Annotated in this window: 60 protein-coding genes and 1 pseudogene (1 of these 61 running past the window's edge); 49 read left to right on the forward strand and 12 right to left on the reverse strand. The window is 51.1% G+C overall.

Translation table 11 applies throughout. From position 1 onward, the window contains the following. Positions 1–129: 129 nt before the first annotated feature. Positions 130–1227 (forward strand): annotated as a pseudogene (locus C5O23_RS01500) (IS110 family RNA-guided transposase); the annotation flags it as partial. Between the two features lie 329 nt (positions 1228–1556). On the opposite strand, the gene C5O23_RS01505 reads toward C5O23_RS01500, so the two are convergent. The 6 genes from C5O23_RS01505 to C5O23_RS01530 all read right to left on the reverse strand — a co-directional run bounded on the left by C5O23_RS01505 (position 1557) and on the right by C5O23_RS01530 (position 10214). Then, positions 1557–1868 carry a helix-turn-helix domain-containing protein gene (locus C5O23_RS01505; RefSeq protein WP_240597584.1) on the reverse strand — a complete coding sequence of 104 codons (312 nt, stop codon included), beginning with the start codon at positions 1866–1868 and terminating at the stop codon, positions 1557–1559. A gap of 1124 nt (positions 1869–2992) precedes the next feature. Then, positions 2993–4468 carry an ATP-binding protein gene (locus C5O23_RS01510; RefSeq protein WP_107031193.1) on the reverse strand — a complete coding sequence of 492 codons (1476 nt, stop codon included), beginning with the start codon at positions 4466–4468 and terminating at the stop codon, positions 2993–2995. An 84-nt stretch (positions 4469–4552) separates the two neighbouring features. Next, entirely contained in the window at positions 4553–5980 is a 1428-nt protein-coding gene (locus tag C5O23_RS01515) for a tyrosine-type recombinase/integrase (protein ID WP_107031194.1), read from the reverse strand. Between the two features lie 431 nt (positions 5981–6411). Beyond that, positions 6412–7779, reverse strand: a complete 1368-nt coding sequence (gene tnpC / locus C5O23_RS01520) for an IS66 family transposase (protein ID WP_240597587.1) — start codon at positions 7777–7779, stop codon at positions 6412–6414. A gap of 388 nt (positions 7780–8167) precedes the next feature. Further along, positions 8168–9493, reverse strand: a complete 1326-nt coding sequence (locus tag C5O23_RS01525; protein ID WP_161553525.1) for a DEAD/DEAH box helicase — start codon at positions 9491–9493, stop codon at positions 8168–8170. A gap of 31 nt (positions 9494–9524) precedes the next feature. Next, entirely contained in the window at positions 9525–10214 is a 690-nt protein-coding gene (locus C5O23_RS01530) for a glucosaminidase domain-containing protein (RefSeq protein WP_107031196.1), read from the reverse strand. A gap of 108 nt (positions 10215–10322) precedes the next feature. On the opposite strand from C5O23_RS01530, the gene C5O23_RS01535 reads away from it, so the two are divergent. Then, positions 10323–11504, forward strand: a complete 1182-nt coding sequence (locus C5O23_RS01535) for a lipid-A-disaccharide synthase (RefSeq protein WP_107031197.1) — start codon at positions 10323–10325, stop codon at positions 11502–11504. An 86-nt stretch (positions 11505–11590) separates the two neighbouring features. Here C5O23_RS01535 and ypfJ read toward each other — a convergent pair whose 3' ends face one another. Both ypfJ and C5O23_RS01545 read right to left on the reverse strand, forming a co-directional pair. Next, the gene (gene ypfJ / locus C5O23_RS01540) at positions 11591–12463 is read right to left on the reverse strand and encodes a KPN_02809 family neutral zinc metallopeptidase (RefSeq protein ID WP_107031198.1); all 873 of its coding nucleotides are present in this window, start codon (positions 12461–12463) and stop codon (positions 11591–11593) included. Between the two features lie 90 nt (positions 12464–12553). After that, positions 12554–13267 carry an MIP family channel protein gene (locus C5O23_RS01545; RefSeq protein ID WP_107031199.1) on the reverse strand — a complete coding sequence of 238 codons (714 nt, stop codon included), beginning with the start codon at positions 13265–13267 and terminating at the stop codon, positions 12554–12556. Between the two features lie 301 nt (positions 13268–13568). Here C5O23_RS01545 and C5O23_RS01550 point away from each other — a divergent pair, with 301 nt between their 5' ends. The 6 genes from C5O23_RS01550 to dinB are packed head-to-tail and all read left to right on the forward strand — an operon-like array spanning position 13569 to position 21564. Continuing rightward, complete coding sequence (locus C5O23_RS01550; RefSeq protein ID WP_107031200.1) at positions 13569–15197, forward strand: dipeptidase; 1629 nt, start codon at positions 13569–13571, stop codon at positions 15195–15197. Between the two features lie 8 nt (positions 15198–15205). Then, positions 15206–17587, forward strand: a complete 2382-nt coding sequence (locus C5O23_RS01555) for an ATP-dependent helicase (RefSeq protein WP_107031350.1) — start codon at positions 15206–15208, stop codon at positions 17585–17587. 24 nt (positions 17588–17611) lie between these two features. Then, positions 17612–18742 carry a carboxynorspermidine decarboxylase gene (gene nspC / locus C5O23_RS01560; RefSeq protein ID WP_107031201.1) on the forward strand — a complete coding sequence of 377 codons (1131 nt, stop codon included), beginning with the start codon at positions 17612–17614 and terminating at the stop codon, positions 18740–18742. Then, positions 18742–19746: a glycosyltransferase gene (locus tag C5O23_RS01565; protein WP_107031202.1), complete on the forward strand. Its 1005-nt coding sequence runs from the start codon at positions 18742–18744 to the stop codon at positions 19744–19746. Before nspC ends, C5O23_RS01565 begins: the two co-directional genes overlap by 1 nt. Before the next feature lie 5 nt (positions 19747–19751). Beyond that, positions 19752–20462 carry a RadC family protein gene (gene radC, locus C5O23_RS01570; protein ID WP_107031203.1) on the forward strand — a complete coding sequence of 237 codons (711 nt, stop codon included), beginning with the start codon at positions 19752–19754 and terminating at the stop codon, positions 20460–20462. Further along, a complete protein-coding gene (gene dinB, locus C5O23_RS01575; protein WP_107031204.1) occupies positions 20443–21564 on the forward strand; it encodes a DNA polymerase IV in 1122 nt (373 codons plus the stop codon). The genes radC and dinB overlap by 20 nt, the downstream gene beginning before the upstream one ends. A gap of 16 nt (positions 21565–21580) precedes the next feature. Here the strand turns inward: dinB and C5O23_RS01580 are convergent, their stop codons facing one another. Together C5O23_RS01580 and metG are read right to left on the reverse strand one after the other, a co-directional pair. After that, positions 21581–22618: an asparaginase gene (locus C5O23_RS01580; protein WP_107031205.1), complete on the reverse strand. Its 1038-nt coding sequence runs from the start codon at positions 22616–22618 to the stop codon at positions 21581–21583. Positions 22619–22753: 135 nt separating this feature from the next. Then, positions 22754–24799, reverse strand: a complete 2046-nt coding sequence (gene metG, locus C5O23_RS01585) for a methionine--tRNA ligase (protein ID WP_107031206.1) — start codon at positions 24797–24799, stop codon at positions 22754–22756. 429 nt (positions 24800–25228) lie between these two features. Between metG and rpsL the strand changes: the two genes are divergently transcribed. The 34 genes from rpsL (at position 25229) to C5O23_RS01755 (ending at position 44581) form a co-directional block, all read left to right on the forward strand. Next, on the forward strand, positions 25229–25612 hold the full coding sequence (gene rpsL, locus C5O23_RS01590; RefSeq protein ID WP_016562585.1) for a 30S ribosomal protein S12: 384 nt from the start codon (positions 25229–25231) through the stop codon (positions 25610–25612). A 180-nt stretch (positions 25613–25792) separates the two neighbouring features. Beyond that, positions 25793–26269, forward strand: a complete 477-nt coding sequence (gene rpsG / locus C5O23_RS01595; RefSeq protein WP_107031207.1) for a 30S ribosomal protein S7 — start codon at positions 25793–25795, stop codon at positions 26267–26269. Between the two features lie 41 nt (positions 26270–26310). Continuing rightward, a complete protein-coding gene (gene fusA, locus C5O23_RS01600; RefSeq protein ID WP_107031208.1) occupies positions 26311–28437 on the forward strand; it encodes an elongation factor G in 2127 nt (708 codons plus the stop codon). A gap of 26 nt (positions 28438–28463) precedes the next feature. Then, positions 28464–28769 (forward strand): 30S ribosomal protein S10, encoded by a 306-nt coding sequence (gene rpsJ / locus C5O23_RS01605; protein WP_107031209.1) that lies wholly within the window; start codon positions 28464–28466, stop codon positions 28767–28769. 82 nt (positions 28770–28851) lie between these two features. Next, the gene (gene rplC / locus C5O23_RS01610; RefSeq protein WP_107031210.1) at positions 28852–29469 is read left to right on the forward strand and encodes a 50S ribosomal protein L3; all 618 of its coding nucleotides are present in this window, start codon (positions 28852–28854) and stop codon (positions 29467–29469) included. Further along, entirely contained in the window at positions 29469–30089 is a 621-nt protein-coding gene (gene rplD / locus C5O23_RS01615; RefSeq protein ID WP_107031211.1) for a 50S ribosomal protein L4, read from the forward strand. Before rplC ends, rplD begins: the two co-directional genes overlap by 1 nt. Positions 30090–30114: 25 nt before the next feature. Next, positions 30115–30405: a 50S ribosomal protein L23 gene (rplW, locus tag C5O23_RS01620; RefSeq protein WP_107031212.1), complete on the forward strand. Its 291-nt coding sequence runs from the start codon at positions 30115–30117 to the stop codon at positions 30403–30405. Between the two features lie 5 nt (positions 30406–30410). Then, entirely contained in the window at positions 30411–31238 is an 828-nt protein-coding gene (gene rplB, locus C5O23_RS01625; RefSeq protein WP_107031213.1) for a 50S ribosomal protein L2, read from the forward strand. A gap of 27 nt (positions 31239–31265) precedes the next feature. After that, the gene (gene rpsS, locus C5O23_RS01630; protein WP_107031214.1) at positions 31266–31535 is read left to right on the forward strand and encodes a 30S ribosomal protein S19; all 270 of its coding nucleotides are present in this window, start codon (positions 31266–31268) and stop codon (positions 31533–31535) included. Between the two features lie 54 nt (positions 31536–31589). Next, positions 31590–32000: a 50S ribosomal protein L22 gene (rplV, locus tag C5O23_RS01635; RefSeq protein ID WP_107031215.1), complete on the forward strand. Its 411-nt coding sequence runs from the start codon at positions 31590–31592 to the stop codon at positions 31998–32000. 3 nt (positions 32001–32003) lie between these two features. Then, positions 32004–32738, forward strand: a complete 735-nt coding sequence (rpsC, locus tag C5O23_RS01640; protein WP_107031216.1) for a 30S ribosomal protein S3 — start codon at positions 32004–32006, stop codon at positions 32736–32738. 24 nt (positions 32739–32762) lie between these two features. Beyond that, positions 32763–33194 (forward strand): 50S ribosomal protein L16, encoded by a 432-nt coding sequence (gene rplP, locus C5O23_RS01645; RefSeq protein ID WP_107031217.1) that lies wholly within the window; start codon positions 32763–32765, stop codon positions 33192–33194. A gap of 6 nt (positions 33195–33200) precedes the next feature. Continuing rightward, positions 33201–33398 carry a 50S ribosomal protein L29 gene (gene rpmC / locus C5O23_RS01650; RefSeq protein WP_107031218.1) on the forward strand — a complete coding sequence of 66 codons (198 nt, stop codon included), beginning with the start codon at positions 33201–33203 and terminating at the stop codon, positions 33396–33398. A 17-nt stretch (positions 33399–33415) separates the two neighbouring features. Further along, the gene (gene rpsQ / locus C5O23_RS01655; protein ID WP_107031219.1) at positions 33416–33673 is read left to right on the forward strand and encodes a 30S ribosomal protein S17; all 258 of its coding nucleotides are present in this window, start codon (positions 33416–33418) and stop codon (positions 33671–33673) included. A 3-nt stretch (positions 33674–33676) separates the two neighbouring features. Beyond that, the gene (rplN, locus tag C5O23_RS01660) at positions 33677–34045 is read left to right on the forward strand and encodes a 50S ribosomal protein L14 (RefSeq protein ID WP_107031220.1); all 369 of its coding nucleotides are present in this window, start codon (positions 33677–33679) and stop codon (positions 34043–34045) included. A gap of 31 nt (positions 34046–34076) precedes the next feature. Beyond that, the gene (gene rplX / locus C5O23_RS01665; protein ID WP_107031221.1) at positions 34077–34397 is read left to right on the forward strand and encodes a 50S ribosomal protein L24; all 321 of its coding nucleotides are present in this window, start codon (positions 34077–34079) and stop codon (positions 34395–34397) included. Then, positions 34397–34948: a 50S ribosomal protein L5 gene (gene rplE, locus C5O23_RS01670; protein WP_107031222.1), complete on the forward strand. Its 552-nt coding sequence runs from the start codon at positions 34397–34399 to the stop codon at positions 34946–34948. The genes rplX and rplE overlap by 1 nt, the downstream gene beginning before the upstream one ends. Positions 34949–34957: 9 nt before the next feature. Beyond that, on the forward strand, positions 34958–35227 hold the full coding sequence (gene rpsN / locus C5O23_RS01675) for a 30S ribosomal protein S14 (protein ID WP_107031223.1): 270 nt from the start codon (positions 34958–34960) through the stop codon (positions 35225–35227). 241 nt (positions 35228–35468) lie between these two features. Continuing rightward, positions 35469–35867 carry a 30S ribosomal protein S8 gene (gene rpsH, locus C5O23_RS01680; protein ID WP_107031224.1) on the forward strand — a complete coding sequence of 133 codons (399 nt, stop codon included), beginning with the start codon at positions 35469–35471 and terminating at the stop codon, positions 35865–35867. 21 nt (positions 35868–35888) lie between these two features. Next, complete coding sequence (rplF, locus tag C5O23_RS01685; RefSeq protein ID WP_107031225.1) at positions 35889–36446, forward strand: 50S ribosomal protein L6; 558 nt, start codon at positions 35889–35891, stop codon at positions 36444–36446. Between the two features lie 16 nt (positions 36447–36462). Next, complete coding sequence (rplR, locus tag C5O23_RS01690; protein WP_107031226.1) at positions 36463–36804, forward strand: 50S ribosomal protein L18; 342 nt, start codon at positions 36463–36465, stop codon at positions 36802–36804. Positions 36805–36809: 5 nt separating this feature from the next. After that, positions 36810–37328: a 30S ribosomal protein S5 gene (gene rpsE / locus C5O23_RS01695; RefSeq protein ID WP_107031227.1), complete on the forward strand. Its 519-nt coding sequence runs from the start codon at positions 36810–36812 to the stop codon at positions 37326–37328. 15 nt (positions 37329–37343) lie between these two features. Beyond that, positions 37344–37523 carry a 50S ribosomal protein L30 gene (rpmD, locus tag C5O23_RS01700; protein ID WP_107031228.1) on the forward strand — a complete coding sequence of 60 codons (180 nt, stop codon included), beginning with the start codon at positions 37344–37346 and terminating at the stop codon, positions 37521–37523. A gap of 24 nt (positions 37524–37547) precedes the next feature. Then, positions 37548–37994, forward strand: a complete 447-nt coding sequence (gene rplO, locus C5O23_RS01705) for a 50S ribosomal protein L15 (protein ID WP_107031229.1) — start codon at positions 37548–37550, stop codon at positions 37992–37994. Between the two features lie 17 nt (positions 37995–38011). Continuing rightward, positions 38012–39361, forward strand: coding sequence for a preprotein translocase subunit SecY (gene secY, locus C5O23_RS01710; protein WP_107031230.1), 1350 nt, complete (start codon positions 38012–38014; stop codon positions 39359–39361). 37 nt (positions 39362–39398) lie between these two features. Continuing rightward, the gene (map, locus tag C5O23_RS01715) at positions 39399–40181 is read left to right on the forward strand and encodes a type I methionyl aminopeptidase (RefSeq protein WP_107031231.1); all 783 of its coding nucleotides are present in this window, start codon (positions 39399–39401) and stop codon (positions 40179–40181) included. Positions 40182–40219: 38 nt separating this feature from the next. After that, positions 40220–40438 carry a translation initiation factor IF-1 gene (gene infA / locus C5O23_RS01720; RefSeq protein ID WP_107031232.1) on the forward strand — a complete coding sequence of 73 codons (219 nt, stop codon included), beginning with the start codon at positions 40220–40222 and terminating at the stop codon, positions 40436–40438. Positions 40439–40479: 41 nt separating this feature from the next. Further along, the gene (gene rpmJ, locus C5O23_RS01725; protein ID WP_016562612.1) at positions 40480–40596 is read left to right on the forward strand and encodes a 50S ribosomal protein L36; all 117 of its coding nucleotides are present in this window, start codon (positions 40480–40482) and stop codon (positions 40594–40596) included. A 165-nt stretch (positions 40597–40761) separates the two neighbouring features. Further along, complete coding sequence (rpsM, locus tag C5O23_RS01730; protein WP_107031233.1) at positions 40762–41142, forward strand: 30S ribosomal protein S13; 381 nt, start codon at positions 40762–40764, stop codon at positions 41140–41142. 9 nt (positions 41143–41151) lie between these two features. Then, entirely contained in the window at positions 41152–41541 is a 390-nt protein-coding gene (rpsK, locus tag C5O23_RS01735) for a 30S ribosomal protein S11 (RefSeq protein ID WP_107031234.1), read from the forward strand. Between the two features lie 359 nt (positions 41542–41900). Continuing rightward, positions 41901–42506 (forward strand): 30S ribosomal protein S4, encoded by a 606-nt coding sequence (gene rpsD / locus C5O23_RS01740; protein ID WP_107031235.1) that lies wholly within the window; start codon positions 41901–41903, stop codon positions 42504–42506. A 17-nt stretch (positions 42507–42523) separates the two neighbouring features. Next, positions 42524–43516 (forward strand): DNA-directed RNA polymerase subunit alpha, encoded by a 993-nt coding sequence (locus tag C5O23_RS01745; RefSeq protein ID WP_107031236.1) that lies wholly within the window; start codon positions 42524–42526, stop codon positions 43514–43516. A gap of 8 nt (positions 43517–43524) precedes the next feature. After that, a complete protein-coding gene (gene rplQ / locus C5O23_RS01750) occupies positions 43525–44022 on the forward strand; it encodes a 50S ribosomal protein L17 (RefSeq protein WP_107031237.1) in 498 nt (165 codons plus the stop codon). 235 nt (positions 44023–44257) lie between these two features. Further along, entirely contained in the window at positions 44258–44581 is a 324-nt protein-coding gene (locus tag C5O23_RS01755; protein WP_107031238.1) for a hypothetical protein, read from the forward strand. A gap of 147 nt (positions 44582–44728) precedes the next feature. On the opposite strand, the gene C5O23_RS01760 is transcribed toward C5O23_RS01755, so the two are convergent. Beyond that, on the reverse strand, positions 44729–46108 hold the full coding sequence (locus tag C5O23_RS01760) for an MFS transporter (RefSeq protein WP_107031239.1): 1380 nt from the start codon (positions 46106–46108) through the stop codon (positions 44729–44731). 901 nt (positions 46109–47009) lie between these two features. Here C5O23_RS01760 and C5O23_RS01765 point away from each other — a divergent pair. After that, positions 47010–49043, forward strand: coding sequence for a transketolase family protein (locus C5O23_RS01765; RefSeq protein ID WP_107031240.1), 2034 nt, complete (start codon positions 47010–47012; stop codon positions 49041–49043). 408 nt (positions 49044–49451) lie between these two features. Further along, a complete protein-coding gene (locus C5O23_RS01770; protein WP_107031241.1) occupies positions 49452–50663 on the forward strand; it encodes an OmpA family protein in 1212 nt (403 codons plus the stop codon). 141 nt (positions 50664–50804) lie between these two features. Here C5O23_RS01770 and C5O23_RS01775 read toward each other — a convergent pair whose 3' ends face one another. Beyond that, positions 50805–51806: an aldo/keto reductase gene (locus C5O23_RS01775; RefSeq protein ID WP_107031242.1), complete on the reverse strand. Its 1002-nt coding sequence runs from the start codon at positions 51804–51806 to the stop codon at positions 50805–50807. A 260-nt stretch (positions 51807–52066) separates the two neighbouring features. Between C5O23_RS01775 and C5O23_RS01780 the strand changes: the two genes are divergently transcribed. The 5 genes from C5O23_RS01780 to C5O23_RS01800 form a co-directional block, all read left to right on the forward strand. After that, positions 52067–52459, forward strand: a complete 393-nt coding sequence (locus tag C5O23_RS01780) for a BlaI/MecI/CopY family transcriptional regulator (RefSeq protein WP_107031243.1) — start codon at positions 52067–52069, stop codon at positions 52457–52459. Positions 52460–52515: 56 nt separating this feature from the next. After that, positions 52516–54213, forward strand: a complete 1698-nt coding sequence (locus C5O23_RS01785; RefSeq protein ID WP_107031244.1) for a M56 family metallopeptidase — start codon at positions 52516–52518, stop codon at positions 54211–54213. Positions 54214–54369: 156 nt separating this feature from the next. Next, positions 54370–55629: a putative DNA modification/repair radical SAM protein gene (locus tag C5O23_RS01790; RefSeq protein WP_107031245.1), complete on the forward strand. Its 1260-nt coding sequence runs from the start codon at positions 54370–54372 to the stop codon at positions 55627–55629. Continuing rightward, entirely contained in the window at positions 55626–56396 is a 771-nt protein-coding gene (locus tag C5O23_RS01795; RefSeq protein WP_107031246.1) for a TIGR03915 family putative DNA repair protein, read from the forward strand. The genes C5O23_RS01790 and C5O23_RS01795 overlap by 4 nt, the downstream gene beginning before the upstream one ends. Before the next feature lie 37 nt (positions 56397–56433). Continuing rightward, a protein-coding gene (locus C5O23_RS01800) for a patatin-like phospholipase family protein (RefSeq protein WP_107031247.1) crosses the window boundary here: on the forward strand, positions 56434–57215 show its 5' portion. 64 nt of this gene lie beyond the right edge of the window; only the first 782 of its 846 coding nucleotides appear in the window; the start codon lies at positions 56434–56436; the stop codon falls past the right edge of the window.

The following is a 57215-nucleotide window of genomic DNA, read 5'->3' on the forward strand; positions in this document are numbered from 1 at the left end:
TCTGCTGCTGTCCGCTCTTGGGGGCGGTTTAGGCCGCCCCCGCCGCTTGGGCATCCCCTCGCCAGAAGGAGAGAGGAGAATGACTAATGCCCATCTCAAAGTTTTGCACTTCGATTTGGAATCTTCAACGGAGTGCTGACCCCTGAGCTCCGCCAGATGTGCAACGATATGGTTGACAGAGGAGTCACTGAAGCTGCGATGGAAAGCACTGCAGTCTACTGGGTTCCGGTATGGAACGAGCTTTACGAGTCAATGGAGCTAAAATTGGTGAATCCGTACTTCATCAGGCAACTTCCCGGACGCAAGAGCGATGTCAGGGATGCACAGTGGATAGCGGAGTGTCTGCTTAAGAATCTCATTAAAGGGAGCTTTGTACCGGAGCCAATAGTCCAGGACATGCGTAAGCTCAACCGCCGTATCTTTGACCTTCAGGAGGATCTCACTTACTATTCCAATAAACCTGATGCAGCCCTGCAACGTTGTGGTTTCCGCCTGAGCAACTATGTCGCCAGGATTACAGGAAAGAGTTACCGAAAGGCCGTGGAGGCCATCGCCTCCGGTGTTACGGACCCCGATGAACTTATCAAATGTGTTCACGGACGCATCATCAACAAACACGGCCGGGAGACCATGCTTGCCGCCATGACAGGTTCATTCTCAACAACGGATATCACCGTCATCAGGCAGTATTGGGAACTGCTGGCAATATATACCAGACAGTCCGAAGAATGCCAGTCTAAACTTACGGCCTTATGCGAGGCTCATTTCCCCACTGAATACAAACGACTTCAGACCATACCCGGTGTCAAGGAACGCGCCGCCACTGCCATAATTGCGGAGACCGGTGTTGACATGAAGATGTTTGCCACAGCCGCCTCTCTGGAGGGATGGTGCGGATTAAAGCCGAGAAATGATGTAAGTAACGGACGCTATAAAAGCCGTAAGATAACACATGGTAACAGATATCTGCGTCAGATACTTATCGAAATATCATGGACTGCGTCAAGAACGCGAAACTGTTTCTTCTCCAATTTCAGTTACATTCAAGTCACTCAGAAACACAAGAGCAAAATGAAAATACAGGTTGCCATAGCCCGAAAGATACTTGTCGCGGTATGGCACATGCTTTCAAAGCAGGAGGATTTCATTGACCTTTATCTCAAGAGACTCGAAGAGCAGAGACTGATGGAAGAAAAAATCAGACAACTTGAATCGAAAATGGCCTGACGGCCATTCGACATACCTTCCGGTGCAATGTAATTAACTTTGTGGTGCATCGCAGCCCGGTTCGCAAATTTGCAAACGCATCGGAAGGAGTTGGACACCGGCATAAGCTAACCAAGCTTGTAGAGGAAAGTAACAATCTTAATATCATGATTCCGCAGTTACTATTTCTGTCGGAACGAGGCCTTATATGCCAATGTATCGTTTATGCAATATTTGGAAGCATATTACCTCATATACGGCAAATAGGATTTAGAGGAAAGTTACAAAGAATTTTTGAGATGGCAATCGGTTATGTCGTAAAACACAACCGATTGCCACGGGGTTGATTGCTATTTTCTTGATGGGATCTGGTGCTGACGAAGAAAGGCGTCGAGGTCGGCGCGGTTGACGTAGATTTTGCGGCCTATCTGCGAGAAGGGGATGAGGCGTTGGTCGCGGTAGTTCTGCCACGTCTTGGGGGAGATGCCGAGGAGCTTGCGGGCTGCTTCGGATTCTATCCATTCGCAGTTGGCGTCATTGGCGTTGCGCCGGGTGATGAGGTCGATGATTTGCTCCAGCATGTCATGGAGGTTGCGCCATTCTTCTTCCGGCACTACGAACAGCAGTGTCGAGGGGTTGATATTTTGCAGGGTGCTTTGCATTAGGGCGTGAGGGTTCTGATTCCATCTACAAAGAAGATAGAATCCGGTTGATAATTCAGTTGTCTAATCGCTTGACTTCTCACTCAACTGAATACGCAGCTGCCTGACCACTCAATCAACTGGTCACACAGGCGATTGACTGATTGGTTGAAGTGCTGACTAATCAGGTCTTCAACCAATCAACCGGTTAATCGCGCAACTGCGCAGTCAGATGATTGGGTGGGTGATTGATTGGGCAGGTGTATAATCAGTTGGGTTAAGTGTCGATTGAATAGCCGTGGGACCATATAGGCGGCAGCAATCGACGGTCGTAGGGGCGGTAACATTTACCATCCACGCATAGGCGTGAGCCTATCGCGCTGAAAATCAATAGTGACTTGGCAGAGACTCAGTCGTGCAACTGATTGGCCAATCAGTCAATCACCGTCATGTGTCATAGTATTATTAAGAGACATCTCGTATCATCGACCCGATTTTGGAGCCTCCCGTCGGAGGCGTTTCGTGTCGTTGACGTTGCAAAGTAAGGGATAAATTTTCATTCCCACCAAACATTTTTGGCCAGATATAGTATAAGGTTGTACACGTATATAGCTATATACAATAGATATAGCTCCAACCGACGGAGAATCGCCCCAACTTTGCATCGAGCAACGGAAGCTACGTCCTCAGCATCCGCACAGCCTCTTAATAGGGACCACGACAGAGGCAATCCATTCAGTTTTTCTTATTGGAGAGTGTGCCCATTGGAGCACAGCAAGGTGTCCAAACAGTTACCGTTTGGATTTCGGGTAACTCTGCCGTTACCACGAAATAACCTTGCCGTGCCGGGGCTTGGAACTGCTCCGAAGTCGCTGTCCCCATGTCTTCTTATAGTTTCACAGCCTCAAAGCATCCATTAAGGCATTCGCCAAATCAGATGAGACCATCCGTATAACATTTGTATCGGCAAGAGAACGGCCGATGAGGTTGACGCTGCCTTACCACCCGATACATTGGTCGATGATGGCGCATTGCATCTTATTCGGTATTCACGGTTACCGAAATATATCCATCTGATAACAACAGTATTACCAAATCGTCAGTCGCAACCGACGATTTGACCCATTGTGGGTGTCGACCCATATTTATTCAATGACCTCCCATGTGCCGGATTTCTCAGATCCGATCCTTCTTATTCGGTTAGATGTCTTAAGTGCATCAATAATTCGGAATAAGGTCCTTCTCGGAATATTTAGTTGGGCTGAGATTTCTTTAATGCTTATCCGCTTGTTTTTACGCATTAGATTCACAATCGCATCTTCACGAGATATTTTATCGGTGCCATCGGTGCCATTATCGGTGCCAAATTCAGATTTATTGGTGCCATTAGTGCCATTTTCTGCTGTATTTACTATGACATGAGGCGTTTTTTCTATGACATTGGTGCCATTTTCTATGACATCGGCATTCTTAACTACTACCTTGAACGTTGTGTAATCGCCAAGCAAGAATTCAGCGGGATTACTCTTGTTTTCTTCGAGAAGTGTTGAAACGGTATTCACACCGCTGCCGAAACGGTTGACATAACCAAGATTGAGCATTATCTCGGCTATGTTGGGATTGCGATAGTCTGTTTCGTTGGGAAAGTTCTCTAAGTTCACCTTGCCATATAAGTTGCCCGGATTGTCAATCTCTATACGGTCGCTATACTCGTAGAATTTTATCGGGGAATTGTTGCCGTTATAGGCACGGTGCATCACGGCGTTCATAGCGAGCTCGCGGATAGCTTCCCACGGATAGTTGATGCGTGGCTCTTCGCGCAACACGCTGACAAATTCAGGGCGCTTGCTTTCAATGGAATATTTAATGAAATACTCCAACTCTTTTAGCATTGAAATTAGATTCCCCTTGAAGCGGTTTTCTTTCAAAACCTTTGTGGCACGGTTTGTCCCGGCAAACTTAACATACTGAATGTATGCGCCGGGAATGAAATATTGGGGGTCGTGTCCGAGCAGAAGTAACCCGGCGTTGGTCGGGCAATTAAACCGTGTGTCGAAAAGGCGCAACGATGCCATCTGCTGGATAGGCGTGCGCTTATCCTTAGCTAATGTCGCGGGCGACACGGCTTTTGGCAGATACTCATTCTTGAACAACTCCACATCAATGTCATCAATCGAGGCCTCGCGGCACGGACGGCCATCGAAAGAAGAACTATGTACCTGCCCTTTTTCGGTCAATATACGTTCCTCCTCCGTGTTCGCTTCCGCTTTCCTCGCTCCGATTCTAATCCAGATCACACCTTTATATCTGACCGGAGTGTCTTCGCTTGGCTGAACTTCAATAACCGCAACTTCTCCATCGGGAAAAGACTCCTTATATACCATCATCGCCGGCGGTGGAAGTATTGTTCCGGAATTGCGAAGCCCTGCGTATGAACGCAACTGCTCATCAGTGAATGTCTGCCCATCGAGATTTCCGTCATCATCGGCGCCAATAAGAAAATATCCCGGTTTCCTCGTGTTGCGTATATCGTTGGCAAACGAGCAGATTGCCTCCGACATCTTCTTGGTGTTGTCGGTGGATAACGTGCGCTCCACGCGCTCATTCTCTATGTCGCTCAACAGCGCTTATTTCATCTTTTGTCAGAGGCATATTTTTGTAATTATATGTGCAAATTTACTCATAATTCGCCAGTTACGCAACCGCTATTTGTTGATTGCAGAAATCACAGCCATTATTTGCTCAGGAGCCATGCCTTTCAGCAGTTCGATGGCTTTCTCTTCTTTCGACATTGAACTATCAGCTCCCTCCTGTGGCGCCATCTTGGGCTCAGATTTCTTTTTGAAGAGAGTGCGCAGGGTATTGTTGGTTTTGGATGTATCGAAGCTGCCCATGTATCGCTCGGTTGTAGCGAGATTGCTATGACCGAGAATATTCTTTATTGCAGACGATTCGGCTCCGGCCTCCTGCGCTATATGTGCAAAGGCATGGCGGCTGATGTGCATAGTAAGATTCGTTGTGATTTCTGCCTTCTCCGCAATCTTTTTCAGATATTTATTGATAAGGGCGTTCTTGGCTGAAATCTGTTGGTAAAGCTGGTGGCGCAATTCCGGCTTCATTCTGTCCTTATCAGCTTGGGTGACAAATTTTGCAAACGGTGCTTCATTGTCAAGCAGCGGGAAGATGTAATCATCGGGCTTGACATCATCATTATGATAATACCGAAGTATATCCAAAGCCTGATCGACAAGCAAGAGGTCTCGGTCTTTATGGTTCTTGCCCATTTGGTAGTGCAACCTACCATTCTCCGTTACATTACGCCAGCGGAGTTGAATCAAATCAGCCGCACGAATACCTGCACAATAATAGCTGAACAGGAAATAATTCTTACAGTGCCATATCAACGACCCTTCTTCCAATTCGAGTGAGATAATGCGCTCCATCTCTGTATCGCTCAATTTTTCTTTCGTTGTCTTTACACCCTTATATTTGAATACGAGGAAGGGATCCTTCGATGCTTCCATTATTCCTACCTCAATCGCCCTATGTACAAGTGTCCGCAGGATATTGAACTGCACCTCGATTGTATTGGGGTGCAGAAGTTTTCCCGGTTCCCGCTCATTCTCCCACTTGTGGAGAAAATTGTCAAAACGAGTCAGTAAGTCAACAGTCAGGTCATCGACAGTTATATCAGCCATTCGGCGTTTCTTGCGAAATGCGTCAAGTTTATTGATGAGTCCGCAATACTTACGCCAGTTGCGCCAGCCACCGTTATCATATATCATCTGCGCCCGCTCACGCGCAAACGCTAAGAAAGATGGCGATACATATTCCGCATCCAGATTCTTTATAACCTTAGCGGATGAAACATCGCCATCTGACGCCAATTCCTGATAAGCCTCATGAGCTTGCACAAGCATGAGGCGCAACTGCTCATTGAGAACTTTGGCGTCGGGAACATTCGCACGAATCCAGTTGTTGCCCTTGCATTGAGGATTGAAATCGTCAATGCGTTTCAATTGAATACCGGTCTTCTTCTTTGTTCGTTTACCCGCAGCCGTCACCATCAGATAGAGGTTGTACGTCTTATTGCGGGTTGGCTTATGGTCGAGTTCAAATCTAAATGTTGCCATCTTTGGGAGAGTATAAAGGTTACACTCTGCAAAGATACAACGAATAAATTTTACGTGCAATTTTACGTGCAAAAATCTTACTTTTCCTTACATTGAAAGAAACTCAATTGAAAAATACCCAATTGTAATACGCTAATATTCAGCATAATTAAAATATATTTGAAAATATCAGAAAGCAATATCGGTAGTTCTGTTCTGGACACCTGTATCAACAGCAAGTGATTGATTTTCAGTACTTACGGGTTTTTAGCGCCAATTTTTGTCAGCAAATTGTCAGCAAAGGTCTGAAAAATCGGGAATTTTACACTCTTGAATCGGACTGAATTGCTATGGTCTGTTCGATTTTGAATTATTTAACAATCTTTAATAAAGTGAGGTTGACAAGTAACTATTCAGCGAAAACAAAGGATGCGAAGATATAGCCCGTCAGTTTAGACGAGCGCCAATATAGCATCGAGAGGAGATTGTCCGTTTTTCCAGGCCGTGTCAGCAATGGAATGTAGTGCGTGGAAGGCATCGGCACCGGTACCGGAGCGGAAGCATCCGGATATTTTCTGCTTGACCTTGAGTTTTCGGATTCCACGTTCTGAAGCGTTGTTGTCAGATGGTATGGCCGGATTTTCAAGGAAGTTGAAGATGTAGTCCCTGCATTTTATTATCCCCCTCTTCAACTCATTAAACTCTTTGCGCAGACTGTCAAGATTCCGTTTGAGCAAGCCATCAAGCCTTGTGAGCCAGTCATCTTTCGGTATTATATCGACCGGTTTTTCGTTTCTCTGATGAATGGCCTCGCGTAATAAGGTCTGTACTTCCTTTGTCCATGTCTGCTCCTTGTCAATATCGTTAAGGTATTCCAGGTTTCTCAGCAGATGAGCCAGACATATCTGATTATTTAGGAAGTCGATGGCAAAGTACGCGCTGTGGCGGTCAGTTACGGCTGTCATTTTCTTCAATGAGTCACCAAAACGCTCTTCAAGCACTTTTGCACTACGGCCCGCACCGCGGAACACGAGGGTCAGATACGCAGTCTGTGCAATCCACGACCAGTTGAGCCTGCCTTTGACATAGCATCCGGACTCGTCAAAGCCGACTACGGATGATTCTCTGAGCAGACGCTCTATAAGTTCGATTGCCGGGCGGGATTTGTCAAGCGTCTCACGGACGATATTGACAAGCGTCCCCTGACTGATGCGTACATTGAACATCGTGGCGAACAGGGATTGCAACCGCTCGTAAGGCACGCATTGCACCACACTCAGATAAGTCGCAATGGCTCGTATGTTTTTGCCGAAAGTAATGGCATTACCTCCCCTGCGACGCGGTGCATAATCACGATTGCAACATCCGCAGATACAGACTTTTTTATAGAATCTGCATTCACGATAAATTGGCCGTATCTGAGGCAGATCTATCTCTTGGCTGACATAATCAAGTTCTCCTTCAACATCCGACAGATCGCGCCCGCACTCACTGCAATAGCTGGATGACACTTCCTGGATTTCGTCAGGCGTCTCCACCATTTTGCGTGTAGTTCCCTCATGCCCGTATTGACCGCCTACGGGTCTTTCCGATCTCTTCCGCAATGATTTTGTCCGGCGTTCCACCTCAGCCTTTATCGGTTCTTTCGATGGTGGAGTACTGCTGTTGCCGGAGTCCATCGGCGGCTTTTCATACTTCTCCAGACGCTTGCGTAACTCACGGTTTTCCTTAAGAAGTCTATCAACATTACGATTTAGCGAACATATCTCGGCATGCTGGGAATCGATAGTGCCCTGCATGGACTTGAGTTGTTCTGACATTCCGGATAGAATGGATGATATGTCGCTAATCTGTTGTTTCACAGATACAAAGATAAGTAACTCTTCAAAATTAAACGATATAATGTACATTAGTATCTCCTATGGATGATCTTTTATACTCTCTGCGGTTTTATTCCGGTCAGAATCAAGTTCTTCATCGGTCGTTTATGTCTATAAACTCCCTCTTCAGTCCTCGATTCTGCCTCTGAATAAATCCCGCATATCGTATAAATTAATTTTTCAGAGTTACTTAGCTAATTTATTTGACATTTGCAAATAAATTAGCTATTAAATTACTGAAAGATAAGATCTTAATTCAATATCCTCAAGATTTGGTGCCTATATCTTCCATTCGCTGAATAGTTACGGTGAGAGGTTAAATGGCATCTTATCTGCCGAGGCGGGAGATTCTGGCGCGGGTGTTTTTGATTTTGTGGCTGTTGAGGGTGTCGATGAGCCTTGCGGCTTCTTTGAGTGGAACTGCCACGAGCGCCGAGTGGTCGCGCAGGGCTATGCGGCCTATCGCTCCGGCGTCAAGGTTGCCTTTGGCTACGATGAAGCCTACGATGTCGCCTCGCGAGATTTTCTCTTTTTTGCCTACGTTAAAATATAGAGTGGCGGTATCGGAGACAATCGGGTCGGAGCTTTTGCCTTGCGGCACCAGTTCGCGGTCCCATTCGAGATATTCTGGCTGGTTTTCGCCTTCGGAGGTGATGACATAGACTTCGCCGGAGGCTTGCTGGCGTGCTGTGCGGCCGTTGCGGTGGGTCCATGCTTCGGGCGAGGGGGGGAGATGGTAGTGGACTACGGCCGAAAGTTCGGGGATGTCAAGACCGCGGGCGCCGAGGTCGGTTGAGACGAGTATGGGGGTCGATCCGTTGTTGAGCATCTCGATGGCGTTTTCGCGGTCGTTCTGTTTGAGGCCGCCATGATAGATTCCCGCCGGCAGTCCGGCTTTGCGCAGAGCCGAGTAGATGCGCTCTACGCTTTCGCGATGGTTTGCAAAGACGATCACGCGTCCGTTGTCGAGCGAGCGCAGGAGGTCGATGAGGGTATCGAGTTTGTCGCGTGTCGGTGACGGGACATTGACAATCTGCATTCTGCGGCGCGGAGAGCAGTCGGAGCTGAAGTCAATCAGTTCGGAGGTCTGTGTCACCGGGAGGAAGGGGGGGAGTTCGTCAAGGCGTGTGGCTGAGGTGAGGATTATGAGGCTGAGAGATGTGAGTTTTTTGCACACGCGCTTCATTTCGTCGGCAAATCCGAGTTCGAGGGCTTTGTCATATTCATCGAGCACGAGTGTGCGTACTCCTGAAAGGTCGACAAGACCGCGGGTGATGTGGTCGAGCAGACGGCCGGGAGTGGCGATGATGATGTCAGGGGTTACAGACAGTGAGTTTTTTTCTTCCTGCATGGAGTGTCCGCCGTAGAAAGCGACTGTCTTGAGTCTGGTGGCTATAGGGCGGATTACATCGAAGATCTGGAGTACAAGTTCGCGCGATGGAGCCATGACCACGGCACGTATCCGTCCGTCGGCCGGGCCAAGGCTTTTGAGGAGGGCTATGGCGAATGCCACGGTCTTGCCGGAACCTGTCGGGGCCAGGAGTGTAATGGTGTTGCCTCCGGTTTTTACAGATGCCATGCGTTTCTGCATAGCGTTGAGTTCGGTGATGGCGAGGCGGGAGGCGATGTTTGATATGATGTCTTTTTCTTTCATTGGTCTGTTTTCGGGGGTGTGTGGAATGGGGTCAGTTGAAGATATCGTCATCGGCCACGGAGATTTCCGGAGTGTCAACGTCATGGACATAGTCAAGATCGGAGTAGTCAATTTCATCGCCGTCAAGGAGATCATCGGGGATATTGACTTCTATGAATTGCACTTTGCCGCCGGAGCGGGCTTTGGAGGCAAGTCCGGAATAGATTTTCATTATGTTTTTGCCGTAACGCGGATTCATTGCCCAGCGGCCGGCGAGTTTTTCCCATGTCGGGGCGCAACCGCGGCTCACATAGTCGAAGCGGGGATCTATCTTGCGTTCTCCTTTCGGCAATTTGCCTGAGCAGGCATAAGCGTAGAGGTGCTGTATCATGGCTGTGACTCCTTCTTCCACGGATTTGAACGAGCATCCGCGGTCGCCACGCTTTTTCACGCCAAGTCCGCAATAGTTATGAGCTTCGGGGCGGACGGCAGTGCCGTTGTCGAAACGGAACCATCCGGTCTCGATTATGGCCTGACACAGGGCGATGTCTCCGCGTATGCCGTAACGGCGCCCGATGCTGTAGAAGGCCTCGGCAACTTCGCGTTTGAAATCTGGGTTGTGGCGCTTGACATAGGCGTACATATTGTCGACATCGACTTCTGGGTTTCCGAAAATCGGCGTTTTCCCAAACGAGAGAAGCGGAAGCAGGCTGAGTATTGCCCCGAAGATGTATCTGAACATATAGTTGTGATGCTGATGAAGAAGAATGAATAGTTGAGCTCTTCTTAATAACGCGCAAGTTAGCGAAAATCCTTCAGAAAATGAAAAAAATCCTATATCTTTGTGCTTATGAAGTATTTCTTTTCAGCCGGAGAGGCATCCGGAGACGTCCATGCGGCGCAGGTAATCAAAGAGTTGCTGAAGCTTGATGCTTCGGCGGAAATCACTTTTCTCGGTGGCGACCGCATGGCCGAAGCGGCTGGGCATGAGCCTCTGATACATTTCAGCCGCATGGCATTCATGGGATTTATTGATGTGGCAACCCACTTGCCGCAGGTTCTCGGCAATCTGCGTAGGGCTAAAGAGGCCATCCGGACCATGCGGCCTGATGCCGTGGTGCTTGTCGACTATCCGGGCTTCAATCTGAAGCTGGCCAGATTTGCCAAAGAGCTTGGCATAAAGGTGTTTTACTATATCGCGCCAAAGCTCTGGGCCTGGAAGGAATATCGCATCAAGCAGTTGCGCCGTTATGTAGACGGCATTTTATCGATACTTCCGTTTGAGCCTGCATGGTTCGGGGAACGGGGAGTCAAGGTGGACTATGTGGGTAATCCATCGGTCGAAGAGGTGGAGGAAGTGCTGAAATCACTGCCTTCGCGGGCGGAATTTCTGCAGCGTCACGGGCTGTCGGAGCGTCCGATCCTCGCTCTTGTGCCTGGCAGCCGTGTCGGAGAGATCAAGGCTAATCTGCCGGTGATGGATGCTGTGGCCAGGCGTCATCCTGAGATGCAGACTGTGGTTGCCGCCGCACCGTCAATAGACAAGTCGCTGTATGAAGCCTACACCTCTTTTCCTCTTGTAGATGCCGCCACTCTTGAGCTGATGGCCGGTGCCCATGCCGCTATGGTGACTTCAGGCACAGCCTCGCTGGAATGTGCCCTGGCGGGATGTCCGCAGGTGGTCTGCTATCGTGCCGTGGGGTGGAAATGGGCCCATGACATATTCCTTCACATTCTGAAGATTCCCTATGTGGCTCTGCCTAACCTTATAGGCGGGAAGATAGACCGTCAGACGCGACGCGAGGTCAACCGCGAGGCCGTGCGCACGGGGGGCAGGGGGTGTGTGGTGCCGGAGATGCTGGTCCACAACTGTACGGCTGACAATGTGGACCGTGAACTTTCGCAGATACTTGAAGCTGGGCAGGCCCGCGAGGCCCAGCTGGAAGGTTATGCAAAGATCAGATCCATACTTCATACCGACAGCAGCGCCGCCTCAAACGTAGCCTCGATACTTTTCCGGAAACTCTCCTGACGCTGCAAAGTTAACCACAAGAGAATAGAGTTTTAGTGCGATAATGCGTGGAGGTGCAAAAAAGGTTTGCATTTCCTGATAAGCGCTTACAGACTGGAATAGGGGATGGAGAATGTGTCGCCCTGGCTGAGGTCGCCTGTCGAGAGGCCTTTTTTGAGCCAGCGGCTGCGCTGGGCTGATGTGCCGTGGGTGAATGAGTCGGGCACGGAGTAGCCGCGGGCGCGTTTCTGCAGATAGTCATCGCCTATTTTCATTGATGCATCAAGAGCTTCTTCAAGATCACCGTCTTCAATGGAGCTGAACATCTCGTTGTCATGATAGGCCCAAACACCGGCGAGGAAATCGGCCTGGAGTTCGATGCGCACACTGATGTTGTTGGCTTCGGTTTCACTTACGCGGTTCATCTGCGAATGGGCTTCGTCAAGTATGCCGAGCAGATGCTGTACATGATGCCCGACTTCATGGGCTATCACATAGGCGTATGCGAAATCTCCATCGGCTCCGAGAGTCTTGCGCATGTCACGGAAAAATGACAGGTCAATGTAGAGTTTCTCATCGGCCGAGCAGTAGAACGGACCTACAGATGCGGATGCATCTCCGCAGGCGCTTCTGACGGCATCGGTGTAGAGCACCAGGGTCGGCGCTTCGTATTCCTTCCCCATCCGGGCGAAAATCTTTGTCCACACGTCTTCCGTTCCGGCCAGAATCTGGCGGGAGAAGCGTGCCAGTTCCTCCTCTTCTTCTGTAGGGGTGTAGTTCTGCGAGACCTGGCTGCTGCCGGAGGTGAATGAACCGGCGTTAGAGATCAGGACATCAAGAGGGTTTCCACCGGAGATCCATGCAATGATAGCCGCTATTATTACCGCGCCGATTCCGGCGCCGATTTTCTTGCCGCCCCCACCGCCTCCACTGCGGCGGTCGCTGACGTTTGAACTTTCACGTCGTCCGTTGAGATTCATGAAGAGTATTTGAATGTGTCAGATAATACGCAGGGACATGCTGACAATCCTCATGCCCCTGCGGTTTATTTTTTTAGCTACGAATGCCGATCAGTTGTCTGAGCGGAGTCCTTTCCAGACAAAGGCGCTGAGCATAGCTCCTATGAATGGAGCCACGATGAAGAGCCAGAGCTGGCTGAGAGGCACACAGTTACCTTCGATGGCTGCGAAAATGGCCGGGCCGATCGAACGAGCCGGGTTGACTGAAGTGCCGGTGATGGGGATGCATGCTATGTGGACCAGGACAAGAGTCAGACCGATGGCGAGACCTGCAAGGTTGCCGGCGCCTTTCTTTTCGTCAGTGGAACCGAGCACCACGAGCACGAATATGAATGTGAAGATAAGTTCTGCAATGAAGGCCGGCACGATGTTGCCGGGGAGGAAGCTGTTTGAGCCGGTGGTCGTAGTGCTGTTGAACACGGCTTCGATTCCGGCTTCATTTCCGGTGTGGACGAGGATGTAGAGGACTGCAGAGGCGATGATGGCTCCGATGCACTGGAAGAGCATGTAGCCACCGGCTTCCTTGCCGCTCATGCGTCCGCTTGACCAGACACCGAGGGTGATGGCCGGGTTGATGTGGCAGCCTGAAATGTTGCCGATGGTGTAGGCCATAGCCACTACAGAAAGGCCGAACGCCATAGCCACGCCAAGGGTTGTCACGCCATAGCCGGTTGTGCCGAGGCCAATGCCTGCGAAGATTGCACTGCCGCAACCCATGAGTACCAGAACAAATGTTCCGATCATCTCTGCGAGATACTTTTTCATAAAATAAACAGTTGGTTAGTGAGTAGTATATGAGAAATTTGTTTATGCAGGTAAGGAGTCCTGATTGCAAATTAATGAAAAATATTTGTAAGTTACAAATTTATCGGAAGTTATAGAGGGGTTTAACATTTGTTGTCAGACTTTCTCACATTTTTCTGTGCGATGCAGAAAGAGATCCTGCGGCTTGGATTTGTAGATGAATTTCATTATTTTTGCAAGACGGACGTCCGCTGTGGTGTTCCTGCTGGAATATGGAGGCTGACAGATCCTTGCATAAATCATTAAAAAAACAAAACCAATCATGAAAATGTTCGATAAAATCGTTCTCGGAGCCCTGGCTCTGATGTCAGTTGAGCCGGCTCTGGCATGCACGAGCCTTATCGCAGGTAAGAACGCCACTCCTGACGGCTCGGTGCTTGTCACCTATGCCGCCGACAGCCATACGCTTTACGGTGAACTCTACAACCGCCCCGGAGGCAAACATGCGCCAGGCACGATGAGGAAGATCGTTGAATGGGACACAGGCCGCTATCTCGGCGAGATACCCGAAGTAGCCGAAACCTATACTACTATAGGAAATATGAACGAACACGGTCTGACAATCTCGGAAAGCACCTGGGGTGGCCGTCACGAGCTGGAAGACACAACCGGTATAATGGACTATGGTTCGCTGATCTATGTGACCCTTGAACGAGCCAAAACGCCACGCGAGGCCATAAAGATCATGACAGATCTGGTGAACACATACGGCTATCATTCAAGTGGTGAATCGTTCTCTATTGCCGATTCTGAAGAAGCCTGGGTCATGGAACTGATCGGCAAGGGCGGCAAGGAGAAGGGCGCCGTATGGGTGGCCCGCCGTATCCCCGACGACTGTATTTCGGGCCATGCCAACCATCCGCGTATCCATAAATTTCCTCTGAAAGACAAGGAAAACACCCTCTACTCGCCTGATGTCATCAAATTCGCCCGCAAAATGGGCTACTACAACGGTAAGGACGAGGACTTCAGCTTCTCGCTTGCCTATGGCGAACTCGACGGCACCGCAACCCGCGGCTGCGACGGCCGTGTGTGGAGCTATTTCAACCGCTTCGCCGATGGGATGGACAGCTATCTCCCCTGGATCATGAAGGCCGAGGGCGAACCTATGCCGCTTTGGGTGAAACCTGACCGCAAGGTGAGTCTCAATGACATGAAGTGGATGATGCGCGACCATTTCGAGGGTACTCCGATGGATATGACCAAAGATGTTGGCGCCGGTCCCTATGCCGTGCCTTACCGCTGGCGTCCGATGACGTTCAAGGTCGACGGAAAGGAATATCTCAACGAACGCGCCATCGCAACACAGCAGACCGGTTTTTCGTTCGTGTCGCAGATGAACTCTGCCCATCCTGAACTGATGCGCGGCATACTCTGGTTCGGTGTTGACGATGCCAATACCTGTGTGTATGTGCCCATGTACAGCAGCATCACTTCAATACCTCATGAATTCGCCCAGGGCAACGGCGATCTCCTCACCCTGTCATGGGACGCTGCATTCTGGGTGACAAGCTATGTGGCGAACCAGGCCTATCACCAGTACAGCAAGATGATCGATGATATCCGCCGTGTGCAGAAAGCCGAGGAAGATACTCTTGAAAACGAAGTGAGAATATTCCTCACCGAAGTGCCTGCTCTCGATCCTGACGCCGCCCGCAGTCTGCTCAACGATCACTCAGCCCTTGCTTCGCGCCGCTATGTGAAGCGCTATAAAGATCTCGGCGATTACCTTCTTGTCAAGTATATGGACGGAAATATCAAGAAGGAGAAAGACGGAAAATTCGAACGTACTCCCGAAGGAATGCCTGTGTCGCCGGTATTCGGCGGATATGATGACCGCTATTACCGTTCGATTGTCAACGAAATCGGTGACCATCTGCTCGTCAAGTGATGATATTGATGGACGAAAATTATCTTGATGAACTCAATGAACAGCAGCGGGCCGCTGTAGAGTATTGCGACGGGCCTCAGCTTGTGATAGCCGGAGCCGGCTCAGGCAAAACCCGTGTGCTCACCTATAAGATTGTTCATCTTCTCCGCCTCGGCTATGAGCCGTGGCGGATTCTTGCTCTGACCTTTACGAACAAGGCTGCCAAAGAGATGCGCGAGCGCGTGGAGCAGCTTGTGGGCGGCGCTGTGGCTTCGAAACTGTGGATGGGCACCTTTCATTCGATCTTTGCGCGTATTCTCCGCGCCAATGCCGAACTGATAGGATTCAAAAGCAATTTCACGATCTATGACAGCTCCGATTCTTTATCATTGATAAAGATGATATTGGCTGACATGGGGCTTGATAAATTAGCTTTTTTATCAGGCCCTCGTAAAGGACAAAAAAAATATAAGCCATCGGCAATATTGTCAGCTATATCAAGTGCTAAAAATGCTTTAATATCTCCGGAAGAGTATGTACGAAGTAAAGATTTATTAGAGATAGATGCACGAGACAATAGGCCGGAACTCTATGCGGTTTACAGAGCCTATCGCGACCGTTGCGTGGTGGCCGGAGCTATGGATTTTGACGATCTGCTCTATTATACCAATGTACTGTTGCGCGACAATCCGGATGTGCTCCGCCACTATCGGGAGTTTTTCAGCTATGTGCTTGTCGACGAGTATCAGGACACCAACTTTGCGCAACACGTGATAGTGACCCAGCTTACACGCGAAAGCGGCAGGCTCTGTGTGGTCGGCGACGATGCCCAGAGCATCTACTCGTTCCGGGGTGCCAATATCCGCAATATCCTTGATCTGAGAAAGACGTATTCTGCACTGTCTATCTTTAAACTCGAACGCAACTACCGCTCGACACGTAACATCATCAATGCCGCCGGTTCGCTTATCGACAAGAACAGCGAGCAGATACCCAAAACCGTTTATTCAGAGAACGAGACCGGGGCGCTGATAGAGGTGGTCAAGTGCTATAGCGATTTCGAGGAGGCCTATCAGGTGGCTTCGCGGCTGTCGCAGCTGAAAATGACGAGCGGCGACAGTGCCGATGAATTCGCCATACTATATCGTACCAATGCCCAGAGCCGTGTGCTGGAAGAGGCTTTGAGAAAACGCAATGTGCCTTACAGGATTTACGGTGGTCTGTCGTTCTACCAGCGCAAGGAGGTAAAGGACGCCATTGCCTATTTCCGTCTGGCTTTGAATCCTGATGATGACGAGGCGCTGAGACGTGTGATCAATTTCCCGGCGCGAGGCATCGGGGAGACAACTCTCGCCAAGCTGACACGTGCAGCGATTGACGGCAACGTAAGCCTCTGGACTGTGATTCAGGAGCCTGACAGGTATCCGGCCGGTCTCAATGCCGGGACTTTGCGTAAACTCGACAGATTTGCCGGTCTGATAACTGAATTCGTGCAGGCTGACCGCAAGGGGGCCGATGCGCTTGAACTGGCCACCAGGATCATAGAACGTACTGAGATGCTGAAGATGTATCTCCACGACAGCACACCTGAAAATCTTTCGAAACAGGAAAACCTTCAGGAGTTGATTTCAGGTGTGAAGGGCTTTGTGGAGACCCGTGTGGAGGAGGGGAGTGACAGCATGTCGCTCGCCGATTTTATGGCGGAGGTCTCGCTTGCCACTGACCAGGATTCGGATTCCGGCGACGCAAGCGAGGAGCGCGTGACTCTGATGACTGTCCATGCTGCAAAGGGGCTGGAATTCAATAATGTGTTTGTGGTCGGAGTTGAGGAAGAGCTTTTTCCGTCGGCTATGGCTCAGGATTCACCGGCCCAGATCGAAGAGGAGCGCCGTCTGATGTATGTGGCTATGACGAGAGCGAAAAAATTCTGCATGCTGACATATGCCGGATCGCGTTTCCGCAACGGTCAGACGGTCTGCTGCCGCCCGTCGCGCTTCCTCAGAGATATAGATCAGCGCTATCTGCGTCTTGCCACCAATGACAATCTTGGAGACGATGCTCCGAAGGTGCGCCCGACGGTAAATTATACGGCATCAATGGCCGGCTCAGCCCGCAGTCTGAACTCGCTGCGCAAGGTTCAGCCTTCGTCAGGCGCGCCGCAGTCATTCAGACGGCCCGGACAGATGCAGCCGTCTGCCGGAAAGCCTGCGAGCGATGTCAGATATGCCCTTCATTCGGTGAGCGAAGTGGCGGAGGGAACGGTCATAGAACATGCCAAGTTCGGCCGTGGTGCGATTGTCAATATCGACACCGCAGGGCCCGATCCGAGAATCACAGTGAAGTTCGAGAATACCGACACTCGCACCCTGATGCTGAAGTTTGCGAAATTTTCAATAGTCGGAACCGAGTAACCACCATACCAAAAACAATATGAGATGAAAGCAGACGAGATCGCTACACCTTATTATATAGTATATGAAGATAAATTGCGCCGCAACCTGTCGCTGATCAACAGAGTGGAGCGTGAGGCCGGTGTGAATATCATCATGGCTTTCAAGGCCAATGCCTTGTGGCGTACATTCCCTATAATCAGGGAGTATAACAGAGATTTTACCGCCAGTTCGCTCAACGAGCTCCGGCTTGGCAATGAAGAGCTCGGAGGTGAGGCGCATGTCTACTGTCCGGTCTATACCGAGGCCACGATAAGTGAGTTTCTTTCACGTGCCACTCATCTGACCTTCAACTCTCTCGGTCAGTGGGAAAAGTATGGCGCCAGGACTCTGGCGGCCGGAGTGTCGCCCGGACTGAGAGTCAATCCGCAGTGCTCGGTCATCGAGACTGAGATCTACAATCCGGCTCTTCCCGGTTCGCGTTTCGGAGTGACCGCCGATCAGCTTGCCGGAGTATTGCCTGCCGGGATCGAGGGTCTGCATTTCCATGCTTTGTGCGAGAGTTCGAGCTATGATCTTGAAAAGGTGCTTGCCGCTTTCGAGGATCAGTTCGGAATGTATTTCAGTCAGCTGAAGTGGGTCAACTTCGGCGGTGGTCATCTGATGACGCGCGAGGGCTATGACGTGGACCATCTGATCGGGCTTCTGAAAGATTTCCGTGGGCGTTATCCGTGGCTGCAGGTAGTTATGGAGCCTGGAAGTGCTTTCACCTGGCGCACCGGCGATCTGATCACCGAAGTGCTTGATGTGGTTGAGAACCAAGGAGTGAAAACGGCTGTCATCGACGCAAGTTTCGCCTGCCACATGCCTGACTGCCTTGAGATGCCTTATAAGCCGGCCATCACCGAAAGTGTTTCGGATGCGGAGGGGCTGCCGCGCTATAGGCTTGGCGGAAATTCCTGCCTGAGCGGTGACTATGTGGGCGACTGGTGTTTCCGGGAGCCACTGAAAGCCGGTGATCGCCTCACGCTTGAGGATATGAACCACTATACTACAGTGAAGACCACTATGTTCAATGGCATACAGCATCCTGCTATGGTGCTTTGCGACTCTGATGGCAATTGCACTTATCTGCGCCGTTTCGATTATAATGATTATAAAAACCGCATGAGCTGATGGATGAAAAGGTGCGTTTTTCGGTAATAGTACCGGTCTATAACCGTATTGATGAGGTCCGTGATCTGCTGGAAAGTCTCAGCCGTCAGACCTTGAAGAATTTCGAGGTCGTGATAGTGGAGGACGGGTCGACAGACAGATGCCAGGCCGAAGCTGAAAGCGTGGAAAATCTGCGTGTCAGATATTTCTATAAGGAGAATGAAGGCCGTTCGATTGCCCGCAACTATGGAATGGAGCGGGCCGCAGGCGATTATTTCATTTTCTTTGACAGCGACTGTGTGATCCCGGAGGATTACTTCGCTGTTCTTAGCCGCGAGCTGGATGCAAAGCCCGTAGACTGTTTCGGCGGTCCGGACTCAGCTCACTCGTCGTTCACCTCTACTCAGAAGGCCATCAATTTCGCCATGACCTCGTTTCTGACCACCGGCGGAATCCGTGGCGGGAAGATGAGCCTTGAAAAGTTTGTGCCGCGCACATTCAACATGGGTTTTTCGCGCAGAGTCTATGAAAGGGTGGGGGGCTTCCGTGAAATGTTTTCAGAGGATATAGACATGTCGACTCGAATCCGTAATGCTGGCTTTTCGATAGCCTTGATCCGTCCAGCTTATGTCTACCACAAGAGGCGTGTTGATTTCAGAAAATTCCTTCGTCAGGTCTATGTGTTCGGCATGTCGCGCATCACCCTCAAGCTGCTCTATCCGGGGTCGCTGAAAGTGGTTCATGCTCTTCCTGCCCTGGCTGTGATCATAGGGCTGGTGCTTGTGGTGCTGTCAGCGGCAGTCTCTCCGTGGTTCCTGCTGCCGCTGGGGTTGTATCTTATTGCCATATTCGTCAGTGCGCTTGTGTCAACCCGCTCGCCGGTGATTGCGGTCAAGGCTTTGCCTGCGAGCGTCATCCAGATCTGTGGCTACGGCTGCGGTTTTCTGAAAGCATACTTCCTCAAGATAGTGCTTGGGCGCGGACGTGACGTCGAAGAAGAGATTTTAATGAGAAAAGGGAAGTAGAAGCTATGAATGACCAGACACCTTTTGTTCCGACCCGCATTCATGATCTGAATGACGACGACAAGCCGCGTGAGAAAGCGCTTGCAAACGGCATACGCTCGCTGAGCGATGCCGAACTTGTGGCATTGATTTTTGGTGGTGGACTGCCGGGCATGTCGGTGGTCGACATGGCGCGTGGCATTCTGCATGACTGTGACCAGCGGGTCGACAACCTTGCCCGCATGAGTATGCAGGAGATGATGTCGAAATACAAAGGAGTCGGTCCGGCCAAAGCCGTATGCCTTGCCGCGGCTTTTGAACTCGGCCGCCGTAACCGCGAGCAGATGGCCGGTGCCGCAGAGCCGCTGATCAGGTCGAGCGAGGATGTCAAGGATATAATGCAGCCGCTTATGGCTCATCTCGACTATGAGGAATTCTGGGTGATGATGCTCTCAAGGAGTAACCGCGTGAAGTTCAAGCGTTGCATATCGCAGGGAGGCACGGCCGCCACGGTGGTGGATGTGAAGCTGCTTCTAAAACGGGCGCTCGACTGTCTTGCCGAAGGGATAATACTGGTTCATAATCATCCTTCCGGGAATCCGCTTCCGAGCGGTGAGGATGACCGTCTGACTCAGAGAATCAAGGTCGGAGCCGATTATCTCGGAATCAAAGTGCTTGATCATGTGATAATAGCGCGAAACGAATTTTATTCCTACAATGACCAGGGACGTCTCTGAACTGGGTGAAATACGTAAGATCATCCATATTGATATGGATGCGTTCTATGCGTCAGTCGAGCAGCGTGACAATCCTGAACTGAGAGGAGTGCCTATAGCCGTCGGCCATGCCGAGGGGCGCGGTGTGGTAGCGGCTGCGAGCTATGAGGCGAGGCGATTCGGCGTAAGATCGGCCATGCCGTCGATGAGGGCCGCGAAAATCTGTCCTGGGCTCGTTTTTGTGAAGCCGAGATTCGATGTATATAAAAAGGTGTCGGCAGCTATGCATGAGATTTTTCATGAATATACCGATATCGTCGAGCCGATATCTCTTGACGAGGCTTTTCTTGACGTGACTGTCAATAAGGCAGGTGAACCGATGGCTGTCAATATCGCCAGAGAGATCAAGAGCAAGATCCGTGAGCGACTTGGGCTGACAGCTTCCGCCGGAGTCTCTTACAATAAGTTTCTGGCTAAGATAGCTTCTGACTATCGGAAGCCCGACGGCCTGTGTACCATCCATCCCTCGCAGGCTCTTGATTTTATACGCAGGATTCCGGTGGAAGATTTCTGGGGTGTGGGGCCCGTCACGGCCGCAAGGATGCATGCTCTTGGTATCTGGAACGGCGAACAGCTTGCAGCCTGTTCAGCCGAACTGCTGAGTCATGAATTCGGGAAGTCCGGGAGGATTTTCTATCAGTTTGCCCGCGGGATCGACAATAGACCCGTGGAGCCGCTGTGGACGCGGAAATCGGTCGGCTGCGAGATCACTCTTCAGGAAGATCTTGTGACCGTCGGAGAGATCAAGCAGGTGATCTCTGATCTGGCAGAAGAACTTGTCTGGAGGATAGGGCGCAGTGTGTTCCGCGGCTGTACGCTGACGCTTAAATTGAAATTCAGCGATTTCAGCCAGTGTTCACGCAGTCACACTGCTCCACACGCTTATCAGAACAAAGATCTCATCGCGCAGGCGGCTGTGCGCCTGCTGGCTCTGGCTCCGGTGGTCGGACGGCAGGTTAGGCTTGTGGGCCTTTCTGTCTCGATGCCGGAACATGGAAGTTCCTCACGGACGGTCTATGATCCGCGACAGCTGGAATTTGATTTTGAAAACGGATATGACTGACGTTTTTGCGGCGCGGCTACAGTGTGACCTCGCCGCAGAGATCAGTGTTAAGGCGTGTAGCCACGGCTGAAGGTGTCAGTCCGAGGCCGAACAGATACATCAGTTTGGTTATTGCTGCTTCTGAGGTCATGTCATGGCCGGAAATCACACCTGCGTTGGCCAGCTTGTCACCTGCCACGTAGCGCCTGTGGTGCACACCTCCGTTCACGCACTGAGTGACATTGACAATCACTACTCCCCGTTGCACTGCCTGAGCTATTTCCTCGATAAACCATCCGGCTGTCGGAGCGTTGCCTGCTCCGTATGTGCGCAGTACAATGCCCTTTACTCCAGGAGCGTTCAGAAGATAGCGGAGGGTCTGCTGTGTCATGCCGGGGTAGAGCTCGATAAACATCACGTTGGAGTCCATGCGGGTGTTGAGCTGCAAAGGTGTCTTTGCTTTTGGACGCCACAGAGCCTCTTCTGAAAAGTGTATTCCAAGGCCTATTTTTGCCAGCTGCGGATAGTTGTTGCTCTTGAAGGCATTGAAGTTGTCGGCACTCATTTTGGTAGAGCGGTTTCCGCGCCAGAGATAGTTCTCGAACAGGATAGCTACTTCCTGGACCATCGGAGATCCGTCAAAAGTAGTGGCGGCTGCAATCTGCAGGGCGGTTATGAGGTTTTCTTCTCCGTCGGTGCGCACTTCTCCGATGGGGAGCTGCGAGCCGGTGATAATGACCGGCTTGTGGAGATTGCCGAGCATGAATGAAAGAGCCGAGGCCGTGTAGGCCATTGTGTCGGTGCCGTGGAGAACTACGAAACCGTCATATTCGTCATAATGCGAGGCTATGGCATTTGATATCTCCGCCCATCCTGACGGATTCATATCGCTTGAGTCTATCGGGGTGAACTGGATGTTGTCGATATGATAGTCGAGCATCTTGATTTTGGGCACATTGTCTATGAGGTGCGAGAAGTCAAAAGGCTGCAGGGCATGGGTTTCTGGATTTTCGATCATTCCGATCGTTCCGCCTGTGTATATGATCAGGAGTCGTGGTTTTCTTCTGGCTGTCATTTAACTGTTGTTTTTTAAACGACCTGTTGATAAAGAATGCTTTTTTGGGGGGAGAATTGAAAAATCCGGGAGGGGAGGGAAGCCCAACCCTCTCGGATTTCAGATTGCTGTGTGGGGACGGTCGGCGCATGAGCCTTAGCCGATCTTGGCGCCGGGAGCTACTGCAGCCGAGGGGCTGAGAAGCACTATGGAACCGTCGGAGTTCTCGGCAGAAAGAATCATGCCTTCAGACACAATGCCTTTGAGTTTGCGGGGAGGGAGGTTGGCTATGAAGCAGACCTGTTTGCCTACCAGTTCTTCGGGCTTGTAGTATTTGGCTATGCCTGAAACAATGGTGCGTTTTTCCAATCCGTCGTCAATGAGGAAGCGCAGGAGTTTGTCGGCCTTGGGGACTTTCACGCATTCAAGTACGGTGCCCACTCGGAGATCACAGGCAGCGAAGGTGTCGAATTCCACATCCTTGGCCTGAGGCTCTGCTTTCCAGGCGGTTGCCTCGTTGGCTTTCTTTGTATCGGCGAGGCGTTTGAGTTGGGCTTCGATCTGGCTGTCTTCGATTTTGTCGAAAAGCAGTTCGGGAGTGGCGAGTGTGGTGCCGGCGGAAATGATGTCAAGCTTTCCGAGCATGTCCCATGTGAGTTTTCCGCTGAGGCCGAGCATCTTGGCGAGCTTTTCAGACATGAAAGGAGTGAAGGGCTCGAATGCCACAGCGATGTTGGCGCAGAGCTGGAGAGCTATGTTGAGAATTGTCTTCACGCGCTCCATGTCGGTCTTGGCGAGTTTCCAGGGTTCGGTTTCTTGCAGATAGCGGTTGCCGAGGCGGGCTATTTCCATGGCCTGCTTGAGGGCTTCGCGGAAATGGAATGTCTCAAGAGCGGCGGTCAGGGCCTCTGTGGCGCTGCCGAGCTCTGTAGCAAGGAGTGTGTCGGTTTCTGTCAGCATTCCTGCGGCCGGAACTTCACCGTTGAAATATTTGTGGGTCAGAACCATTGCGCGGTTCACGAAGTTGCCGAGGATGGCCACGAGTTCGTTGTTGTTGCGGGCCTGGAAGTCTGCCCATGTGAAGTCGTTGTCCTTTGTCTCAGGTGCGTTGGCGGTGAGAACATAGCGAAGCACATCCTGCTTGCCGGGGAAGTCATTGAGATATTCGTGAAGCCACACGGCCCAGTTGCGTGACGTGGAGATCTTGTCGCCTTCGAGGTTAAGGAATTCGTTGGCCGGGACGTTGTCGGGCAGCTGGAAGTTATCGCCGTAGGCCATCAGCATCGAGGGGAAGACGATGCAGTGGAAGACGATGTTGTCTTTGCCGATGAAGTTGATGATGCGGCTTTCCGGATCTTTCCAGTATTTTTCCCATGAGTCAGGGAGGAGTTCCTTGGTATTGGAGATATAGCCGATCGGAGCGTCGAACCATACGTAGAGCACTTTACCTTCAGCTCCTTCAACCGGAACGGGCACACCCCAGTTGAGGTCGCGGCTCACGGCACGGGGCTGGAGTCCGGCATCAAGCCATGATTTGCACTGTCCGTAGACGTTTGTTTTCCATTCTTTGTGGCCTTCAAGTATCCATTCGCGCAGTTTGGGTTCCCACTTGTCAAGGGGGAGATACCAGTGGGTGGTCTCGCGCATTTTCACCGGTTCGCCTGTGAGGGCCGAACGGGGATTGATGAGATCAGTGACGTTGAGCGATGAGCCGCAGGCTTCGCACTGGTCACCGTAGGCGTTTTCATTGTGACAGCGCGGGCAGGTGCCGACCACATAGCGGTCGGCGAGAAATTCTCCGGTTTTTTCATCATATGGCTGCTGTGCGGTCTGCACGGAGAATTCGCCTTTATCATAAAGGTGGCGGAAAAATTCGGAAGCAGTCTTGTGATGGAGCTCGGAAGTGGTTCTTGAATAGATATTGAAGCTTACTCCGAGTTCTTCAAGCGAATCTTTTATGATGTTGTGGTAGCGGTCTACGACCTGTTGCGGGGTGATGCCTTCTTTTCTGGCACGGAGTGTGATGGGCACACCGTGTTCATCGCTGCCGCCGACCATGACTACGTCCTGGCCGCGCATACGCAGATAGCGGGCATAAATATCGGCCGGAACATATACGCCGGCAAGATGTCCGATATGCACAGGCCCGTTGGCATAGGGCAGGGCTGTGGTGATGAGGGTTCGCTTGAATTTTCTTTCCATTGATTTATGGTGGCTTGGCTTTTTAACGTATTGGGCCGTGGAAACGGCCGTGTTTTTATTTAAGGTGCAAAATTAATGGTTATGTAGGAAAAACACAATAAAGAAGCGAAAAAATAAAATAAGGGTTGTGGTTGCATTTAGGGTGCGATTGTGGGTGTCGGCTTGCCGCATGGCATCCGGCCGTGAGGATGCTGCGGATTTTTTGCACGGTTCAGATGAAAAATTAGCGCAAATCCGGTGATGCGAAAATTATTTTGGAAATGTTTGGTAGTTAGGAAAATAAGTTGTAATTTTGCATCGCTTTTAAGAACGGCTTGTCGTCACGGCTGCGTTAACTACTTGGTAATTAGCGGGGTTGATGGTGGGAAGCGCGTAATAAACAGTCAAATATACTACTATTCATTATTAAATAAATCAAAAGAAAGCAAGATGCCTACTATTCAGCAATTAGTAAGAAAAGGTCGCGTGGCTCTTGAAGATAAGAGCAAGTCACCCGCACTTGATTCATGCCCCCAGCGTCGTGGCGTGTGTGTGCGTGTGTACACCACCACTCCCAAAAAGCCTAACTCGGCTATGCGTAAGGTGGCTCGTGTGCGCCTGACCAACGGTAAGGAAGTCAACAGCTACATCCCCGGTGAAGGCCACAATCTTCAGGAACACTCAATCGTGCTTGTACGCGGTGGTCGTGTGAAAGACCTTCCCGGTGTGCGTTATCACATCGTTCGCGGCACGCTCGATACCAGCGGCGTTAAGGACCGTACTCAGCGTCGCAGCAAGTATGGTGCCAAGCGTCCCAAGGCTGCGAAGAAGTAATTAAGCGCAAGCCCTTTTCTGAAGACAAAAATTAAATTAAAAACAGAGTCGTTAAACCCTCGTTTTTGATTTGACTGGAAGGCTAAATCACAGGTTGAGTAAATGGCGCCCGGAGGGGCGGCCGTTGAAGATTAAAGATGCAGCAACCAAGCAACCAAAAACAAAACATTTCCTCAAAAAATGAGAAAAGCAAAACCTAAGAAGCGGGTGATTCTTCCCGATCCCGTGTTTAATGATGTGAGAGTGTCGAAATTCGTCAACCACCTGATGTATGACGGAAAGAAGAATACTTCTTATACTATTTTCTACTCCGCTCTCGATCTCGTGAAGAACAAACTTCCCAATGAAGAGAAAACCGCTCTTGAGATTTGGAAAAAAGCTCTTGAAAATGTGACTCCTCAGGTAGAGGTTAAGTCACGTCGTGTCGGTGGTGCGACATTCCAGGTTCCTACTGAAATCCGTCCCGACCGCAAGGAATCTATCTCGATGAAAAACCTGATCCTCTACGCCCGCAAGCGCGGTGGCAAGACAATGGCTGAGAAGCTCGCTGCCGAAATCGTAGACGCATTCAACGACCAGGGCGGTGCTTACAAGCGCAAGGAAGATATGCACAAGATGGCCGAGGCTAACCGCGCATTCGCTCACTTCCGTTTCTAAGCCTATATTAATTTCATTCATTTAGATTCACACAAATCAAAATGGCTAAATCAGACGCACATTTAAAATATACGCGTAATATCGGTATCATGGCTCACATCGATGCCGGTAAGACCACTACTTCCGAGCGTATTCTTTTCTACACCGGTCTTACTCACAAGATCGGCGAAGTTCACGATGGCGCTGCCACTATGGACTGGATGGAACAGGAACAGGAACGTGGTATCACAATTACTTCTGCCGCTACCACCACTTTCTGGAAGTATGCCGGCGATCAGTTCAAGATCAACCTTATTGACACTCCGGGACACGTTGACTTCACTGTGGAAGTTGAACGCTCGCTCCGTGTGCTTGACGGTGCGGTAGCTACTTTCTGCGCCGTAGGTGGTGTTGAACCCCAGTCTGAAACCGTATGGCGCCAGGCTGACAAATACAATGTGCCCCGTATCGGTTATGTGAACAAGATGGACCGTTCGGGCGCGAACTTCTTTGAAGTTGTCCGCCAGCTTAAGGATGTTCTCGGAGCAAATCCCTGTCCCATTCAGATACCTATCGGAGCTGAAGAAACTTTCAAGGGTGTGGTTGACCTCATCCAGATGAAGGCTATCTTCTGGCACGATGAATCAATGGGTGCTGACTATACTTTAGAGGAAATCCCCGCCGGTCTCGCTGAAGAGGCTGAAGAATGGCGTGACAAGATGCTCGAAAAGATCGCCGAATTCGATGACGCTCTTATGGAGAAGTACTTCGACGATCCTTCTACCATCACTGAGGAAGAAATCCGTCGCGCTCTCCGCAACGCAACCCTCAAGATGGAAGTCGTTCCCATGATCTGCGGTTCTTCATTCAAGAACAAAGGTGTACAGTGTCTCCTTGACTCTGTCTGCGCATATCTCCCCAGCCCCGTTGACTCAGGTGCCGTTGAAGGAACAAATCCTGAAGATCCCGACAAGGTTGAGACCCGCGAGCCTTCATCAGACGCACCCATGTGTGCTCTCGCATTCAAGATTGCCACTGACCCCTATGTAGGCCGTCTGACCTTCTTCCGTGTCTACTCAGGTGATGTTGTAGCCGGTAGCTACGTCCTCAACAGCCGTTCAGGTAAAAAGGAACGTGTCAGCCGTCTGTTCCAGATGCACTCCAACAAGCAGAATGCAAAAGAATCTATCGACTGCGGCGATATCGGCGCTGGCGTAGGTTTCAAAGATATCCGCACCGGTGACACCCTTTGCGACGAAAATCATCCTATCGTACTTGAAGCAATGGAATTCCCCGATCCCGTTATCGGTATCGCAGTTGAACCCAAAACTCAGAAAGACCTTGACAAACTCGGTGTCGGCCTGCAGAAGCTTGCAGAAGAAGACCCCACCTTCCGCGTTGAGACAAACGAAGAAACCGGACAGACAGTCATCTCAGGTATGGGTGAGCTTCACCTCGATATCATCATCGACCGTCTCCGTCGCGAATTCAAGGTTGAATGTAACCAGGGCCGTCCGCAGGTTACTTACAAGGAAGCTATCACCAAGCCTGTAGAGCTTCGCGAGGTGTTCAAGAAGCAGACCGGTGGCCGCGGTAAGTTCGCCGATATCATCGTTCGTGTAGAACCAGTTGACGAAGGCTTCGAAGGAAACCTCCAGTTTGTCGATGAAGTCAAGGGCGGTAACATTCCCAAGGAATTCATCCCCTCTATCCAGAAAGGTTTCACCGCAGCTATGAAGAACGGTGTGCTCGCCGGCTTCCCCGTAGATCAGCTCAAGGTTACAGTCATCGACGGTTCTTTCCACCCGGTTGACTCTGACCAGCTTTCATTCGAGCTTTGTGCCATCCAGGCATTCAAGAAAGCATCTGAAAAAGCCGGTCCCGTGCTTCTCGAACCGATCTTCAAAGTAGAGGTAGTAACTCCTGAAGAAAGCATGGGTGATGTTATTGGTGACCTAAACAAGCGTCGCGGTCAGGTTGAAGGTATGGAGACCAGCCGTTCTGGCGCACGCATCGTGAAGGCCAAGGCTCCTCTTGCCGAAATGTTCGGTTATGTGACAGCCCTCCGTACAATCACTTCAGGCCGTGCAACATCGACCATGACATTCAGCCACTATGCAGAGGTAAGCAACTCGATCGCAAAGAACGTGCTCACCGAATGCCAGGGCCGTGTTGACCTCATCAAGTAAGACAAACACTTTCATTCAACAAAGATATGGACCAAACAATCAGAATCAAACTTAAATCCTACGACTACAACTTGGTTGACAAGTCGGCTGAGAAGATTGTGAAGACCGTAAAAGCAACAGGTGCTGTGATCAGCGGACCTATTCCCCTGCCCACCCACCGTCGCGTTTTCACCGTCAACCGTTCGACCTTCGTCAACAAGAAATCGCGCGAGCAGTTCCAGCTCTCGTCCTACAAGCGTCTGATCGACATCCACAACTCTACCGGCAAGACCGTAGACGCGCTGATGAAACTCGAACTCCCCTCAGGCGTAGAAGTAGAAATCAAAGTCTGATCATTAAACACTCAGGCATCAAAGGATTCAAGTAATCACAAACAACTCCCACAATCAGTTCACATTTTTAAATCAAAGAGAAATGCCAGGATTATTAGGAAAGAAAATCGGAATGACATCCGTTTTCAGTGCCGACGGCAAGAATGTGCCGTGCACTGTTATCGAAGTAGGCCCCTGCGTAGTTACTCAGATTAAAACGGCTGAAAAAGACGGTTACGAGGCCGTGCAGCTTGGTTTCACTGAAAAGAAAGACAAGCACACCACTGCCCCTATGGCCGGTCACTTCAAAAAAGCCGGAGTAGCTCCCCAGCGCCACTTGGCCGAGTTCAAAGGATTTGACGGCGAGTACAAACTCGGTGATACCATCACAGTCGATCTCTTCAACGAGAATGACTTCGTTGACATTCAGGGTACCTCGAAGGGTAAAGGCTTCCAGGGTGTGGTAAAACGTCACGGTTTCGGTGGCGTAGGCCAGAGCACTCATGGTCAGCACAACCGCCTTCGCGCTCCCGGTTCGGTCGGCGCCTGCTCTTACCCCGCTAAAGTATTCAAAGGAATGCGTATGGCAGGCCAGATGGGCAACGAGAAAGTGACAATTCAAAACCTCCAGGTGCTCAAAGTGATCGCAGACCACAATCTGCTCCTCATCAAGGGCTCAATCCCCGGAAGTAAAGGTTCAATCGTTTTAATTGAGAAATAATGGAAGTCGCAATTTACAATATCAAAGGTGAAGACACCGGTCGCAAAGCACAGCTCAGCGACGAAGTTTTTGCAGTAGATGCAAACGAGCACGCCGTTTATCTCGATGTGAAGCAGTATCTCGCCAACCAGCGTCAGGGTACTCACAAGTCCAAAGAACGTAGTGAAGTTTCAGGTTCTACCCGCAAGCTCCACAAGCAGAAAGGCGGCGGCGGCAGCCGTATCGGTGACATCAACTCTCCGGTACTTGTCGGTGGCGGACGCGTTTTCGGTCCCCGTCCCCGTGACTACCGCTTCAAGTTGAATAAGAAAGTGAAAGCGCTCGCCCGCAAAAGTGCGTTGACCTATAAAGTGCAGGATTCACAGCTCATCGTCGTTGAAGACTTCAACTTCGAAGCTCCGAAAACTAAAGATTTTGTAAATTTTACTAAAAATCTTAAAGTTGAAGGCAAAAAGGTGCTCCTCGTTTTACCGGGTCAGAATAAAAACGTAACTTTGTCTGTCCGAAATGTGCCCGATGCCAAAACCATCGACGCTTCGGCGCTTAACACTTACGCGCTCATGAACTCTAACGCTGTCATCCTCACGGAGAGCAGTCTTGATTTCATTAACAAACTTTAACCTCATATACGAGAAAACATAGACAATGGAAATTTCAATCAAACCCATCGTAACAGAGAAGGCAAACAATCTCATCGAGAAGCTGAACCGTTACACCTTCGCCGTTTCTCCTGAGGCTAACAAGTATCAGATCAAGTCGCTCGTCGAGAATCTCTACGGCGTGAAAGTAGTCCGCGTAAACACCATCAATGTCCGCAGCAAGAACAAGTCTCGCTGGACCAAGAGCGGTCTGCTCCGTGGCAAGACCACCGCTTGGAAAAAAGCACTTGTAACCCTTGCCGAAGGACAGAATATTGACTTCTATAGCAATATCTAAATAAAATGGCAGTAAGAAAATTCAAGCCCACAACACCGGGGCAGAGACACAAAGTTATCGGTGTATTCAAAGGTACCATCACTGCTACTACACCGGAAAAATCTCTTACAGTCGGTAAAAAAGCCTCCGGCGGCCGTAACGCCGAAGGCCATCTCACCACCCGCTACCTTGGTGGTGGCCACAAGCGCAAATACCGCATCATTGACTTTAAGAGAACCAAAGACGGTGTTCCCGCTGTAGTAAAGAGCATCGAGTACGATCCTAACCGTTCGGCCCGCATCGCCCTCCTTTACTACAAAGACGGTGCTAAAGCCTATATCATTGCACCCAACGGCTTAAAAGTTGGTGATGTGCTTCTTTCAGGCGCTGATGCCCAGCCTGAGGTAGGTAACTGCCTCCCGCTGGCCAACATCCCTGTAGGTACGCTCATTCACAACATTGAGTTGCGTCCTGGCCAGGGCGCTTTCATGGCCCGCTCGGCAGGCACATTCGCCCAGCTGATCTCGCGTGAAGGCACCTACGCCATCGTTAAATTACCTTCGGGTGAAACCCGCAAGATCCTCGCCGCATGCCGCGCCACTGTTGGCGTTGTCGGCAACTCCGAGCACTCACTCGAACGCTCCGGCAAAGCCGGCCGTTCACGCTGGCTCGGCCGTCGTCCCCGCAACCGCGGCGTAGTAATGAACCCTGTCGATCACCCGATGGGTGGTGGTGAAGGCCGCGCTTCAGGTGGTCATCCCCGTTCTCGCAAGGGCCTCTACGCTAAGGGTCTCAAGACTCGTGCCCCGAAGAAACATTCTTCGAAGTACATTATTGAAAGAAGAAAAAAGTAATCTGATTTAACATTAGCAACACTTATCATGAGTCGTTCATTAAAAAAAGGCCCCTTTATCAGCGTGAAGCTCGAAAAGAAGGTCGCTGCAATGGAAGAGAGCGGTAAGAAATCGGTTATCAAGACTTGGAGCCGTGCATCAATGATCGCCCCCGAATTTGTAGGACACACTTTCGCAGTTCACAACGGTAACAAATTTATCCCTGTCTACGTTACTGAAAACATGGTAGGCCACAAGCTTGGCGAGTTCGCTCCCACACGTACCTTCCGTGGTCACTCCGGTAACCGCAAGAAATAAATTGGGCCCTGATATAACTAATTCATTTGTAAAAAAGAAAAGAATTACAATAAAATGGGTGTAAGAAAAAGAAATTCAGCCGACCTCAGGAAAGCCGAACAGAAAACGGTAGCTTTCGCAAAGCTCACCAACATCCCCACCTCGCCCCGCAAAATGCGCCTTGTCGCTGACATGGTGCGCGGCGTAGAGGTTAACCGTGCGCTCGGCATCCTTAAGTTCTCTAATAAGGAAGCGGCTGCCCGCCTCGAAAAGCTCCTCCGTTCGGCTATCGCAAACTGGGAAGCTAAAAACGAACGTAAAGCCGACGCCGGCGAGCTTTACATCAGCACTATCTTTGTAAACTGTGCTCCTATGCTCAAGCGTCTGCGCACCGCTCCCCAAGGCCGCGGCTATCGTATCCGCAAACGCGCAAACCACGTCACATTGATTGTTGACACAATTGATAACAAAAACGCTAAAGCTTAACAAATGGGACAGAAAGTAAATCCAATCAGCAATCGCTTGGGAGTTATCCGTGGATGGGACTCTAACTGGTATGGCGGTAAGAAATACGGCGATACTCTGCTTGAGGACTCAAAACTCCGCAAGTATCTCAATGTCCGCCTTGCAAAGTCAAGCGTTTCGCGCATCGTCATCGAGCGCACCATGAAGCTCATCACCATCACTGTCTGCACTTCACGCCCCGGTCTGATCATCGGCAAGGGCGGCTCTGAAGTCGACAAGCTGAAAGAAGAGCTCAAGAAGATCACCGACAAGGATGTTCAGATCAACATCTATGAAGTAAAACGCCCCGAACTCGACGCTCAGATCGTAGCATCGACCATCGCCCGCCAGATCGAAGGCAAGATCGCCTATCGCCGTGCAGTCAAGATGGCAGTAGCCTCTACAATGCGCGCCGGTGCCGAAGGCATCAAGGTTCAGATCTCAGGCCGTCTCAACGGCGCAGAAATGGCCCGTTCTGAAATGTTCAAGGAAGGCCGTACTCCGCTCCACACACTCCGTGCCGACATCGACTACGCACTGGTCGAAGCCCACACAAAGGTAGGTGTGATCGGTGTGAAGGTTTGGATCTGCCGTGGCGAAGTTTACGGCAAGCGTGACCTGGCTCCCCAGTACACTTCAAACCAGAAGGAATCTCGCGGTGCAGCTTCAAATGGCGCTCCCCGTCGCGGCGGTTTCCGCAAACCCAAAAACAACCGTTAAACCCACAATTGATTCAACAAAACAATGTTACAACCCAAGAAAACCAAATTTCGCCGCGCGCAAAAAGGCCGCATGAAAGGCATTGCGCAGCGTGGCAACCAGTTGGCCTTCGGTTCGTTCGGCATAAAGACCCTGGAGTCTAAGTGGATCACCGGTCGCCAGATTGAAGCCGCCCGTATTGCAGTAACCCGTTACATGCAGCGTCAGGGACAGATCTGGATCCGCATCTTCCCGGATAAACCCATCACCAAGAAACCCGCCGAGGTCCGAATGGGTAAAGGTAAAGGTGCTCCCGAAGGATTCGTAGCCCCCGTAACCCCCGGCCGCATAATCATAGAGGTTGAAGGCGTATCTTACGACATCGCCAAGGAAGCCCTCCGCCTCGCAGCTCAGAAACTCCCCGTGACCACAAAATTCGTTGTGCGCCGCGACTATGACCCAACCCAAAATGTGTAACCCGTCATGAAGAAAGAATCATTCACTGAAGTGAGCACTCAGGATCTCCGCGACCGCCTGGCTGTGATGGAGAAGGACTATGCCCAGCTCAAGATCAACCACGCCATCTCGCCCCTTGACAGCCCCGCTAAGATTACACATGCTCGCAAGGCTATCGCCCGCGTCAAGACCGAGTTGCGTCAGCGCGAACTTAACAACAAATAAACTCCCCCTTAAATAAAATGGAAAAGAGAAATTTAAGAAAAGAACGTATCGGGGTTGTTTCGAGCAACAAGGGTGACAAGACCATCACTGTAATGGTGAAATGGAAAGAGAAGCACCCCATTTATGGCAAATTTGTCAACAAAACAAAGAAATATCACGCCCACGACGAGAAGAATGAATGTTCCATCGGCGACACCGTACGCCTCATGGAGACTCGTCCCCTCAGCAAGACCAAACGCTGGCGCCTCGTGGAAATCATCGAAAAAGTGAAGTAAACTATGATACAGACTGAAAGCCGTTTAACCGTAGCCGACAACAGTGGCGCAAAAGAAGCGCTCTGCATCCATGTACTGGGTGGCACCGGCCGTCGTTATGCCTCTGTAGGTGACATCATTGTCGTTTCCGTCAAGAGCGTCATCCCTTCATCAGACGTTAAGAAAGGCACAGTGTCGAAGGCAGTGGTTGTCCGCACCAAGAAGGAAATCCGCCGTCCCGACGGTTCATATATCCGTTTTGATGACAACGCCTGTGTGCTCCTCAACAACGCCGGCGAACTCCGCGGAACCCGTATCTTCGGCCCCGTAGCCCGCGAACTCCGCGCTGCCAACCAGATGAAAATCGTCTCACTCGCACCCGAAGTCCTCTAATCATTCTTAACCGTCAAAAACATTAAACGTAATGAGCAAATCACATATCAAAAAAGGCGACATCGTCTATGTTCTTGCCGGCGAAGACCGTGGCAAGGAGGGTCGTGTGCTCAAGGTGCTCGTGCAGAAGCAGAAAGCCCTCGTTGAAGGCATCAACATGGTGACCAAGGCCACCAAGCCCAACGCACAGCATCCCCAGGGAGGTCTCATCAAGATGGAAGCTCCCGTCCACATCTCCAATCTTTCTCTCATCGACCCCAAATCTGGCAAGCCGACCCGCATCAGCTGCCGTCGCAACGAGAAAGGTGAATTAGTACGAATCTCTAAAAAATCAGGAGAGGAAATTAAGTAATGAGCACCCAGACAGTTAAAAAAGACTACCAGGAACGCATCGTTCCCGCCCTGACCGAGAAATTCAGTTACACCACTCCGATGCAGGTGCCCAAGCTGAAGAAAATTGTAATCAATCAGGGCCTTGGCGCAGCTACTCAGGACAAGAAAGTTATCGAGACAGCAATCAACGAGCTCACAGCCATCACCGGCCAGAAAGCAGTTGCCACTCTCTCCCGCAAGGACATCTCTAACTTCAAACTCCGTAAGAAGATGCCCATCGGCGTGATGGTTACTCTCCGTCGTGAGAAAATGTATGAATTCCTCGAACGCCTCATCCGCGTGGCCCTCCCCCGTATCCGCGACTTCAAGGGTATCGAGAGCAAGCTCGACGGCCGTGGCAACTACACCCTCGGTATCACTGAGCAGATCATCTTCCCCGAAATCAACATCGACTCGATCAGCAAGCTCATGGGTATGAACATTACCTTCGTTACTTCAGCCAACACTGACGAAGAAGGTTATGCTCTTCTCAAGGAATTCGGTCTCCCTTTCAAAAACGCTAAAAACTAAGCATTCGCTATGGCAAAAGAATCAATGAAGGCTCGCGAAGTAAAACGCGCAAAGCTCGTCGCAAAATATGCCAAGAAGAAAGCCGAACTCAAGGCCGCAGGTGACTACGAAGCTCTCCAGCTTCTTCCCAAGAACGCCTCTACAGTCCGTCTTCACAACCGTTGCTCGATCACCGGTCGTCCCAAAGGCTACATGCGTCAGTTTGGCATTTCGCGTATCCAGTTCCGCGAGATGGCTTCAGCCGGCCTCATCCCCGGTGTGAAGAAAGCTTCCTGGTAAAAAATCCCCCTTACCAGTCCAGATCCCATCAAGAGAGTCGACGGCCAGAGAGTCGTTACCTCTAAGCGGTCAGGCCCATCGTCAAAGCCGAAAAAGTTACTCCAGACCCTCTCCGGCATCCGACAGGCACCCGCGGTCGTCCTCTTCTTTCCCTCTCTCTCACCTCAACCAAACTCCGACCAATCACAGTGAGTATTAAATATTGTTGGGAAAATCCCAATCAATTTAAACATTTTTCAAAATGACTGATCCTATAGCAGATTATCTGACAAGATTGAGAAATGCAATCAAGGCCAACCATCGCGTGGTCGAGATTCCTGCCTCAAACTTGAAGAAAGAGATCACAAAGATTCTCTTCGAACAAGGCTACATCCTCAACTACAAGTTCGAGGAAGGCGAAAATCCCGCGGGCACAATCAAGATTGCCCTCAAGTACGATCCCGTTGACAAGGTCAACGCAATCAAGAGCCTTGAGCGCGTTTCGCGTCCCGGTCTCCGCCGTTATACCGGCTACAAAGATATGCCTCGTGTGTTGAACGGACTCGGCATCGCCATCCTCTCAACCTCGAAGGGTGTGATGACTAACAAGAAGGCCCGCGACCTCAAGATCGGTGGCGAGGTCCTTTGCTACGTTTACTAATCAATAAGGAGGATACAAATTATGTCACGTATAGGTAAAGCTCCCATTGAAATCCCCGCCGGTGTCCAGGTAACAGTCGGCCAGGATAACACAGTAACCGTAAAAGGTCCCAAAGGCACCCTTTCACAGAAAGTAAATTCCGACCTCCAGGTAGCAGTCGAAGACGGACACGTTGTTGTCACCCGTCCTTCTGACGATCGCGAACACCGCGCACAGCACGGTCTCTACCGCGCACTCATCCACAACATGGTTGTCGGCGTTTCCACAGGCTATCGCAAGGAAATGGAATTAGTAGGTGTGGGTTACCGCGCCGCCGCAACCGGCCAGGTGCTTGAGCTCTCGCTCGGCTACTCACACGCCATATATATCAAGCTTCCCCCCGAAGTGAAAGTAGAGGCCAAGAGCGAGCGTAACAAAAACCCGCTCATCATCCTCGAAAGCGATGACAAGCAGCTTCTCGGTCAGGTTTGCGCCAAAATCCGCTCTCTCCGCAAGCCCGAACCCTACAAGGGCAAAGGTATCAAGTTTGTGGGCGAAATTATCCGTCGCAAGTCGGGTAAGTCGGCAAGTGCTAAATAATTAAATTGATTCAAAAATGGTTTCTAAGATACAACGCAGAACTAAAATCAAGGCCCGCATCCGCGGGAAGATTTCCGGCACCGCCGCTCGTCCCCGCATGTCGGTTTTCCGCAGCAACAAGCAGATCTATGTCCAGCTCATCGACGACCTCGCAGGCACAACTCTTTGCGCCTCATCTTCAAAGGGCATCGAAGAGGGCACCAAGTGTGAAATCGCAGCCAAGGTTGGCGAGGCTATCGCTCAGAAAGCTCTTGCAGCCGGTATCACCGAAGTGGTTTTCGACCGCAACGGCTACCTTTTCCATGGCAGAGTTAAATCATTGGCTGACGCCGCACGCAAAGGCGGCCTTAAATTCTAAAGAATATGGCTACTAAGAACAATAAAGTTAAATCCACCAACGATCTCGAACTCAAGGATCGTCTCGTCGCCATCAACCGCGTCACCAAGGTTACCAAAGGTGGCCGCACATTCACTTTCGCAGCCATCGTTGTTGTCGGAAATGAAAACGGCATCGTAGGCTGGGGCCTCGGAAAAGCCAATGAAGTTCAGGCCGCAATCGCAAAAGGCGTTGAAGCTGCCAAAAAGAACCTCATCAAGGTTCCTGTTCATCGCGGAACAATCCCCCACGAACAGATCGCCAAATTCGGCGGTTCACGCGTAATCCTCAAACCCGCAAGCCACGGTACCGGTGTAAAAGCCGGTGGTGCGATGCGTGCCGTTCTTGAGAGCGTAGGCGTGACTGACGTCCTTGCAAAATCAAAGGGTTCTTCCAACCCTCACAACCTCGTAAAGGCAACCATCGCCGCCCTCGGCGAAATGCGCTCACCCGCTCAGGTTGCACAGAACCGCGGTATCTCTATCGACAAAGTGTTTAACGGCTAATCATCCATATATCAGATGGCAAAAATTAAAATCACCCAGATTAAGAGCCGCATCAACGCTCCCGCAGTGCAGAAGCGCACTCTCGACGCCCTCGGCTTGAAAAAAATGCATCACTCAGTAGTCCTTGAGGACACCCCCTCAGTGATGGGTATGGTTAAAGCAGTACGCCACTTGGTAGAAGTGACCAACGCCTAATTTCTAAAAATCATTAACACAACTATGGATTTAAGCAATTTAAAACCAGCTGTAGGCTCCGTCCAGAAGAAAACCCGTATCGGCCGTGGCGCCGGTTCCGGCAAGGGTGGAACATCTACCCGTGGTCACAAGGGTGCCAAATCACGTTCAGGCTACAGCCGCAAAATAGGTTTTGAAGGTGGTCAGATGCCTCTTCAGCGCCGTCTCCCCAAATTCGGTTTCAAACCCCTCAACCGCACCGAATACAAAGCTGTCAATCTTGTTGATCTCGAACGTCTCGCCGAGACTGCCGGAATCGAAAAGATCGGCGTAGCCGAACTCGTTGCAGCAGGCCTCATCAACGGCAAGCAGCCAGTCAAGATCCTCGCGACAGGCAAGCTTACCAGGAAACTCGCTGTTGAGGCCAACGCATTCTCCGCAGCCGCAGAGAAAGCAATCGTTGAAGCCGGAGGCTCAGTAACCAAAATTTAATCCCCCTTCTCCTCGAAATGAGATTTATTGAAACAATTCGTAACATCTGGACCATTGAGGAACTGAGAAAGCGTATTCTTGTCACCCTCCTGCTGGTGCTCGTCTATCGTCTCGGCTGCTACGTAGTCCTTCCCGGCATTTCGCCGGAGGATCTCGACGCCCTGTCGAAGTTCACCAACAAGAGCGGCCTCATGCAACTCCTTGACATGTTCTCAGGAGGCGCCTTCTCTCAGGCCTCGATCTTCGCTCTCGGCATCATGCCCTACATCACTGCATCAATCGTGATACAGCTGCTCGGCATGGTACTCCCTTCCTTCCAGAAGCTCCAGAGCGAAGGCGAGAGCGGCCGCCAGAAGCTCAGCCAGTACACCCGTTATCTGACTGTGCTTATCCTGCTGCTCCAGGGTCCTGCATATCTTGTAAATCTCCAGGTTCAGGTGAGCGCCGCCACAGGCGGTGCCACCATGGGCTTCTGGACATTGGCATTCCTTACAGTAATCCTTGCAGCCGGCTCCATGTTCATCATGTGGCTCGGTGAGCGCATTACAGACCGCGGCATCGGCAATGGTATCTCCTTCATCATCCTTGTAGGTATCATTGCACGTCTTCCGGGAGCGCTCTTCTACGAATTCACAAGCCGTCTTCCGGGAGCCACCGGCAGTCAGGGCGGTCTCATCATGTTCGTAGTTGAAATTCTCCTGCTCTTCGCAGTCACCGTAGGTGCAGTCCTTCTCGTGCAGGGAACACGCAAGGTGCCCGTACAGTACGCCAAGCGTATTGTCGGCAATCGCCAATACGGAGGTGCCCGCCAGTACATCCCCCTGAAAGTAAACGCCGCCGGCGTGATGCCCATCATCTTCGCCCAGGCAATCATGTTCATCCCCATCACTCTCGCCGGATTCGGCAGCTCAGAGAGCTCATCGGGATTCTACGCCGCTTTCTCGGACATCAACGGATTCTGGTACAATCTTGTCTACTTCATCCTCATCGTGGCATTCACCTACTTCTACACCGCCATCACAGTGCGTCCCACCCAGATGGCAGAGGACATGAAGCGCAACAACGGCTTCATCCCCGGTGTGAAGCCTGGAAAGAAAACCGCAGAATATCTCGACTCGATCATGTCGCGCATCACTCTTCCCGGTTCACTCTTCCTCGGCATCGTGGCCATCCTCCCTGCATTCGCACGCTTCTTCGGCATCAGCCAGAACTTCGCGCAATTCTTCGGAGGCACATCACTGCTCATCCTTGTCGGTGTCGTTCTTGATACCCTCCAGCAGATCGAAAGCCACCTGATGATGCACCACTATGACGGACTCATGAAGGACGGCAAGATCAAAGGCCGCACCACCGGTTCAGCCTATTAATACCCGTCTCGATTACCGCTGATTCATTCTTCAATAAATGATCTATCTTAAGACACCCGAAGAAATCGAAAAAATGCGACAGGCATCCACGCTTGTGAGCCGCACACTTGGCGAAGTCGCCAAGTGGGTGGCTCCGGGCGTGACTACCCGTCACCTTGACAACATTGCCCGCGAATTCATGCGCGACAATGGAGGCAAGCCCGCATGTCTCGGTTACGGAGGGTTTCCCGGCACACTCTGCATCGAAGTCAACGAGACAGTAGTCCACGGATTCCCCTCCGGCTACGAACTCCGCGACGGAGATATAATCGGCATCGACACCGTGGTCGAACTCGACGGATACCACGGAGACATGTGCTACACTTTCCCCGTAGGAGAGATCGCCCCCGAAGTGCTCGCACTCTGCAAAGTCACCAAGGAATCTCTCTACAAAGGAATCTCGGCAGCCCAGGAAGGAAAACGCATCGGCGACATCGCCAACACAGTCCAGACCTACTGCGAGCGTCACGGCTACAGTGTAGTGCGCGAAATGTGCGGACACGGCATCGGGCGCAAAATGCATGAAGACCCTGAAGTCCCCAACTACGGACGCCGTGGTTGCGGACCCGTACTGAAAAAGGGTATGTGCATCTGCATCGAACCCATGATCAACCTTGGCAGCCGCAACATCGTCATCGAAAAAGACGGCTGGCAGTGCCGCACAAAAGACCGCAAACCATCCGCCCACTATGAACACACCATAGTCATAGACCCGGAAGGCCCGCAGATCCTCACCACATTCGACTACATCGAAGAAGCTCTCGGAGACAGATTCATTTAACAAACAACCCAACCGATATTTCATCATCGAAATAAAATATGGCAAAACAAGCAGCAATCGAACTTGACGGAACCATCGTTGAAGCCTTGTCAAACGCAATGTTCCGCGTCGAACTTGAAAACGGGCACGAAATCACAGCCCACATTTCAGGCAAGATGCGCATGCACTACATCAAGATCCTCCCCGGCGATAAAGTGAAAGTGGAAATGTCGCCCTACGACCTCTCTAAAGGCCGCATCGCATTCCGCTACAAATAAAACATCCAGAAATAATCATCTTCAATACAACAGATAAACCAATGAAAGTAAGAGCTTCAGTCAAAAAGCGCACTCCAGACAGCAAAATCGTGCGCCGCAAAGGACGTCTTTACGTCATCAACAAGAAAAACCCCAAATACAAGCAGCGCCAAGGTTAATCGGTCCGGATCACAAAGATAGACTGAAAGTCATTATAGAAACCCATTAGTTAATATTTCTCAATGATTTCTAATAAGTGTTTCGAAATGACTGAAAGCCTATTTTAAGATCGCTGAAAAAGTATTACCTTTGCAAAAATTTTAGTCAAGTAATCAAGTAATTATATGGCAGTAAGAATTGTGGGAGTTGACCTCCCCCAGAACAAAAGAGGTGAAATCGCCCTGACCTATATTTTTGGTATCGGCCGTAGCGCAGCCAAGTCAATCCTTGACAAGGCAGGCGTTGACGTGAATATCAAGGTCAAGGACTGGACCGACGATCAGGCAGCCAAAGTTCGTGAAGTAATCGGCGCCGACTACAAGGTTGAAGGTGACCTCCGCAGCGAAATTCAGCTCAACATCAAACGTCTTATGGACATCGGATGCTATCGTGGCATCCGTCATCGTAACGGTCTCCCCGTGCGTGGTCAGAGCACCAAAAACAACGCCCGTACACGCAAGGGTCGCAAGAAAACTGTTGCAAACAAGAAAAAAGCTACTAAATAATAAACGAAAATGGCAAAAAAGACAGTCGCAGCAAAGAAAAGAAACGTCAAGGTTGACGCCGCCGGTCAGCTTCACGTTCACTCGTCTTTCAACAACATCATTGTGTGCTTAGCCAACTCTGAAGGTCAGGTAATTTCCTGGTCATCCGCTGGCAAGATGGGTTTCCGTGGCTCAAAGAAGAACACTCCCTACGCAGCCCAGATGGCCGCTCAGGATTGCGCCAAAGTAGCCTATGACCTCGGTCTCCGCAAAGTGAAGGCCTATGTCAAAGGTCCCGGCAACGGCCGTGAATCAGCAATCCGCACCGTGCATGGCGCAGGTATCGAAGTTACTGAAATCGTTGACGTAACTCCGCTGCCCCACAACGGATGCCGTCCTCCCAAGCGTCGTCGCGTATAATATCCGCCCAGACCTCGCTCGACCGGAGTCCGGTGGCCGGCTCAGCTCTCACTTTCAGAATCAAAACATCAAATGAGCCGCCGCAAACCGGAAACCCGGCAACAAGGTAAATTTTGATTATTCAATTTTTTCCAACTCCTTTTCAGATCCAAAGACGATCTGCGGGCTTCTGCCTCCACGAACCGGACGGAGAAGACCGGATGGCTGAGTGAAAGCCATGATGACTCTTCAGTGAAATAGACCACATCTTTTATTCACCTCTCTGTGGTCGCGGCTGTCACCCCGGAATTCATCAGTTTTCATCATCAGCCGCAGAATCGGAGCCACTGAAAAGGAAACAACATCAAACAAAAACAGAAATGGCAAGATACACAGGTCCCCGCACCAAAATCGCCCGTAAGTTTGGCGAACCCATCTTCGGTGAAGATAAAGTCCTCGCCAAGAAAAATTATCCTCCGGGCCAGCACGGACTCAACAAAAGAAGAAAAACTTCTGAGTACGGCGTCCAGCTCCGCGAGAAGCAGAAAGCCAAATACACCTACGGCGTTCTCGAAAAGCAGTTCCACAACCTCTTCGACAAAGCATCACGCGCTAAAGGTATCACCGGTGAGATCCTCCTTCAGCTTCTTGAAGGCCGTCTCGACAACGTAGTTTATCGTCTCGGTATCGCACCCACCCGCGCAGCAGCCCGTCAGCTTGTGCTCCACCGCCACATCGTGGTCAACGGCAAAGTTGTCAACATCGCATCTTACGCAGTTAAGCCCGGCGATGTTATCGGTGTCCGTGAAAAGTCAAAGTCTCTCGAAGTAATTTCCGACGCACTCGCCGGATTCAATCACAGCAAATATCCTTGGCTCGAATGGGATGAGAACATCAAGGCCGGTAAATTCCTCCATGTTCCCGCCCGTGAAGACATCCCTGAGAACATCAAAGAACAGCTTATCGTCGAGTTGTATTCTAAATAATAATTAAATCAAGATCCATGGCTATTTTAGCATTCCAGAAACCCGACAAAGTCCTCATGTTGGAAGCCGATAATCATTTCGGTAAATTTGAGTTTAAGCCATTGGAACCGGGATATGGTATAACCATTGGCAACGCCCTGCGTCGCATCCTTCTCTCCTCCCTCGAAGGTTTCGCCATCTCGTCGATCCGCGTTGACGGAGTGAAACACGAGTTTGACACTATCCCCGGCGTCAAGGAAGATGTCACAAACATCATTCTTAACCTCAAGAAAGTAAACCTTAAGCAAAAGGTTGAAGATACCGACTTCGAAAAAGCCTCCATCACTGTGTCAGGTCAGGAAGAGTTCACAGCCGGTGACATTGGCAAAGTCCTCTCAGGATTTGAAGTCCTGAACCCCGATCTTGTCATCTGTCATTTGGATCCGAGCGCCAGCTTCACTATCGACCTCACAATCAACAAAGGTCGCGGTTGGGTTCCCGCCGAGGAAAACCGCAATGCAAACGACGCTATTGATGTCCTCGCGATCGACTCGATCTACACCCCGATTCAGAATGTGAAATACACAGTGGAGAACTTCCGCGTTGATCAAAAGACCGACTACGACAAGCTCACACTTGAAATCACCACCGACGGATCAATTCTTCCGAAAGACGCTCTCAAAGAAGCAGCTAAAATTCTCATCTATCACTTCATGCTCTTCTCCGATGAAAAGATCACTCTTGAAACGGACGAAACTGACGGTGAAGAAGAATTTGATGAAGAAGTACTCCACATGCGCCAGCTCCTCAAGAGCAAGCTTGTGGATATGGACCTCTCAGTCCGCGCCCTCAACTGCCTCAAGAGCGCCGAGGTTGAAACCCTTGGTGAACTCGTGGTCTTCAACAAGACCGACCTCCTGAAATTCCGTAACTTCGGCAAGAAGTCACTCACCGAACTCGATGAACTTCTTGCAAACCTCAACCTCTCCTTCGGAATGGATATTTCCAAATATAAACTTGATAAAGAGTAATTATAACGATGAGACACAATAAAAAATTCAATCACCTCAGTCGCAAGAAGGCTCATCGCGACGCTCTGCTCGCCAACATGACGATCTCGCTGATCATGCACAAACGCATCTTCACAACCCTCGCCAAGGCCAAAGCTCTCCGCGTCTATGCTGAGCCCCTGATCAACCGCGCTAAGGAAGACAGCACTCCCAACCGCCGTCTGGTTTTCGCTCATCTCCAGAATAAGGAGGCTGTGACTGAACTCTTCCGCGAAATCGCTCAGAAGATCGCTAACCGCCCCGGTGGTTACACCCGCATCCTCAAAACAGGCAACCGTCTCGGTGACAACGCCAAGACTTGCTTCATCGAACTCGTAGACTACAACGAAAACATGCTTAAGGACAACGGCGGCAAGAAGCAGACCCGCACCCGTCGTTCTCGCCGTGGCGCTAAGAACGCAGCACCCGCAGCTGAAGCACCCGCCCAGGCAGAAACTCCTGCAGCAGAAGCTCCCGCAGCTGAATGATCTGAAGCTAGCTGACAACGAGATTCATTTATAAAAATTTCACCGGATTCCTCTCAGAGGAGCATCCGGTGAAATTTTTTTATTATATTTATGCCCGATCCCTGCGATATTCCGGACGGAAAATTTTCCGGCCCGCAATATTTGACTCTCAGCAGCCCTTAAAAGAGTCTATTTGAACTTATGACTGTGAACCTTAGCTATTTATGGGATCTTAAAAAATTACAGCACCTGCATAATGAAAATGTTTACCTCCGGCGAGAGGCGAGGCCTCATCCTGCTTACCTTGATTCTACTGCTGCTTGGGGCGGCGGTTGCGATCTGTGACCGCCGTCAAGATCGCAACAGTGATATGTCACATATTGAGATCATAGCAGCAGATGAAGCAGGGCAGCAGAAAGATCAACAGACCGTTCATCCGGATACGCTTCCAGGCAAAGACAATAAAGAAGATCCGGGCAAAAGGGTAGGGCGCAGGAAGAAATCAGACCATAAGAAATCCGGCAAGTCTCTCCGGCAGCCACCGCCGCCACGGCGCCCCTTGGATCAGCCGGTGAATTGACAGCTCAGGAATAAGCATCCGGACAGGCGCATAAAATAGAATCGCATCCGCAATGAGGTCGGAGACCCTCGGCGCGGATGCGATTTTACTGTAATGTATGTGCGTGTCGCGGACACGTGGAGCGAAGTCTGCTCCGCTCAATCCTGATTACAGATTGCGGGGATCGATTTCTTCATCGACGGGAATGTCTGTATTGACATTCTTCGAGCCTACAAGGCCGTAGAAAAGCAGATAGGCAAGCATTGCTACCACCAGCCAGTAGGAAGCCATATAGCCGATGCTGTTGGCAATGGCGTTCTGAACGAGAGGCATGATGCCGCCGCCTACCACCATCATCATGAATATGCCGGAAGCCTGGGCGGTATATTTACCGAGGCCCTCCACCGCAAGGTTGAAAATGCCGCCCCACATGATGGAAGTGCAAAGGCCGCAGAGAATAAGCAGGAAGGCGCTGACAGGCACTTCGGCTCCACCTTCATAGAGGAATTCAGGCACGGGGAGTGTGCTTTCCTTGGGGATAAAGATGGCAAGGATGATAAGCACTATCGCTGTGCATGAAACGGCTATGAGCTGTGTGCGTGACGAAACGGCTCCGCTGATGAAACCTGAAAGTGTACGGCCCACGAGCATGAACAGCCAGTAGATAGCCACGATCGCACCTGCGATGGTTGATGCCTGGCCTACCACGCCGGCGCCGTTGGCAGTCTGATCGGCAAGATAGAAATTGAGGGTGCCGGGGATGCCGACTTCAATACCTACATAGAAGAAAATGCCGATTACGCCAAGCACTGTGTGGCGGAAGTTCCAGGGAGAGTGTGAATACTTGACTTTCTTTCCGGAAGTAGTGTTCGGCTCAGGTATAGCGACGAATGACAGGATCACGAAAGCCACCGCAAAGATGCCGATACCGATGAAAAGAAGCGGATTGACATCTCCGATCTGGGTCTTGTCGGTGAGAACGCCGATGAGCATACCGACGAAGAACGGGGTCATTGTGCCGGAGAAGGAGTTGAGCGCACCGCCGAACTGCAGCAGCTGGTTGCCCTTGTTGCCGCCGCCGCCGAGAAGGTTGAGCATCGGGCAGACAACCGTGTTGAGCATACAGACGCAGAAACCGCATATGAATGCGCCGAGCAGATAGATGAAGAAGTTGAGAGTGATGGGGAAAGAGTGTGCCACACCGTCAGCATTTGTTGAATTAAAGGTGGTCACAACAGTGTCTGTCCCTACGCTGCTTGACAGGAACTGGACGAAAAGACCGACGATGCCGACAGCCAGGGCCCAGAGAGCCGTTTTCTTGTAGCCGATTTTGACGAGCAGGTTTCCGGCCGGAATGCCCATGAACAGATAAGCTGCGAAGTTCATCATGTTGCCCATCATGCCGAGCACTGAATTTCCTTCAAACTGATAGCCCCAGATTGTACCGATCGGAGCTGCGAGGTTGGTAACGAACGAGATCATGGCGTAGATGAAAAACATCACTACTATAGCCACTATTCGCCCGTTGTTCTTTGCGGTAGTTTCCATTTGTTGATTTTTGGTAGAAGAAAAATTATGTAATAAAAGAATTTGTTTCTTTGCGAGCCTTAGAAATTTGTGTTTGCGGAAAATATGGTTTGTATGACTGATAGTTTCATAACACAGCAAAGATAACTATTCTTTTTAAATAAATTTATCATATTGCGGATAATTATAGGTTTTGATTGCCTTTTCGCGTAAATTTTTTGTCTAAGCCTATGACTCAGGGTGGCTTATTGTATATTTGACAGAGAGGATCAGGACGTTCGGACAAGCTCCGGCATACAATATCATGACCGGCTGAAATGATTGCAGGAAGGATGGCGGACAGGTGTTTTATTGGCGTTTTCACAAAAAAATGTAGAGTTTTTGTTGTCATTTCGACAATATTGCCTAAATTTGTAACGCAATTCTTCATAAAACAGACAGTTCAGTGCATGATTCCGCCCGATTGGGCATTGTAGAATCAACTGACAGATTATATTCTCATGCCAAAGCGGCATAGCAAACCATCTCTGCGACATAGAAACATATGCAAATTACTATAATGCTCATTATTGCAAATCTACCGTTTTACCAGATCTGAAACATCTGGCCGTTTCTGCTGTGATGCGGCCTTTGACATCATATTGATCCGCGGCAGGCTTTGAAGCAATAAGTGTCATCAGGCTTATTGTAGACAGCTGTCTGTCGGGCCGTCTCCGGATTGACCGCATAGATAGTAATCCTCTTTGTGAAAAGTGGGTACATCTATTTTATTTGTTACTATTGTGTGTCGAATTCCTTGCCGTTTTTGGCGGGGAATTCGTTTTTAATTTGTAAATTTGCATCACCTCACAAGTCATTCAGGCGAAGCAGTGATCGCCCCCGAATGCAATCTGAAACTATTTTTATACTTATAAATAACCCCATGAATCTATCAGCAATTAACCATGCAGCCGACAATATCCGTGTGCTCGCTGCATCAATGGTTGAAAAAGCCAAGTCCGGTCATCCCGGAGGCGCCATGGGTGGCGCTGATTTCGTCAACGTTCTTTACTCGCAGTTCCTTGTGACCGATCCCGACGACGGGAAGTGGCTTGGCCGCGACCGTTTCTTCCTCGACCCCGGTCATATGTCGCCTATGCTGTACAGTGTCCTGGCTCTGTTCGGCCACTACACACTGGCCGAACTTGAGCAGTTCCGTCAGTGGGGCTCTCCGACACCCGGTCATCCCGAACTTCACCCCGAACGCGGTGTTGAAAACACATCAGGTCCTCTCGGCCAGGGCCACACAATGGCTGTCGGCTGCGCCATCGCAGAGCGCTTCATGGCCGCCCGCTTCGGCGAATGGATGAGCCACAAGACCTATGCCTTTATCTCCGACGGCGGTATTCAGGAAGAGATCTCGCAGGGCGCAGGTCGTCTTGCCGGTTATCTCGGCCTTCACAACCTCATAATGTTCTATGACAGCAACCGCGTGCAGCTCTCCACGATGGTCGATGCCGTAGACCGCGAGGACGTAGCTGCAAAATATCGCGCATGGCACTGGAACGTAATCGAGATCAACGGCAACGATCCTCAGGAAATAGCCCAGGCCATCATTGCCGCTCAGGGAGAAAAGGAACGCCCCACGCTGATCATCGGAAACACCGTGATGGGTCGTGGCGTTGTCAAGGCCGATGGCTCAAACTTCGAAGGCCAGTGCTCTACCCACGGTCAGCCTCTGAGCGCATCAGGTGCCGACTATGCAGCCACTATGAAGAACCTTGGAGCCGATCCTGAAAATCCCTGGGTTATTTTTGACGATGTCAAAGCCCTCTATGACGAACGCCGCCGTGAACTCCGCGAAATTGTCAAGGCAAAACGCGCCGAGCAGGCAGCATGGGAGGCCGCCAATCCCGAACTCGCCAAGGAACTCCACACATTCCTTGACAACAAACTCCCCGAAATCGACTGGAAAGCCATTCCCCACAAACCCGGCATCGCATCGCGCCAGGCATCGGCCGACGTGCTCGGAGTGCTTGCCGAGAAGGTCAACAACATGATTGTCTCCTCTGCCGACCTTGCTAACTCAGACAAGACCGACGCCTTCCTCAAGAAGACCCGTCCGTTCACCAACGGAGACTTCTCAGGCGCCTTCCTCCACGCCGGCGTTTCAGAACTCACAATGGCAGCCGTAATGAACGGCATCGCCCTTCATGGCGGAGTCATCGGAGCCTGTGGCACATTCTTCGTGTTCAGCGACTATATGAAACCCGCTGTCCGCATGGCCGCACTGATGGAACTTCCCGTGAAATATATCTGGACCCATGACGCATTCCGCGTAGGTGAAGACGGCCCGACCCACGAACCCGTAGAGCAGGAAGCCCAGATCCGGCTGATGGAAGAGCTCCGCAACTTCAACGGCGAGCCCTCGATGCTCGTGCTCCGTCCGGGAGATGCCGCCGAAACCTCAGTGGCATGGGCAATGGCTATGGAGAACTTCAAGACCCCGTCGGCCCTCATCCTTTCGCGTCAGAACATCCCCGACCTGCCCGCCGCATCAGGCGACCGTTTCGCCGAAGCCAACGCCGGCTGCCGCCGTGGCGGATATGTGGTTGTCGAAGCTGAGAACCCCGACGTGATCCTCGTAGCCAACGGCTCTGAAGTGTCGCTTCTCTGCGAAGTCGCAGCCCGTCTTGCCGAAGAAGGCAAAAAAGCACGCGTAGTCTCAGTGCCCTCGATCGGACTCTTCTTCCTCCAGGATGCCGACTACCGCAAGGCAGTCATCACCCCCGGAGTTCCCGCGTTCGGTCTGACTGCCGGTCTGCCCTCTACACTCCGAGAGGTAGTCGGAGCTGACGGCATGGTATTCGGTCTCGACCACTTCGGCGCATCCGCACCTTATAAAGTCCTTGACGAAAAATTCGGCTTCACAGTCGATCATGTCAAAGGACTCGTTGAAAACTTCATCAAAGCCTGATCTCAGGAGTGACAGACTTGTTCTGAAACTCTATGACCAGGACCTTTGACGGGCTCTGCAATGTATCGCTTCTGCTTCCGCATCTTTATCAATCGGCAGCAGAAGCGATTTTTGTTGAGCGGCTGTGCCGGCGGGAATTTTGCATTTTTGGTCACTAATCTTCTCTTATCGGCCTATAAGACCCCGCAAATTTGGTCAGAAAGTAAGAAAATTAGTGATTGTTAAAGAAAAATTAGCTAAAATTTAGATAGTCTGAAAAAAAAGTTATACCTTTGACGGTAATTTCCACAGATAGGTGTGGCTCCGAATGTCATGCCAGCGTCTTAGGAATGACTATACACCTTAATTATTATAGACACAGTCTTAAACCAAACATTTTTCAACTATTTTACAATAATTTAAATTATTATGAAAAAAAGTGCTATCCTTGGCTTGGTAGCTGCTCTTTTTGTTGGTCATAGCGCAATGGCTCAGAGCAACCAAGAAATCAGCTATGTTGAGGACCCCTCTCAGGGCTATCTCTTCAATAGCTTCTCAAACAACTGGTTTGTATCGGTTGAAGGTGGTATGAACTACTACTTCCGCAACCACAACTCAGAACGTAGCTTCCTCGACCGTTTCTCTCCCAATGCCGGCATCTGGGTTGGTAAATGGTTCTCTCCCATCGTTGGTCTTCGTGCCGGTGGCAACTTCACTCAGGTCAAAGGCCTCAGCAAAGACGGTGGTGTAGGTTACTACGGAACTTTTGAAGATTTCGATAAGTACAAACGTAACGAGTTCGGCATCAACCTCGACGCTATGCTGAACCTCACCAACTGGTGGTGCGGCTATCGTCCCGGTCGCGTTTACAACGCTATCGTTTACGGTGGTGCAGGCCTCAACTGGCAGTATGTGCCCGACTTCGACTCAAACGGCAACCGTGACGGCTGGAAGAACGGTAGCAACAAGAACCTCACTGCCCATGTTGGTCTTATCAACAACTTCGCTCTCAACAAGCACCTCAGCCTCTACCTCGACGTTCGTGCAGCTCTCATGACTGACGACCTCCGTTATGCAGGCAGCCTTTCAGCTTATCAGCAGAAGCAGTACATGGACCTCCAGGCTTATCTCGGTCTTACCTACAACTTCAACAAGACCACCTGGTCAGCTCCCGTTGTGCCCGTTTGCCCCGAACCCACCAACTGCGATGCTGTTGAAGCTCGTCTCCAGGCTGCTAACGCCCGCATCTCTGACCTCGAACGTCAGCTCCGCGACTGCCTCAACCGTCCGGTTGAAAAGGTTGAAGCCAAAGAAGGCCCCCTCTGCACCATCTACTACACCATCGGCAAGTCAAACATCTCTCGTGTTGACAACAAGGTGCTCGGCGCTGTGGCTGAAATCATGAAGCAGAACCCCGAACAGAAGTACACCGTTACCGGCTGGGCCGATAACTACACCGGTTCTGATCAGGTTAACGAACGTCTCCGTAACGCTCGTGCCAAGGGTGTTGAACGCGTTCTTCTCCGCAACGGCGTTAACGCTTCTCAGCTCAACGTAACCGTTAACAACGGCAACCTCAACGACATGGGTGAGAAGTTCGTTTCTCTCGACCGCGCCGTAACTATTGAGGCTGACAAATAATCAGAGTCAACCTGATAACGATAGAAAATAGAAAGATCTAACGAAGTTTTCTATATGACGATCCCCCGTGCTCAGATCCGAGCACGGGGGATTTGCTTGTTTTGTGGAGTCCGTGACACCGCAGCGCAAAGCGCGCAGGCGTCACGGGTTTGTGGAGTCGATTATCTGCAGCTCATCATCGCTGAAAGCCGGCGATTCCAGAGCGCTGAGATTGCGTTGGAGCTGGGAGGTGGAGCTTGCGCCTACGATCACACTCGTTACTTTCCGGTCACGTAGAATCCAGGCGAGAGCCATCTCGGCGAGGCTCTGACCGCGCTCTGCTGCCAGACCGTTAAGCTTTCTTACCGATTCGAGCAGGCCGGGAGTCAGAGAGTTGGATTTCAGATGGCCGCCGAGAGCAATGCGCGAATCTTCCGGAATGCCGTTGAGATAGCGATCGGTCAGAAGCCCCTGGGCCAAAGGTGAGAACGCTATATAGCCAACACCGTTGTCAGCCGCCTCACTGATTATGCCTCCGGCCTCGTCGGCGCGGTCAAGCATATTGTAGCGGCCCTGGTAGATCAGGCAGCGCACATCGCGTTCGGCAAGATAGCTGTAGGCCTTGCGGGCAGCCTCGGCGGGCCAGCGGGAGATCCCGACATAGAGAGCCTTACCCTGACGAACAATGTCGACAAGCGCCTGCAGGGTTTCTTCAAGCGGTGTCTCCGGATCGAAGCGGTGGCTGTAGTACAGATCTACATAGTCAAGTTTCATGCGGCGGAGGCTCTGGTCAAGACTCGCCATAAGATATTTCCGCGAACCCCAGTTGCCGTACGGACCGGGCCACATGTCATAGCCGGCCTTGGTCGAGATGAAAAGTTCGTCGCGGTAGGGAGCGAATGATTTTTCCATGACAATGCCGAAGGTTTCCTCAGCCGAACCGTATGACGGACCATAGTTGTTGGCCAGATCGAAGTGGGTGATGCCGTGGTCGAAGGCATAGTGCAGCATAGCCATAGAATCGGACAGTGGATTGACATCGCCGAAATTGTGCCAGAGGCCGAGTGAAATCTCTGGAAGCAGTATGCCGCTGCGTCCGCAACGGCGGTATTTCATGCCGCTGTCATATCTTGCAGGGGCAGGGGTGTAGATGGGGTTTATCATATAGAGTTGTGATTATTTGTTGTTGACAGGCTGGGGGAATTGCAAATTTACAAAATCCGGCATCCATCCGCCGCCATTGAGCGAGACAAATATGCCCTTTAGAAATCGGATAAAGTGGCGGTTAACAATATTTAACCGAGTAAAACGAATATATTAGTTTTGGGAATTAAAAAAATAGTTATATCTTTGCCGTGTCAACTAATGTATTAGTTTGACGCTATGAATTGTTATTAAACAGCCTCTAACTCAGACAGACATTTATGAAAGCAGGAAGGAAACCACAGATTCTGACCGAAAAAGAACTGGTCATCATGAGAATGCTCTGGGAGCACGGTCCGATGTTCGTCCGCGAGATGCTTGAGATCTATCCCGAACCCAAGCCCCACTTCAACACCGTCTCAACCATAGTGCGCATTCTTGAAGACAAAGGCCATGTGGGCCATGAAGTCGTAGCTGCCTCCCACCGCTACTATGCCGTGGCGCGGCAGGAAGACTTCCGCAAGAAATCGCTTGCCCGCCTTGTCAGCGACTATTTCAACAATTCCTATAAGAATGCGGTGTCGGCCCTTGTGGAGGAAGAAAAAATCTCGCTTGACGAGCTGCGGGAGATCATAGATCTTGTTGAAAGAAAAAACAGCGACAGCGACAAGTAAAACCGCCATCCTGCTCTTCCGTTCAATAAAAAAACTCTCTTTATATTATAAGGTATATGGGCATACTATTTTCCTACTCGCTCTACAGTTCCATTCTCCTCTCCCTGCTCTATCTTTCATATAAATGGGTGCTTGCAGGAGAGAATCAGCATGCCTACAACCGCACAGCGCTGTGGCTGATATGCCTTGTCGCGCTTCTCGGTCTGCCGCTGTCGCGCTTGGCCGCATCCATTGGCGCTGATGCTCCGGCAGCAGTGATGCCCGAAATCGAGATGGGGCAGATACAGATCGGCCTTGAGGCCGACGAGAGCGCCGGCTTTCAGCCTCTGTGGCTCACCGCCGTGCTCTGGATCTACCTTTCAGGAGTGGTGCTGACCGCCATGCAGACACTCTTGATTGCCTCACGGCTGTGGCGCATCATCTCGGCTGGAGAAACCGTCCGTGAGGGGCGTTACAAAATAATTCTTACCGATGACCGCAGTATAGCACCCTTCAGCTGGTGGCGCTATGTGGTCATGAGCCGTAGCGACTGGAACGAGAGCGGGCGCATGATCCTTACCCACGAGCTCAAGCACCTCAGTCTGCATCATTGGATTGACCTGGCTGTAGCGCAGATCATAAGCATTTTCCAGTGGTACAATCCCTCGGCGTGGCTCATGCGCGAGGAGTTCAAGACCGTCCATGAATACCAGGCCGACAAGGCCGTGCTCGAATCAGGCATCCCTGCCCGTGACTATCAGATGTTATTAATAAAAAAGGCTGTCGGCGCGAGATTCCCGTCACTTGCCAACAGCCTGAATCATAGTAAACTTAAAAAATGTATCACCATGATGTACAATCAGAATTCATCGGCCTCCCGCCGTCTGCGCGGTCTGGCCCTGGTGCCTGCGCTCGCCGCAGCCATCGCAGTGACAAACATTGATGCCGTAGCGGCAGTGCTTGAGGAAACCTCTGCGGCGCGCTTCCTTGTCGAAGAGACTTCGGAACCGGTAGCGGCTGAAATCCGGACTGCGGTCAGCGGTCTTCCCTCTACCGAAAGCTCCGCGGTTTCCACCCGCGAAGTTAGCGAAAAAACTCAGGACTCGCAAATGTCGCCGGCCACAGTCTCAGTTCATACCGACAATGCCGTGGCAGCTGCTGCAGCCGAGACACTGACGGCCGCGGTCTCCGAAGGTGATAAGCCAAGCGGGAAGGCTGCTGAAAAAGCAGACGCTCCGGAGTCGGTCTATTCCGTCGTTCAGAAGAAGCCTGAATTCCCCGGTGGCGACGCCGCTGTGCTGCAGTACATCTCTGACAATATCCATTATCCTAAGGAAGCCAGAGATAAAAAAATCCAGGGGCGCGTGGTGGTCCGTTTTGTCATCAACAAAGACGGCTCGGTTGGCGAGACCAGTGTGCTCCGCAGTGCAGATCCGCTTTTGGACAAAGAGGCCATGAGAGTGGTCAGCACTTTACCGGCATTTAAACCCGGAGAGGTAGACGGCAAGCCGGTTTCGGTCTACTATGTTCTCCCCATTGGTTTCAGCCTCAAAGACGATGCCGGGAAAGAAAACAGTGACAAGCCTGTTGTCAAAGTAAAGTCAGTTGATGGCAAGCAGGTAGCAGATGTTGACGGACGGAAGGAAGAAGTCAAAGTATATGTCGACGGCAAACTTTATGAAGGCAATCTGGCAGATATCGACCCCTCGAAAATCGAATCAATGACAGTCGACAAATCAAAGGAAGGAGTCATCCGGATTGAAATGAAAAAATAGCCCTGTAAGAGATTTATTCCTCAGTGAGTTAAGTAATAGAAGTATAAAATGACAGCGTCAGCTGCCGGATCTGCGGAGACGGCGGCTGACGTTTTTGTTTTTTTTAACATGGGTGTGTTCCCGTTTTGCCCGGTCGATGGCTAACTTTGCACCGTTATGACGGAAGCTACTCTTGAGAAACTCAAAATTCTGGCTGCGGCGGCCAAATATGATGTGTCATGCTCGTCAAGCGGCACGGTGAGGCGCAACGATGGCAAGGGCGTGGGCAACACTGTGGGCGGAGTGGGCATCTGCCACAGTTTTGCCGCCGACGGCCGATGCATCGCGCTGCTGAAAGTGATGTTGACAAACTACTGCATGTATGACTGCGCCTACTGCATCAACCGGCGCAGCAATGACATTCCGCGGGCCACTCTCTCGGTCTCGGAGGTGGTCGATATAACGATGGAATTCTACCGCCGCAACTATATAGAAGGGCTTTTTCTGAGCTCAGGTGTGGTACGCAACCCCGACTACACAATGGAGCGCATAGCCCGTATAGCCAAGGATCTGCGCCGGATACACCGCTTCAATGGCTACATCCATCTCAAGAGCATCCCCGGAGCCTCGCGTGAGCTTGTCAATGAAGCCGGACGCTATGCCGACCGCATGAGCGTCAACATCGAGATCCCACGCGAACAGTCGCTTAAATATCTCGCTCCGGAGAAAGACCATAAAAGCGTCTATGAACCGATGGGCTTCATCCGTCAGGGAGTGTTGCAGTGTCAGGAAGACAAAAAGAAGATGCGCCACGTGCCCCGCTTCGTGCCCGGAGGGCAGAGCACACAGATGATTGTCGGTGCCTCTCCTGACACCGACCGTGACATACTGCTCACCTCCTCGGCTCTCTACAGCATGCCTACCATGCGCCGTGTCTATTATTCGGGCTACGTCTCGGTCAATCAGTATGACTCGCGTCTGCCGGCGCTTAAACAGCCACCGCTCGTGCGCGAAAACCGCCTCTATCAGGCCGACTGGCTGATGAGGTTCTATCAGTTCAAGGCCGAAGAGATTGCCGACGAGAGCAATCCCAACCTCGATCTGGAGGTTGATCCGAAACTCGGATGGGCTTTGCGTCATCCCGAAGCCTTCCCGGTCGACATCAACCGCGCTCCTTACGAGATGATTCTGCGTGTGCCGGGCATAGGTGTGAAATCAGCCGCTCTGATTTTCAGTGCACGCCGTTACCGTCATCTCAATTCCTCCCATCTGTCGAAAATCGGAGTGGCCATGAAGAGGGCAAAATATTTCATCACCTGCGGCGAACTGGTGGCGCCATCAATCGCCGATACCTCTCCGGAATATGTGCGCCGTCTGCTAACCGCCCGCAAGAGCCGTGGCGAAAATCCACTCCAGCTTTCATTTGATTTCTCATGATCATCTATCGTTTTGACGGCAGTTTCGACGGCCTGCTCTCGGCCGTCTTCGACTCTTTTGCGCGCAGGGAGAAGCCCGACGCGCTGCTCACCCCTGACGGCTCCCTGCCTCTCTTCTATGATCTGGTCCATCAGGTGGAGACCGACAGCGACAAGAGTGGCCGCGTGTGGCGAAAACTCACCAAAGTTATCACCGCCTCAGCCCGCGCGGCTCTGACATCGGCATTTCTGACAGACAACCCTGAATTTCCAATCCTCGCACTCCGTTTCATCAGCCGGGCAGTCACATCGCCCGGAGTGTCTGTCGAGACCGATTTTTCCGACCCTGCCGTCCTGACCGTGCTCAAGGAATGCCGGAGGGTCAGGGGAGAGGCCCACAGACTGCTTCAGTTCGTGAGATTCCAGAAAGCGGCTGACGGCACTTATTTTGCCATGATAGAGCCTGCTTTTGATGTATTGCCCTTTGCCGTGAATCATTTTGCCGACCGTTTTTCCGACCAGCCTTTCATCATCTATGACCGCCTGCGTGACTACGGCTACCACTACGACGGCGCGGAACTGAAGCGGGTGGTCATAAGTTCCGACGGCTACCACATGCAGACCGGACTCCTCTCCGAAGAGATCATGCACCCGCAGGAACGACTCTTCCAGGACCTCTGGCGAGCCTATGTGAAGTCTACAGCAATAATGGAGCGCCTCAATCCGCGCAAGCAAAGGCAGGACATGCCCGTAAGATATTGGAAATATCTCACGGAAATGCAGAAATAATCCGTAACTTTACGGAGACAAATATGGTTTATTGAAAATGAAAAAAGGACTTGTGCTTGAAGGCGGAGCGATGCGCGGGCTCTTTACAGCCGGCGTGATCGACGTGATGATGGAAGAAGGCATAGACTTCGACGGACTGATCGGAGTCTCGGCCGGATCGAGTTTCGGATGCAACTACAAGTCGCGGCAGCCGGGCCGCGTGTTGCGCTACAATCTGCGCTTCGGCCGTGATCCGCGCTACATGGGGCTGCGCTCGCTCCTCACCACCGGCGATCTCGTTGGAGCCGAGTTCGCCTATCACACCCTCCCGCTCGAACTCGACATTTTCGACATCGAAGCCTTTGAGAGCAATCCGATGGAATTTTACCTCGTGGCCACCGACGTGACCACCGGCTCTCCGGCCTACTATCGGATGGACCGCGTCGACTACGACTCCCTTGAATGGCTGCGCGCCTCGGCCTCTATGCCAGTCGTCACCCGCCCGGTCAGAGTCTCCGACGGGCGCCGTATGCTCGACGGCGGCATCAGCGACTCAATACCGCTGGAATACTTTCAGTCTCTGGGCTATGAACGCAATGTGGTAGTGCTCACCCAGCCGCGCGACTACCGTAAGACAGCCTCTCCGGCATGGCTCTGGCGGCTTCTGCTGCCACGCTGCCCGGCTATAGCCCGTGCAATGGCACGACGTCATGAAATGTACAACTCCCAGCTCGACTACATAGCCTCACAGTCCGCAGCCGGCCACGCCTTTGTCATCGCCCCCGAATCACCCCTTCCCATAGGGCGTGTAGAAATGAACCCCGGCAAGATGCAGCTCGT

Origin of the sequence: Duncaniella muris, from assembly GCF_003024805.1 — a bacterium.
GTDB classification, from domain to species: domain Bacteria; phylum Bacteroidota; class Bacteroidia; order Bacteroidales; family Muribaculaceae; genus Duncaniella; species Duncaniella muris.

Coding starts and splice junctions, on each gene's coding strand:
- C5O23_RS01505 (WP_240597584.1), bottom strand. CDS start 1,868: ATGCAAAGCACCCTGCAAAATATCAACCCCTCGACACTGCTGTTCGTA.
- C5O23_RS01515 (WP_107031194.1), bottom strand. CDS start 5,980: ATGGCAACATTTAGATTTGAACTCGACCATAAGCCAACCCGCAATAAG.
- tnpC (WP_240597587.1), bottom strand. CDS start 7,779: ATGTCAGAACAACTCAAGTCCATGCAGGGCACTATCGATTCCCAGCAT.
- C5O23_RS01525 (WP_161553525.1), bottom strand. CDS start 9,493: ATGAAAGAAAAAGACATCATATCAAACATCGCCTCCCGCCTCGCCATC.
- C5O23_RS01530 (WP_107031196.1), bottom strand. CDS start 10,214: ATGTTCAGATACATCTTCGGGGCAATACTCAGCCTGCTTCCGCTTCTC.
- C5O23_RS01535 (WP_107031197.1), top strand. CDS start 10,323: ATGAAGTATTTCTTTTCAGCCGGAGAGGCATCCGGAGACGTCCATGCG.
- ypfJ (WP_107031198.1), bottom strand. CDS start 12,463: ATGAATCTCAACGGACGACGTGAAAGTTCAAACGTCAGCGACCGCCGC.
- C5O23_RS01545 (WP_107031199.1), bottom strand. CDS start 13,267: ATGAAAAAGTATCTCGCAGAGATGATCGGAACATTTGTTCTGGTACTC.
- C5O23_RS01550 (WP_107031200.1), top strand. CDS start 13,569: ATGAAAATGTTCGATAAAATCGTTCTCGGAGCCCTGGCTCTGATGTCA.
- C5O23_RS01555 (WP_107031350.1), top strand. CDS start 15,206: ATGGACGAAAATTATCTTGATGAACTCAATGAACAGCAGCGGGCCGCT.
- nspC (WP_107031201.1), top strand. CDS start 17,612: ATGAAAGCAGACGAGATCGCTACACCTTATTATATAGTATATGAAGAT.
- C5O23_RS01565 (WP_107031202.1), top strand. CDS start 18,742: ATGGATGAAAAGGTGCGTTTTTCGGTAATAGTACCGGTCTATAACCGT.
- radC (WP_107031203.1), top strand. CDS start 19,752: ATGAATGACCAGACACCTTTTGTTCCGACCCGCATTCATGATCTGAAT.
- dinB (WP_107031204.1), top strand. CDS start 20,443: ATGACCAGGGACGTCTCTGAACTGGGTGAAATACGTAAGATCATCCAT.
- C5O23_RS01580 (WP_107031205.1), bottom strand. CDS start 22,618: ATGACAGCCAGAAGAAAACCACGACTCCTGATCATATACACAGGCGGA.
- metG (WP_107031206.1), bottom strand. CDS start 24,799: ATGGAAAGAAAATTCAAGCGAACCCTCATCACCACAGCCCTGCCCTAT.
- rpsL (WP_016562585.1), top strand. CDS start 25,229: ATGCCTACTATTCAGCAATTAGTAAGAAAAGGTCGCGTGGCTCTTGAA.
- rpsG (WP_107031207.1), top strand. CDS start 25,793: ATGAGAAAAGCAAAACCTAAGAAGCGGGTGATTCTTCCCGATCCCGTG.
- fusA (WP_107031208.1), top strand. CDS start 26,311: ATGGCTAAATCAGACGCACATTTAAAATATACGCGTAATATCGGTATC.
- rpsJ (WP_107031209.1), top strand. CDS start 28,464: ATGGACCAAACAATCAGAATCAAACTTAAATCCTACGACTACAACTTG.
- rplC (WP_107031210.1), top strand. CDS start 28,852: ATGCCAGGATTATTAGGAAAGAAAATCGGAATGACATCCGTTTTCAGT.
- rplD (WP_107031211.1), top strand. CDS start 29,469: ATGGAAGTCGCAATTTACAATATCAAAGGTGAAGACACCGGTCGCAAA.
- rplW (WP_107031212.1), top strand. CDS start 30,115: ATGGAAATTTCAATCAAACCCATCGTAACAGAGAAGGCAAACAATCTC.
- rplB (WP_107031213.1), top strand. CDS start 30,411: ATGGCAGTAAGAAAATTCAAGCCCACAACACCGGGGCAGAGACACAAA.
- rpsS (WP_107031214.1), top strand. CDS start 31,266: ATGAGTCGTTCATTAAAAAAAGGCCCCTTTATCAGCGTGAAGCTCGAA.
- rplV (WP_107031215.1), top strand. CDS start 31,590: ATGGGTGTAAGAAAAAGAAATTCAGCCGACCTCAGGAAAGCCGAACAG.
- rpsC (WP_107031216.1), top strand. CDS start 32,004: ATGGGACAGAAAGTAAATCCAATCAGCAATCGCTTGGGAGTTATCCGT.
- rplP (WP_107031217.1), top strand. CDS start 32,763: ATGTTACAACCCAAGAAAACCAAATTTCGCCGCGCGCAAAAAGGCCGC.
- rpmC (WP_107031218.1), top strand. CDS start 33,201: ATGAAGAAAGAATCATTCACTGAAGTGAGCACTCAGGATCTCCGCGAC.
- rpsQ (WP_107031219.1), top strand. CDS start 33,416: ATGGAAAAGAGAAATTTAAGAAAAGAACGTATCGGGGTTGTTTCGAGC.
- rplN (WP_107031220.1), top strand. CDS start 33,677: ATGATACAGACTGAAAGCCGTTTAACCGTAGCCGACAACAGTGGCGCA.
- rplX (WP_107031221.1), top strand. CDS start 34,077: ATGAGCAAATCACATATCAAAAAAGGCGACATCGTCTATGTTCTTGCC.
- rplE (WP_107031222.1), top strand. CDS start 34,397: ATGAGCACCCAGACAGTTAAAAAAGACTACCAGGAACGCATCGTTCCC.
- rpsN (WP_107031223.1), top strand. CDS start 34,958: ATGGCAAAAGAATCAATGAAGGCTCGCGAAGTAAAACGCGCAAAGCTC.
- rpsH (WP_107031224.1), top strand. CDS start 35,469: ATGACTGATCCTATAGCAGATTATCTGACAAGATTGAGAAATGCAATC.
- rplF (WP_107031225.1), top strand. CDS start 35,889: ATGTCACGTATAGGTAAAGCTCCCATTGAAATCCCCGCCGGTGTCCAG.
- rplR (WP_107031226.1), top strand. CDS start 36,463: ATGGTTTCTAAGATACAACGCAGAACTAAAATCAAGGCCCGCATCCGC.
- rpsE (WP_107031227.1), top strand. CDS start 36,810: ATGGCTACTAAGAACAATAAAGTTAAATCCACCAACGATCTCGAACTC.
- rpmD (WP_107031228.1), top strand. CDS start 37,344: ATGGCAAAAATTAAAATCACCCAGATTAAGAGCCGCATCAACGCTCCC.
- rplO (WP_107031229.1), top strand. CDS start 37,548: ATGGATTTAAGCAATTTAAAACCAGCTGTAGGCTCCGTCCAGAAGAAA.
- secY (WP_107031230.1), top strand. CDS start 38,012: ATGAGATTTATTGAAACAATTCGTAACATCTGGACCATTGAGGAACTG.
- map (WP_107031231.1), top strand. CDS start 39,399: ATGATCTATCTTAAGACACCCGAAGAAATCGAAAAAATGCGACAGGCA.
- infA (WP_107031232.1), top strand. CDS start 40,220: ATGGCAAAACAAGCAGCAATCGAACTTGACGGAACCATCGTTGAAGCC.
- rpmJ (WP_016562612.1), top strand. CDS start 40,480: ATGAAAGTAAGAGCTTCAGTCAAAAAGCGCACTCCAGACAGCAAAATC.
- rpsM (WP_107031233.1), top strand. CDS start 40,762: ATGGCAGTAAGAATTGTGGGAGTTGACCTCCCCCAGAACAAAAGAGGT.
- rpsK (WP_107031234.1), top strand. CDS start 41,152: ATGGCAAAAAAGACAGTCGCAGCAAAGAAAAGAAACGTCAAGGTTGAC.
- rpsD (WP_107031235.1), top strand. CDS start 41,901: ATGGCAAGATACACAGGTCCCCGCACCAAAATCGCCCGTAAGTTTGGC.
- C5O23_RS01745 (WP_107031236.1), top strand. CDS start 42,524: ATGGCTATTTTAGCATTCCAGAAACCCGACAAAGTCCTCATGTTGGAA.
- rplQ (WP_107031237.1), top strand. CDS start 43,525: ATGAGACACAATAAAAAATTCAATCACCTCAGTCGCAAGAAGGCTCAT.
- C5O23_RS01755 (WP_107031238.1), top strand. CDS start 44,258: ATGAAAATGTTTACCTCCGGCGAGAGGCGAGGCCTCATCCTGCTTACC.
- C5O23_RS01760 (WP_107031239.1), bottom strand. CDS start 46,108: ATGGAAACTACCGCAAAGAACAACGGGCGAATAGTGGCTATAGTAGTG.
- C5O23_RS01765 (WP_107031240.1), top strand. CDS start 47,010: ATGAATCTATCAGCAATTAACCATGCAGCCGACAATATCCGTGTGCTC.
- C5O23_RS01770 (WP_107031241.1), top strand. CDS start 49,452: ATGAAAAAAAGTGCTATCCTTGGCTTGGTAGCTGCTCTTTTTGTTGGT.
- C5O23_RS01775 (WP_107031242.1), bottom strand. CDS start 51,806: ATGATAAACCCCATCTACACCCCTGCCCCTGCAAGATATGACAGCGGC.
- C5O23_RS01780 (WP_107031243.1), top strand. CDS start 52,067: ATGAAAGCAGGAAGGAAACCACAGATTCTGACCGAAAAAGAACTGGTC.
- C5O23_RS01785 (WP_107031244.1), top strand. CDS start 52,516: ATGGGCATACTATTTTCCTACTCGCTCTACAGTTCCATTCTCCTCTCC.
- C5O23_RS01790 (WP_107031245.1), top strand. CDS start 54,370: ATGACGGAAGCTACTCTTGAGAAACTCAAAATTCTGGCTGCGGCGGCC.
- C5O23_RS01795 (WP_107031246.1), top strand. CDS start 55,626: ATGATCATCTATCGTTTTGACGGCAGTTTCGACGGCCTGCTCTCGGCC.